The organism is Paraburkholderia gardini, assembly GCF_907164575.1.
Lineage (GTDB): Bacteria > Pseudomonadota > Gammaproteobacteria > Burkholderiales > Burkholderiaceae > Paraburkholderia > Paraburkholderia gardini.
In genome coordinates, this window is the sequence record NZ_CAJQYY010000002.1 from 229122 (window position 1) to 285319 (window position 56198).

At 64.2% G+C, this 56198-nt stretch carries 56 protein-coding genes and 2 tRNA genes (2 of these 58 cut by a window edge); 28 read left to right on the forward strand and 30 right to left on the reverse strand.

The genetic code is table 11. The features are described 5' to 3' along the window. On the forward strand, positions 1-516 hold the 3' portion of the coding sequence (locus LPA34_RS02530; protein WP_228974545.1) for a DUF2939 domain-containing protein. It extends 141 nt beyond the left edge of the window; only the last 516 of its 657 coding nucleotides appear in the window; the start codon falls outside the window, past its left edge; the stop codon is at positions 514-516. Between the two features lie 32 nt (positions 517-548). Here the strand turns inward: LPA34_RS02530 and LPA34_RS02535 are convergent, their stop codons facing one another. Further along, entirely contained in the window at positions 549-1013 is a 465-nt protein-coding gene (locus LPA34_RS02535) for a universal stress protein (protein WP_228974547.1), read from the reverse strand. Positions 1014-1197: 184 nt separating this feature from the next. Here LPA34_RS02535 and nodI point away from each other — a divergent pair, with 184 nt between their 5' ends. Then, on the forward strand, positions 1198-2184 hold the full coding sequence (gene nodI / locus LPA34_RS02540; protein ID WP_267478124.1) for a nodulation factor ABC transporter ATP-binding protein NodI: 987 nt from the start codon (positions 1198-1200) through the stop codon (positions 2182-2184). 87 nt (positions 2185-2271) lie between these two features. Next, positions 2272-3102 carry an ABC transporter permease gene (locus LPA34_RS02545; protein WP_228974551.1) on the forward strand — a complete coding sequence of 277 codons (831 nt, stop codon included), beginning with the start codon at positions 2272-2274 and terminating at the stop codon, positions 3100-3102. 50 nt (positions 3103-3152) lie between these two features. Here the strand turns inward: LPA34_RS02545 and LPA34_RS02550 are convergent, their stop codons facing one another. Both LPA34_RS02550 and LPA34_RS02555 read right to left on the reverse strand, forming a co-directional pair. Continuing rightward, a complete protein-coding gene (locus LPA34_RS02550; protein ID WP_228974552.1) occupies positions 3153-3575 on the reverse strand; it encodes a hypothetical protein in 423 nt (140 codons plus the stop codon). Between the two features lie 392 nt (positions 3576-3967). Continuing rightward, the gene (locus LPA34_RS02555; protein ID WP_228974554.1) at positions 3968-5020 is read right to left on the reverse strand and encodes an NADP(H)-dependent aldo-keto reductase; all 1053 of its coding nucleotides are present in this window, start codon (positions 5018-5020) and stop codon (positions 3968-3970) included. Between the two features lie 176 nt (positions 5021-5196). Between LPA34_RS02555 and LPA34_RS02560 the strand changes: the two genes are divergently transcribed. The 3 genes from LPA34_RS02560 to LPA34_RS02570 all read left to right on the forward strand — a co-directional run bounded on the left by LPA34_RS02560 (position 5197) and on the right by LPA34_RS02570 (position 7547). Further along, positions 5197-6627 (forward strand): MFS transporter, encoded by a 1431-nt coding sequence (locus tag LPA34_RS02560; RefSeq protein WP_228974556.1) that lies wholly within the window; start codon positions 5197-5199, stop codon positions 6625-6627. Positions 6628-6696: 69 nt separating this feature from the next. Next, entirely contained in the window at positions 6697-6960 is a 264-nt protein-coding gene (locus tag LPA34_RS02565) for a hypothetical protein (RefSeq protein WP_228974557.1), read from the forward strand. Positions 6961-7091: 131 nt separating this feature from the next. Next, positions 7092-7547, forward strand: coding sequence for a hypothetical protein (locus LPA34_RS02570; RefSeq protein WP_228974559.1), 456 nt, complete (start codon positions 7092-7094; stop codon positions 7545-7547). An 80-nt stretch (positions 7548-7627) separates the two neighbouring features. On the opposite strand, the gene LPA34_RS27040 is transcribed toward LPA34_RS02570, so the two are convergent. Beyond that, positions 7628-7957 (reverse strand): glycosyltransferase, encoded by a 330-nt coding sequence (locus LPA34_RS27040; RefSeq protein WP_407672487.1) that lies wholly within the window; start codon positions 7955-7957, stop codon positions 7628-7630. 201 nt (positions 7958-8158) lie between these two features. Beyond that, positions 8159-8428 carry a hypothetical protein gene (locus LPA34_RS02575; protein ID WP_090533340.1) on the reverse strand — a complete coding sequence of 90 codons (270 nt, stop codon included), beginning with the start codon at positions 8426-8428 and terminating at the stop codon, positions 8159-8161. Positions 8429-8736: 308 nt separating this feature from the next. Between LPA34_RS02575 and dusA the strand changes: the two genes are divergently transcribed. Continuing rightward, complete coding sequence (gene dusA, locus LPA34_RS02580; RefSeq protein ID WP_228974560.1) at positions 8737-9738, forward strand: tRNA dihydrouridine(20/20a) synthase DusA; 1002 nt, start codon at positions 8737-8739, stop codon at positions 9736-9738. 98 nt (positions 9739-9836) lie between these two features. Continuing rightward, positions 9837-9912: transfer RNA gene (locus LPA34_RS02585), tRNA-His, on the forward strand. A gap of 124 nt (positions 9913-10036) precedes the next feature. Here the strand turns inward: LPA34_RS02585 and LPA34_RS02590 are convergent. Next, a complete protein-coding gene (locus LPA34_RS02590) occupies positions 10037-10231 on the reverse strand; it encodes a hypothetical protein (RefSeq protein ID WP_228974561.1) in 195 nt (64 codons plus the stop codon). 248 nt (positions 10232-10479) lie between these two features. Between LPA34_RS02590 and LPA34_RS02595 the strand changes: the two genes are divergently transcribed. Then, positions 10480-10740 carry a hypothetical protein gene (locus LPA34_RS02595; protein ID WP_228974562.1) on the forward strand — a complete coding sequence of 87 codons (261 nt, stop codon included), beginning with the start codon at positions 10480-10482 and terminating at the stop codon, positions 10738-10740. Between the two features lie 122 nt (positions 10741-10862). Here the strand turns inward: LPA34_RS02595 and LPA34_RS02600 are convergent, their stop codons facing one another. The 4 genes from LPA34_RS02600 to ssuD all read right to left on the reverse strand — a co-directional run bounded on the left by LPA34_RS02600 (position 10863) and on the right by ssuD (position 14159). Continuing rightward, positions 10863-11078 carry a TOBE domain-containing protein gene (locus tag LPA34_RS02600; protein ID WP_228974564.1) on the reverse strand — a complete coding sequence of 72 codons (216 nt, stop codon included), beginning with the start codon at positions 11076-11078 and terminating at the stop codon, positions 10863-10865. Positions 11079-11127: 49 nt separating this feature from the next. Further along, positions 11128-12126, reverse strand: a complete 999-nt coding sequence (locus LPA34_RS02605; protein ID WP_228974565.1) for an ATP-binding cassette domain-containing protein — start codon at positions 12124-12126, stop codon at positions 11128-11130. Further along, positions 12123-12929, reverse strand: coding sequence for an aliphatic sulfonate ABC transporter permease SsuC (gene ssuC / locus LPA34_RS02610; protein ID WP_228974567.1), 807 nt, complete (start codon positions 12927-12929; stop codon positions 12123-12125). Before ssuC ends, LPA34_RS02605 begins: the two co-directional genes overlap by 4 nt. Before the next feature lie 72 nt (positions 12930-13001). Further along, positions 13002-14159: an FMNH2-dependent alkanesulfonate monooxygenase gene (gene ssuD / locus LPA34_RS02615; RefSeq protein ID WP_228974569.1), complete on the reverse strand. Its 1158-nt coding sequence runs from the start codon at positions 14157-14159 to the stop codon at positions 13002-13004. Positions 14160-14535: 376 nt separating this feature from the next. On the opposite strand from ssuD, the gene LPA34_RS02620 reads away from it, so the two are divergent. Further along, positions 14536-14961 carry a hypothetical protein gene (locus tag LPA34_RS02620; RefSeq protein WP_228974570.1) on the forward strand — a complete coding sequence of 142 codons (426 nt, stop codon included), beginning with the start codon at positions 14536-14538 and terminating at the stop codon, positions 14959-14961. Positions 14962-15071: 110 nt separating this feature from the next. On the opposite strand, the gene LPA34_RS02625 is transcribed toward LPA34_RS02620, so the two are convergent. Both LPA34_RS02625 and LPA34_RS02630 read right to left on the reverse strand, forming a co-directional pair. Then, positions 15072-16202 (reverse strand): enoyl-CoA hydratase/isomerase family protein, encoded by a 1131-nt coding sequence (locus tag LPA34_RS02625; protein WP_228974572.1) that lies wholly within the window; start codon positions 16200-16202, stop codon positions 15072-15074. 39 nt (positions 16203-16241) lie between these two features. Continuing rightward, positions 16242-16985 carry a TetR/AcrR family transcriptional regulator gene (locus LPA34_RS02630; RefSeq protein WP_228974575.1) on the reverse strand — a complete coding sequence of 248 codons (744 nt, stop codon included), beginning with the start codon at positions 16983-16985 and terminating at the stop codon, positions 16242-16244. Positions 16986-17125: 140 nt separating this feature from the next. Here LPA34_RS02630 and LPA34_RS02635 point away from each other — a divergent pair, with 140 nt between their 5' ends. Next, entirely contained in the window at positions 17126-18094 is a 969-nt protein-coding gene (locus LPA34_RS02635) for an NAD-dependent epimerase/dehydratase family protein (protein ID WP_228974576.1), read from the forward strand. Positions 18095-18124: 30 nt separating this feature from the next. On the opposite strand, the gene LPA34_RS02640 is transcribed toward LPA34_RS02635, so the two are convergent. Beyond that, positions 18125-18412, reverse strand: coding sequence for a DUF1488 family protein (locus tag LPA34_RS02640; RefSeq protein WP_228974579.1), 288 nt, complete (start codon positions 18410-18412; stop codon positions 18125-18127). A gap of 246 nt (positions 18413-18658) precedes the next feature. On the opposite strand from LPA34_RS02640, the gene LPA34_RS02645 reads away from it, so the two are divergent. After that, positions 18659-18856: a hypothetical protein gene (locus LPA34_RS02645; protein WP_228974582.1), complete on the forward strand. Its 198-nt coding sequence runs from the start codon at positions 18659-18661 to the stop codon at positions 18854-18856. A 73-nt stretch (positions 18857-18929) separates the two neighbouring features. Further along, positions 18930-19283: a hypothetical protein gene (locus LPA34_RS02650; RefSeq protein ID WP_228974584.1), complete on the forward strand. Its 354-nt coding sequence runs from the start codon at positions 18930-18932 to the stop codon at positions 19281-19283. 41 nt (positions 19284-19324) lie between these two features. On the opposite strand, the gene LPA34_RS02655 is transcribed toward LPA34_RS02650, so the two are convergent. Continuing rightward, positions 19325-19657 carry a DMT family transporter gene (locus LPA34_RS02655; RefSeq protein ID WP_407672489.1) on the reverse strand — a complete coding sequence of 111 codons (333 nt, stop codon included), beginning with the start codon at positions 19655-19657 and terminating at the stop codon, positions 19325-19327. A 10-nt stretch (positions 19658-19667) separates the two neighbouring features. Beyond that, on the reverse strand, positions 19668-20165 hold the full coding sequence (locus tag LPA34_RS02660; protein WP_228974588.1) for a heme-degrading domain-containing protein: 498 nt from the start codon (positions 20163-20165) through the stop codon (positions 19668-19670). A 218-nt stretch (positions 20166-20383) separates the two neighbouring features. Here LPA34_RS02660 and LPA34_RS02665 point away from each other — a divergent pair. The 5 genes from LPA34_RS02665 to LPA34_RS02685 all read left to right on the forward strand — a co-directional run bounded on the left by LPA34_RS02665 (position 20384) and on the right by LPA34_RS02685 (position 24020). Beyond that, a tRNA-Met gene (locus tag LPA34_RS02665) sits at positions 20384-20460 on the forward strand. Between the two features lie 187 nt (positions 20461-20647). After that, positions 20648-21193 carry an NUDIX hydrolase gene (locus tag LPA34_RS02670; RefSeq protein WP_228974593.1) on the forward strand — a complete coding sequence of 182 codons (546 nt, stop codon included), beginning with the start codon at positions 20648-20650 and terminating at the stop codon, positions 21191-21193. A 13-nt stretch (positions 21194-21206) separates the two neighbouring features. Next, complete coding sequence (aat, locus tag LPA34_RS02675) at positions 21207-21944, forward strand: leucyl/phenylalanyl-tRNA--protein transferase (protein ID WP_228974595.1); 738 nt, start codon at positions 21207-21209, stop codon at positions 21942-21944. Between the two features lie 117 nt (positions 21945-22061). Next, complete coding sequence (locus LPA34_RS02680; protein WP_228974597.1) at positions 22062-22934, forward strand: arginyltransferase; 873 nt, start codon at positions 22062-22064, stop codon at positions 22932-22934. Between the two features lie 39 nt (positions 22935-22973). Next, on the forward strand, positions 22974-24020 hold the full coding sequence (locus LPA34_RS02685) for a quinone-dependent dihydroorotate dehydrogenase (RefSeq protein WP_267478862.1): 1047 nt from the start codon (positions 22974-22976) through the stop codon (positions 24018-24020). A 24-nt stretch (positions 24021-24044) separates the two neighbouring features. On the opposite strand, the gene lepB is transcribed toward LPA34_RS02685, so the two are convergent. From lepB to LPA34_RS02720, 7 genes are all read right to left on the reverse strand, one after another. Beyond that, entirely contained in the window at positions 24045-24731 is a 687-nt protein-coding gene (lepB, locus tag LPA34_RS02690) for a signal peptidase I (protein WP_228974731.1), read from the reverse strand. A 91-nt stretch (positions 24732-24822) separates the two neighbouring features. Then, complete coding sequence (locus tag LPA34_RS02695) at positions 24823-25803, reverse strand: Gfo/Idh/MocA family protein (RefSeq protein ID WP_228974598.1); 981 nt, start codon at positions 25801-25803, stop codon at positions 24823-24825. Positions 25804-25920: 117 nt separating this feature from the next. Beyond that, entirely contained in the window at positions 25921-26640 is a 720-nt protein-coding gene (locus LPA34_RS02700; protein WP_228974600.1) for a FadR/GntR family transcriptional regulator, read from the reverse strand. A gap of 360 nt (positions 26641-27000) precedes the next feature. Next, positions 27001-27588 (reverse strand): flavin reductase family protein, encoded by a 588-nt coding sequence (locus LPA34_RS02705; RefSeq protein ID WP_228974603.1) that lies wholly within the window; start codon positions 27586-27588, stop codon positions 27001-27003. Next, the gene (locus LPA34_RS02710; RefSeq protein WP_228974605.1) at positions 27560-29215 is read right to left on the reverse strand and encodes a mannose-1-phosphate guanylyltransferase/mannose-6-phosphate isomerase; all 1656 of its coding nucleotides are present in this window, start codon (positions 29213-29215) and stop codon (positions 27560-27562) included. The genes LPA34_RS02705 and LPA34_RS02710 overlap by 29 nt, the downstream gene beginning before the upstream one ends. Positions 29216-29274: 59 nt before the next feature. Beyond that, the gene (locus LPA34_RS02715; protein WP_228974607.1) at positions 29275-30099 is read right to left on the reverse strand and encodes a class I SAM-dependent methyltransferase; all 825 of its coding nucleotides are present in this window, start codon (positions 30097-30099) and stop codon (positions 29275-29277) included. Further along, the gene (locus tag LPA34_RS02720) at positions 30096-31964 is read right to left on the reverse strand and encodes an alpha/beta hydrolase family protein (RefSeq protein WP_228974609.1); all 1869 of its coding nucleotides are present in this window, start codon (positions 31962-31964) and stop codon (positions 30096-30098) included. The genes LPA34_RS02715 and LPA34_RS02720 overlap by 4 nt, the downstream gene beginning before the upstream one ends. Positions 31965-32321: 357 nt before the next feature. On the opposite strand from LPA34_RS02720, the gene LPA34_RS02725 reads away from it, so the two are divergent. From LPA34_RS02725 to LPA34_RS02745, 5 genes are all read left to right on the forward strand, one after another. Further along, a complete protein-coding gene (locus LPA34_RS02725; RefSeq protein WP_228974611.1) occupies positions 32322-34043 on the forward strand; it encodes an ArnT family glycosyltransferase in 1722 nt (573 codons plus the stop codon). Between the two features lie 129 nt (positions 34044-34172). Then, positions 34173-35723, forward strand: a complete 1551-nt coding sequence (locus tag LPA34_RS02730; protein WP_228974613.1) for an MBOAT family O-acyltransferase — start codon at positions 34173-34175, stop codon at positions 35721-35723. A 3-nt stretch (positions 35724-35726) separates the two neighbouring features. After that, on the forward strand, positions 35727-36656 hold the full coding sequence (locus LPA34_RS02735) for a hypothetical protein (protein WP_228974615.1): 930 nt from the start codon (positions 35727-35729) through the stop codon (positions 36654-36656). A gap of 203 nt (positions 36657-36859) precedes the next feature. Then, positions 36860-38353 carry a flippase gene (locus tag LPA34_RS02740; protein WP_228974618.1) on the forward strand — a complete coding sequence of 498 codons (1494 nt, stop codon included), beginning with the start codon at positions 36860-36862 and terminating at the stop codon, positions 38351-38353. A 26-nt stretch (positions 38354-38379) separates the two neighbouring features. Next, complete coding sequence (locus tag LPA34_RS02745; protein WP_228974620.1) at positions 38380-39435, forward strand: glycosyltransferase; 1056 nt, start codon at positions 38380-38382, stop codon at positions 39433-39435. 172 nt (positions 39436-39607) lie between these two features. Here the strand turns inward: LPA34_RS02745 and LPA34_RS02750 are convergent, their stop codons facing one another. The 8 genes from LPA34_RS02750 to LPA34_RS02785 form a co-directional block, all read right to left on the reverse strand. Next, on the reverse strand, positions 39608-40759 hold the full coding sequence (locus LPA34_RS02750) for a glycosyltransferase family 4 protein (RefSeq protein WP_228974622.1): 1152 nt from the start codon (positions 40757-40759) through the stop codon (positions 39608-39610). Between the two features lie 23 nt (positions 40760-40782). Further along, the gene (locus LPA34_RS02755) at positions 40783-41730 is read right to left on the reverse strand and encodes a glycosyltransferase family 2 protein (protein WP_228974624.1); all 948 of its coding nucleotides are present in this window, start codon (positions 41728-41730) and stop codon (positions 40783-40785) included. Next, positions 41727-42851, reverse strand: a complete 1125-nt coding sequence (locus tag LPA34_RS02760) for a glycosyltransferase (protein WP_228974626.1) — start codon at positions 42849-42851, stop codon at positions 41727-41729. The genes LPA34_RS02755 and LPA34_RS02760 overlap by 4 nt, the downstream gene beginning before the upstream one ends. 15 nt (positions 42852-42866) lie before the next feature. Next, positions 42867-45296, reverse strand: coding sequence for an NHL repeat-containing protein (locus LPA34_RS02765; protein ID WP_228974628.1), 2430 nt, complete (start codon positions 45294-45296; stop codon positions 42867-42869). 14 nt (positions 45297-45310) lie between these two features. Continuing rightward, positions 45311-46465 (reverse strand): glycosyltransferase family 4 protein, encoded by a 1155-nt coding sequence (locus LPA34_RS02770; protein ID WP_228974630.1) that lies wholly within the window; start codon positions 46463-46465, stop codon positions 45311-45313. Beyond that, positions 46462-47640: a glycosyltransferase family 4 protein gene (locus tag LPA34_RS02775; RefSeq protein ID WP_407672490.1), complete on the reverse strand. Its 1179-nt coding sequence runs from the start codon at positions 47638-47640 to the stop codon at positions 46462-46464. The genes LPA34_RS02770 and LPA34_RS02775 overlap by 4 nt, the downstream gene beginning before the upstream one ends. Before the next feature lie 11 nt (positions 47641-47651). After that, positions 47652-49175, reverse strand: a complete 1524-nt coding sequence (locus LPA34_RS02780; RefSeq protein ID WP_228974634.1) for a hypothetical protein — start codon at positions 49173-49175, stop codon at positions 47652-47654. A gap of 78 nt (positions 49176-49253) precedes the next feature. Continuing rightward, the gene (locus LPA34_RS02785; protein ID WP_228974637.1) at positions 49254-49787 is read right to left on the reverse strand and encodes a GNAT family N-acetyltransferase; all 534 of its coding nucleotides are present in this window, start codon (positions 49785-49787) and stop codon (positions 49254-49256) included. A gap of 264 nt (positions 49788-50051) precedes the next feature. Between LPA34_RS02785 and LPA34_RS02790 the strand changes: the two genes are divergently transcribed. The 5 genes in view from LPA34_RS02790 to LPA34_RS02810 are tightly spaced (at most 56 nt apart) and all read left to right on the forward strand, a layout consistent with a single transcriptional unit that may run on beyond the window. Continuing rightward, positions 50052-50303, forward strand: a complete 252-nt coding sequence (locus LPA34_RS02790; protein ID WP_228974639.1) for an acyl carrier protein — start codon at positions 50052-50054, stop codon at positions 50301-50303. Beyond that, a complete protein-coding gene (locus LPA34_RS02795) occupies positions 50300-51559 on the forward strand; it encodes an acyl-CoA dehydrogenase family protein (RefSeq protein WP_228974641.1) in 1260 nt (419 codons plus the stop codon). Before LPA34_RS02790 ends, LPA34_RS02795 begins: the two co-directional genes overlap by 4 nt. A gap of 1 nt (position 51560) precedes the next feature. Then, positions 51561-52589, forward strand: coding sequence for an amino acid--[acyl-carrier-protein] ligase (locus tag LPA34_RS02800; protein ID WP_228974642.1), 1029 nt, complete (start codon positions 51561-51563; stop codon positions 52587-52589). Positions 52590-52645: 56 nt separating this feature from the next. After that, positions 52646-53653 (forward strand): DUF1839 family protein, encoded by a 1008-nt coding sequence (locus LPA34_RS02805; RefSeq protein ID WP_228974733.1) that lies wholly within the window; start codon positions 52646-52648, stop codon positions 53651-53653. Between the two features lie 45 nt (positions 53654-53698). Then, positions 53699-56198 carry the 5' portion of a glycosyl hydrolase 2 galactose-binding domain-containing protein gene (locus LPA34_RS02810; RefSeq protein WP_411178766.1) on the forward strand. Its footprint extends 8 nt past the window's final position, so the window shows 2500 of its 2508 coding nt (coding positions 1-2500); its start codon is at positions 53699-53701; its stop codon lies beyond the right edge, outside the window.

Genomic DNA, 56198 nt, shown 5'->3' on the forward strand with positions numbered 1-56198 from the left:
GACGCCCGCGATGCCGAAACGGTCAATGAATACGTCGACTTTCCGGCGCTGCGCGACAGCCTGAAGCAGCAGGTCACCGGCCTGCTCGCACGGCGGCTCGATGCGCAACACAACGGCAATCCGCTTGCCGCGATCGGCGCAATGATCGGCGTTGCATTGATTGGTCCGCTGGTGGACGCGTACGCGACACCAGATGGCGTCGCCGCATTGCTGAATGGCATGCCGCCGCGCGGCGAACCCGGCGAACGGCCGCCCGAGCCGGCTGGCCCGGTGGCGAATGGCGCAACGGGTGGTCAGACGGACGCACCGTCGGCTGGAACGGCAACGGCGCCCGCATCTTCAACCGTGGTCCAGCAGACGCCGCCCCAGCCGCCGCAAACTACCGCGGGCTATCGCGGAATCAACGAGTTCGTCGTCACGTATCAGCACGGCGTCGGCGATACGCGCTATTCCGCGATCCTGCGCCGCGATGGACTCTTTTCGTGGAAGCTGTCCGCCGTCGATCTCAACGGCTGAACAGCGTCTCTACCCCGAGATCGGGTGGAGCCTCAGGCAGCCGCCTGTTGCTGCTCCGCCACTGAAGAACACGCAACCAGGATGCTGCACGAGACACGATCCAGCAGCGGCGTGTTGCCCGCGCCCATCCACCATCGCGAAAGGCCGGTACGGCATCGATGGCCGACCACGACCAGGTCGACCTGCAACTGGTTCGCCAGACTGGCGATTTCATCGATCGGATTCCCGAACGCAAAATGCCCGTGCGCCTGAACGCCACGTTCGGTGAGCCAGTTCACGCCTTCCTCGAGAATGTCGCGGGCGGTGTCTTCGAAACGGCCACAGGCGACATCGGTGAGCAAACCCGCGCTCTGCGCGATGCTCGAGCGCATGTCGACGACCGACAGCAGGTGCGTTTCGGCCTTCAGGTCCAGTGCAAGGTCAGCGCCGCAACGCAGCGCCTTGCGGCCTTCGCGCGAGCCGTCGTAGCACAGCAGGATTTTTTGGTAGCTCGCCATGGTCATCTCCCATCCGCGTCGATCGCGGCTTCACTTCAATCATGGTGCGCCGCAATTCAGGTTGCAAGGGATGGAAAACGCCAGGTGCGTCGCCACCGCATTTGATGCCCTGCCGCAGTGCAAAAGATGCCCCGGCGCTGCGCCATGACGCCCAGCGCATCGCCAGCGATGCCCTTAGAATAGCCTGCCCCCGCCTCGCAGGCGTCGCGGGCGTTTTTCAACGCAGGCTCGAAACGAACGGAGCAGGTCTCGCCCCATGTCAGCCGCTGCAATCGAATTCGAAGACGTGAAGAAGCATTATGGAGATAAGACCGTCGTCGACGGCCTCTCGTTCCACGTGCGCGCCGGTGAGTGTTTCGGCCTGCTCGGCCCGAACGGCGCCGGCAAGACGACGACCCTGCGCATGCTGCTCGGCATCGCCGCACCCGATGCGGGCACGATCCGTCTTTGCGGTGAGCCGATCCCGTCGCGGGCGCGTTACGCGCGCATGCGCGTGGGCGTCGTACCGCAGTTCGACAATCTCGATCCCGATTTCACCGTCCGCGAGAATCTGCTGGTGTTCGGCCGCTACTTCGGCCTGAGCGCGGTAAAGACGCGCGATCTCGTGCCGTCGCTGCTCGAATTCGCGCGGCTCGAAAGCAAGGCCGACGCGCGCGTCGGCGAACTCTCGGGCGGCATGAAGCGACGTCTCACGCTGGCCCGCGCGCTCGTCAACGATCCCGACGTGCTGATCATGGACGAGCCCACCACTGGTCTCGACCCGCAGGCGCGACATCTAATCTGGGAGCGGCTGCGTTCGCTGCTCACGCGCGGCAAGACGATCCTGCTCACCACCCACTTCATGGAAGAGGCCGAGCGGCTGTGTCACCGCGTGTGCGTCATCGAGGAAGGCCGCAAGATCGCGGAAGGCGCGCCGCGCGAGCTGATCGCATCGGAGATCGGTTGCGATGTGATCGAGATTTACGGCCCGGACCCCGCGACGCTGCGCGACGAACTCACGCCGCTCGCCGTGCGCACGGAAATCAGCGGCGAGACGCTGTTCTGCTATGTCGACGATCCGCAGCCCGTGCATGCCAGGCTCAGACAGCGGACTGATCTGCGCTATCTGCATCGACCGGCCAATCTTGAAGACGTCTTTCTGCGGCTCACCGGCCGCGAGATGCAGGACTGACGCACATGAGCACAGCAGCCGCTTCGGCTTCACACGCAAACCGGCTAACCCACTGGTAGCACAGGCAAAGAGATTCACCCGACAGATATGGACGCACGCAGTTACGAATCATCCTCCGCGAAACCTTCCCGGCTGCACGAAGGCTTCGCCGCGCTGCCCGCGAACGCGGTGAACTGGATCGCCGTCTGGCGCCGCAATTATCTGGTGTGGCGCAAGCTCGCCGTGGCGTCGATGTTCGGCAACCTCGCCGATCCGATGATCTATCTGTTCGGCCTTGGCCTCGGACTCGGGCTGATGGTGGGACACGTCGACGGCGTGTCGTACATCGCGTTTCTCGCCGCGGGCACGGTCGCATCGAGCGTGATGATGTCGGCGAGTTTCGAGTCGATGTATTCGGGCTTTTCGCGCATGCATGTACAACGCACGTGGGAAGCGATCATGCATACGCCGCTGACGCTCGGCGATATCGTGCTGGGTGAAGTGATCTGGGCGGCCAGCAAATCCGTGCTGTCTGGCGCTGCGATCATGCTGGTGGCAGGCGTGCTCGGCTATGCGAGTTTTCCGTCGATGCTGATCGCGCTGCCCGTCATTGTGCTGACAGGCCTCGCGTTCGCGAGTCTCGCGATGATCGTGACGGCGATCGCGCCGTCGTACGATTTTTTCATGTTCTATCAGACGCTCGCGCTCACGCCGATGATGCTGCTCTCCGGCGTGTTCTTTCCGGTGGCACAGTTGCCGGCAATCGCGCGGCAGGTGACGCTGCTGTTGCCGCTTGCGCACGCGGTGGATCTGATCCGGCCGGTGATGCTCGGCCGGCCGCTGGAAGGCGTCGCGTTGCACGTCGGCGTGCTGGCGGCGTATGTGATCGTGCCGTTCATCCTGGCTTCCGTGCTGTTCCGGCGCCGCATGATGCGCTGAATCCGGACCCGATTACACCCAGGGCGCGATGAAGCGGATGGTGCCGGCGCTCAGTCTTCGTCGTCGGTCCACGGAATGTCGACGTCGGAAATAAACGCGACGGTGGCGAACGGGCCGCCGTCCTGGCGTCCGATCTTGCCGTCCGCACGCTGCCACTCGACGCGAAACACCGTGCCCGGATCGTCAGCCACGAGGCGGATCGTGCGCACTTCGTCCTGATCCGCTTCTTCAACCGGGCCGTCGAGCGAAATGAGCAGCGGTTGCGGCCACATGCCGTCGGCCGGATCGTAGATGCGATCGCCGTCGGGAATCAGCGTGAACGCTTCCACACCGATCGTCGCCGAGGCTTCGACGATCATCTTGCCGAGCGCGCGCAACAGCGCGGTCGCGCGCGCCGAGTTCGCCTGGCGGATCGCGAGGTCCCCACGCGTGAGCGCCTGTTCAAGTTTCGGATTCGTTTTCTGTTGCGCCATTCTGTTTCCTGGATTCAATCGTTCTTTTCGCACGGACAGCCGCGTCGCGGCAGCTGGCAGCGGGTGCATGCAATCGCGGGCTGAATCGTACCATCCCGACGCGCCAGCAGGCAGGTGCACCCGGCTTGCGTCATGCGTGCCGCGCCCGCGCCTTAACCGGTTATGTCGGTCCGCTGTCCCATCCGGATCCCTCAGCCCAGTTCCCCAGTTTAGGTCGCGTTTGCCGATTGAACACGGCAATTCGTCACCGATCGCGCGGCAACGCACCAATCGGGTCAGGCACCTTCAGACGCGACGCGGCGGCCGAAAGCAGAACAGCCCCGGCTGAAAAACCGGGGCTGTTCACTGTGCATTGCACGAAAAGCGCGGAAAACCGTCGAAAGCCGGTGAGATTACGGCGCCGGATTCGGTTGCCGCTCGTGAAGCGCCTCGATTTCGGCCAGCACTTCCGGCGACAGCGTCACTTCCACGCTCGCGATGTTTTCCTTCAACTGGTCAAGCGACGTCGCACCGACCAGATTGCTCGTGAGAAACGGACGGCTGTTCACGAACGCGAGCGCGAGCTGGGCCGGCGAAAGCCCATGACGCTTCGCGAGTTCGACATAGCGCGTCGTCGCCTCGACCGATTGCGGCTTGCTGTAGCGCTGGAAACGCTCGAACAGCGTGATGCGCGCACCAGCCGGACGCGCCCCGCCTTCGTACTTGCCCGACAGCCAGCCGAAAGCGAGCGGCGAATAGGCGAGCAGACCCACGTTCTCGCGATGGCTGAACTCCGACAGGCCGAGTTCGAACGTACGGTTCAGCAAGCTGTACGGATTCTGGATGCTGACGATGCGCGGCAGGCCGAGCTTTTCCGACGCGCGCAGAAACTGCGCGACGCCCCACGGCGTCTCGTTCGACACGCCGATGTGGCGCACCTTGCCTTCCTTCACGAATTCCGCGAGCACCGACAGCGTTTCCTCGATCGGCACCGTGTAGGCGTCGTCGATCCATGGGTACGCCGTGCGGCCGAACGTCATCGTGCTGCGGTCGGGCCAGTGCAGTTGATACAGGTCGACGTAATCCGTCTGCAGGCGCTTGAGGCTGTCGTTCAGCGCTTCGGTCAGGTTCTTGCGGTCGAACTGGTTGCCTTCGCCGCGAATGTGCCGCGGGTTGTGCGGCTGGCGGGCCGGGCCGGCGATCTTGGTGGCGAGCACGATCTTCTCGCGCGCGCTCTGGTGCTGCGCGATCCACGTGCCGATATGGCGTTCGGTCGACCCTTGCGTCTCGGGGCGCGGCGGCACCGGATACATTTCCGCCGCATCGATCAGATTGACGCCGTGGTCGAGCGCGTAGTCGATCTGCGCATGCGCTTCGCTTTCGGTGTTCTGCTCGCCCCACGTCATCGTGCCGAGGCCGATGACGCTGACCTTTACGTCCGTTGCGCCGAGTCTGCGGTATTCCATCGAACTGTTCCTTGTGCTGTATGTGAACGGAGAAACGTCGAAGTTACCACGCCGGCGCGCCACGCGCTGGGCCGCTAGAATGACGCTCTCGCGCAGCGCACGCGGATGCGCCACCGACACAGTTCGCGCTGCAATTCGTCAAGGTTTCGCCTGCTTCGCTCCGGAGTGTCATGCAGATGTCAGGTTCATCGCCCGCCGCACCGCGTTCCGGTGATTCGTCGCTGATCGTCACGCTCGTGGCCGCCGCGTTCTTCATGGAGAACCTCGATGGCACGATCATCGCCACCGCGCTGCCGCAGATGGCGCGCTCGTTCGACGTGCATCCGGTCGATCTCAGCATCGGCATCACGTCGTATCTGCTGACGCTCGCCGTGTTCATCCCGATCAGCGGCTGGGCCGCCGACCGCTTCGGCGTGCGCAATGTATTCACCGGCGCGCTCGCGGTGTTCACCGCGTCCTCGGTGCTGTGCGGCATGACGAACGGTCTCGTCGAATTCACCGCTGCGCGCGTGCTTCAGGGCATCGGCGGCGCGATGATGGTGCCGGTCGGCCGGCTCGCCGTCCTGCGCGCGACGCCCAAGGACAGCCTGATGCGTGCGATCTCGATCATCACGTGGCCGGGGCTCGTCGCACCCGTTATCGGGCCGCCGCTGGGCGGACTGATCACCACGTATTCATCGTGGCGCTGGATTTTCTATCTGAATCTGCCGCTCGGCCTGATCGGGCTCGTGCTCGCGTGGCGCTTCATCGGCAATGAACGCGACGTGCAAAAACGTCCATTCGACGCCATGGGGTTCGTGCTGTCGGGGCTCGCCTGCACGGCGCTGATGTACGCGATGGAACTGACCGGACGCGCCGACGCGCCCTGGAAGCAGACGTTCGTGTGTCTCGGCATGAGCGTCATGGCCGGCACGGCTGCGCTGTTTCATCTGCGACGGACGGCGCATCCCGTCGTCGATCTGTCCGCACTCAGGATCAAGACGTTTGCGGTCGCGCTGGGCGGCGGGTCGCTCTTTCGCATCTCGATCAGCGCGGTTCCTTTCCTGTTGCCGCTGATGTTCCAGATCGGCTTCGGCATGAACGCGTTTCAGTCCGGGCTGCTGACGCTCGCGGTATTCGCCGGCAATCTCGCGATGAAACTTGTGACGACGCCCGTCATGCGGCGTTACGGCTTCCGCTCGGTGCTGCTCGTGAACGGCGTGTTCGCGGCGCTGACGCTCGCGGCGATGAGTCTGCTGACGCCTGCGACTCCCGCATTCTGGATCGTCACGGTTCTGTTCATCAGCGGACTCGCGCGTTCACTGCAGTTCACCGCGATCAACACGCTCATGTTCGCGGACGTCCCCAAGCCGCAAATGAGCGGCGCGTCCACGCTTTCGAGCACGTTGGGGCAGATGACAGTGGGCATGGGCGTCGCATTCGGCGCGATCGCGTTGCGGATGGCGGCCTGGTTTCACGGCCACGGCGGCCAGACCGTCACAACCGCCGATTTCAACCTCGCGTTCCTGATTGTGGCCACCCTCGGATGCGCGGCCATCGCGGACGTAGTCGGCCTCGACCGGCGCGCGGGTGCGCACGTGAGCGGACACGGGCGCAGCGGCGCGTGATGGAGCATGACGACCCGTGTCGACCGGCAAGGGTGGGGAAAACGGTCAGGCACACCGATTGCTGGTTAATTGCTGGTTAAAGTCGCCACCGTCCAGCGCAAGGCCATCGCCATGAACCCAGATCCCGCACCCGCTTCCGACGAACCCGGAGACGCCGCCGTCACGGCCGATCCTGTCGACGCCGCGGAGCGCAAAAAAGGCACGCGCCTGTCGACGTCGCTCACATTGGGATTCGCACGGCTCTTTGGTCTTGAGCCATTCCTGACCGATATCGTCACGCCCAATCCGGCAGACTCGCCTGATCAAACCATCCGCTTCGATCTGGAAAGGTAGTCCGCGCGGAATGGCGATCTGCACGCCGGGCAACCCCGATGCTCACCGGGAGACCTTGCAACGGGATTGAAAAAACCTCGCGACGCTCTCCAGTTCGCATTGTCGCGGCATTATGCAGAGGACATTTTTCGATGAACAAGATCAGGCAGAAAAAGCGAGCTCCTGCGTTACTGGCAGTCACCGCGTTGTCCGTATGGACGCTATCGACTGGCGTAGCCCTAGCCGATGACACGCCTAGCCCATGCGCCGCGCTAAAACGAATCGTGGCGGCAGCGCCGGACGGATTCACCTCGCTCAAGGCGAGCGACGGCAAAAGCGTGGCCCAGGTCTACGGTGACGATGCACGATGCAACACCGAAGGCGCGAGTTATCAATGCATCTGGACACCACACAGCGCAGTTGGCCCCACCGCGGATGCGCTGCAGGCTCTCGCAGCGGATATTGCTTCGTGTCTCCCGGAAGCGACGCACGATCAAAACTCCCCCGCTCGCCAGCATTTCTATTTGGGTGAGCGCGCCAACCGCACGCAAATCACCGCAACCACCGCTGGCACCGGCAAGCTTAAGCTCGTGGTATCGGCAAAGTGACAGCCATATGCGGGAAAGCCACTGTCCCCACGGAACGTAACGATCACTGACTCATCGTCACGCCCGGCATCGGTTGATGCTCATGTGCACGAGTGCGGCAACGGCTCGGCAATGCGCTCCGTCGGCCTGTTGATCAATGACCGCGTAAGCATCACGTGCTGATTCGCGAATGCGCGCGCAGTCACATCCTTCTGCGCGCGACGTATCTGTTCTGTCGTGACTCCCGGTTCGCGTGCCAGAAACGCTAACTGTTCGCGCATCGCACTGGGGTCATGCGCCGGCACGTACCAGATGCTGCCTGCGCCAGAATATTCCTCGAGACCGCCTGTTGCCGTAGCAACGACAGGCTCGCCCGCCGCGACGGCTTCAAGGATGACGGTTACGCCCGAGACATGATGGTTGGGATGCAACGCAAACTCGAGGACGACGCATTGTCACTACGATCGACGCAAGGTCAAGGCCGCCAATGCGATGGAGTAGATTGCGAAACTGGATTGAACAAGACAGAAAAGCGGACGAAAAACGGCAGCGGGGGCAAAGCGAAGGAGTAACGCGAACAGCCGGACATGCAAAAGCGGGACGCCCTTGTGGGGCGGCCCGCCTGCGATCAATCAATGACCGAAGAAAACCGAGCGGGGGCCGGTTTGTTCCGCGCGGTTGCCGGATTGCGACGACGACGCGTTGACACCGCCGTAGGCGCTGTTCGAAGCCTGAGCGGCCTGCTCGGCAGCGACGGTTTGCGAATTCTGGCCTTGCTGCGAAGCCGGTGCGCCGATGGTCGGGTTGTAATGCGGTGCCGGGCCGTAGCCGCTTGCGAAGGCGGGAGCGGCGATCGAGGCAGAAGCGGCGATCAGGACGGCGGCGATAAGCTTGCTCTTCATGATGACTCTCCAATAAACGTTGATTTTCGGTACGAGGCCGTTGCGGAAGGGTTTTTGTTTTCGCCTGTCGCAACGTCGATGGAGACAGTGTATACCCCTACTATCGAAAATTTATGTCGATAATTCGAATTTACTATTCTGCAAAAAGGAACAATGGGTCGCAGCCTTGAAGGACAAGGGCTTCGGACATTTCGACCCCGGTTCCGGGCGGTTTCGGCGTGTTTAAACCCGTGCCGGCGGCAGGGAGAAGCCGCGTCGCCGGCTTGCGGTAAAATCCCGGTTTGATTCCCCGCCGTATGGCCGCTCCCATGTCTTTGTCCCAATCCCCGAGTCCCCGTCGCGTATCGGTTGCGCCGATGATGGACTGGACCGATCGTCATTGCCGCTCGTTTCATCGCATCCTGTCGCGCCATACGTGGCTCTATACGGAGATGGTGACGACAGGCGCGCTGATTCATGGCGACGTCGCGCGTCACCTCGCGTTCACTTCCGACGAAGCGCCCGTTGCGTTGCAGCTGGGCGGCAGCGAGCCGGCCGATCTCGCGCGTGCGGCGAAGCTCGGCGAGCAGTGGGGCTATGACGAGATCAATCTGAATTGCGGTTGCCCGTCGGAGCGCGTGCAGCGTGGCGCGTTCGGCGCGTGTCTGATGAACGAGCCGCAACTGGTCGCCGACGGCGTGAAGGCCATGCGCGATGTGGTTTCGGTGCCGGTGACGGTGAAGCATCGCATCGGCGTCGATGCGATGGAGGAATATGGATTCGTGCGCGACTTCGTCGGCACGATTGCCGACGCCGGTTGCGATGTGTTCATCGTGCATGCGCGCAACGCGATCCTCAAGGGCTTGAGCCCGAAAGAGAATCGCGAGATCCCGCCGCTCAAATACGACTACGCGTATCAGTTGAAGCGCGATTTTCCGCAGCTCGAAATCATCATCAATGGCGGCGTGAAAACACTGGATGAGGTCGAAACCCATCTGCAACACGTCGATGGGGTGATGCTCGGACGCGAGGCTTATCACAACCCGTATGTGCTCGCCGATGTCGACGCGCGTTTCTACGGTTCGTCAGAACCCGCATTGAGCCGCGAAGCCGCCGAAGCGAAACTCATCGAGTATTGCGCGGCCGAACTTGCGCGCGGCACGTTCCTCGGCGGTATTACGCGTCATGCGCTTGGACTGTATCGCGGTGTCGCGGGTGCGCGAGGATGGCGCCGCGTGTTGTCGGATAACAGGAAGCTGGCGTCCGGCGATCTCGCGATCTTTGATGAAGCACGCACGCATCTGCGTGAGCCTGCCGAAATGTTTGAATAAAGGACTAGGCAAACCGCATTCGTGTTTGTATAATCTCGCTTCTTGATCGGCAAGCCAGTTCATGGTGAGCCAGAAAGCAGTTCAAAACTGTTTCAGTGGTGGCTGTAGCTCAGTTGGTAGAGTCCAGGATTGTGATTCCTGTTGTCGTGGGTTCGAGCCCCATCAGCCACCCCAAAAGATTCAGGCACTTAGCCCAGTTCATTGAACTGGGCTTTTTGTTTTCCAAAGCTCGTGTTTGCGCGAAGCGCATGCGCCGCGTCGATGGCCTCGCGGCTTGCCCACGCACCCAGGTCCAACGTCAGTCGCAATCGCCGGATAGATACTTTCTGCCGTCGCAGGTGATTTCGACGTGGTCCGCGTTGCGTGTCGCAACGCCGGCACTCAGCAGTTCCGCCGCGACACTGGACGGCAACTGCGGCGCGGGCTGCCCGCTACCCACCTCGTTCAGTTGCCGCAATGCGTCGATCGCTTCGGTACTCAGGGCTTTTGACATGGCTGTCTCCTTCGGCATCAACCTGCTCAATTCATGCTAGCACTTCCACGAAATTGCGCCGACGCGATTCAGGGACAGACGCAGCTCCACTTCGGGCGCGTTGTTTGCTGCTTCTGGATTGCAAGGCGGATGCGCCGGTACGCGCGTTTTTGCGGCTCTGGGCGAATTCGCCGGGAGAGGACGCGCACTTCGAGTGCGTTTGATGCGCGCCTGCGAGGAAGAGTCTGGAAAAACGCTGGGAGAGTCGAATGAAACGCATCGAATGTGTGCCGGCTGTGCGTGTTGCCGCCGCGTTGTTTCTTGCCGTCGCGAGCGGGCTTGCGATGCCGCAACAGCCTGCGAAGAAAGACAGCGCGGCGTCGATGGTCGTTCCGCCTTCGGCAGCATCGGGCAACGCGCGCGCCGACAACGCGAATAATCCCGACAACATGCCGGTAAAACACCCCGACAAACCGACCAGAGACAAGATCACACGCGAACCGCCGGCCAGCGCGGCAAACGCGAAGTAGCTGCGCAACGCAAGCACGTTTGCGGTTCGTCACGCGAAGCCGCGCGCCACGGGCGACCAGACGCAGCAAACCGCGCCCTGCATGTCACTTGCGTCGTCGGGAAGCGCGATCCGCGGCGCGCCTCATAGACGCGCGATCGACACCTCCGTCGATTTCACCAGCGCGACCACTTCCGCGCCGACCTTCAGTTCCAGTTCATCGACAGAGCGCGTCGTGATCACCGACGTCACGATGCCAAACGGCGTATCGACGTCGATCTCGGACACAACCGGCCCGCGGATGATTTCCCTGACCTTTCCTTTGAACTGATTGCGTACGTTGATTGCGGCAATGCTCATATCGATTGACTCCAGTAGAACGACAAAAAACCGTCATAGCCGTGCGACGTCAGATGGCCCAGCGGACGTCCGCCGGCCGTGCGGAACGGGTCGACGGAGCGGATATTCCAGCGGAACGTGCATCGTGAAACGGATCAAACGGCGGCGCGTTGTCGTCCGGCGTGCTCTTCAGTACACGATGCAGCACGTGTTCCTCAAGCGCGGCAAACGCCGACGACGCACGCGCACGCGGACGGGCGAGCGGCACCGGCTGGTCGAGCGCAATGCGTCCTTCCTCGATCAGCAGGATGCGGTCGCCAAGCGCCACGGCTTCGTGTACGTCGTGGGTGACGAGCAGCGCGGTGAAGCGGTGCTCGCGCCACAGCCGTTCGATCAGCGCGTGCATCTCGATGCGCGTGAGCGCGTCGAGCGCGCCAAGCGGCTCGTCGAGCAGCAGCAGTTGCGGACGGTGCACCAGCGCGCGCGCCAGCGCGACGCGCTGACGCTGACCGCCGGAAAGCTGTGCGGGCCAGTCGTTCGCACGACCGGCTAGCCCGACTTCGGCGAGCACCGCGCGTGCATCGTCGCGTGCGCCGCGGCTCAAGCCCAGCATCACGTTCTGCAGCACGGTCTTCCACGGCAACAGACGCGCGTCCTGAAACATGATCCGCGTATCGAGCGGCGCGCCCCCGGCGTCATGCTTTTTCAGCACGCCCGTGCTGGGTGTTTCGAGTTCAGCGACAAGGCGCAGCAGCGTCGATTTTCCGCAACCGCTACGACCCACGATCGCAACGAAACTGCCGCGCTCGATCGACAGACTGAAATCCGACAACACCGTCCGCTCGCCGTAGCGTTTGCCGACACCATGCAGCTCGACAGCGTAATCCGCCGAGCGCGGCGTTTCGCGCGGAAGCGCAGGCGTTGTTCCCGCGATGCGCGCTTCGTCGCGAACGCGGGCAACATCGGACTCGATCGCATCATGACCGGACGTGCGTGTCTGCTTGAGTTCGGTTTCGAGATCGAGGCCTGAGACACCCGCATACGATGCGGAAAAAAGCGTTGCGCTCATGCTTTCGCTCCTCGTTGATATGCAGGGTGCCAGCGCAGCGCGACGCGTTCGATGTACTTCGCGAACATGTCGGCAAGCTTGCCGAGCGCGGCATACAGCAGGATGCCGACCACCACGACATCGGTCTGCAGGAACTCACGTGCATTCATCGTCATGTAGCCGATACCCGACTGCGTGGAAATCGTTTCCGCGACGATCAGCGTGACCCACATCAACCCGAACGCGAACCGCACGCCAACGAGAATCGACGGCAACGCACCCGGCAGGATCACATGCCGATACAGTGGGAAACCCTTCACGCCATAACTGCGCGCCATCTCGATCAGGTTTGCGTCGACTGAGCGGATGCCGTGATACGTGTTCACGTAAATCGGAAAGAACACGCCGAGCGCGACCAGAAAAACCTTGGCTTCTTCCTCGATGCCGAACCACAGGATCACGAGCGGAATCATCGCAAGCGCGGGGATGTTGCGGATCATCTGCACGGTCGAATCGAGCACGACCTCGGCAGACCGGAAAAGACCCGTCGCGAGACCGAGCACAAGGCCGATGCCTCCACCGATGACGAGACCCGACACCGCACGCCACGCGCTCACTTTCACATCGGTCCACATTTCACCCGAGCGGATCAGCGACCACGCGGCTTTCACGACCGCAAGCGGCTCGGGCAACACGCGCGCGGACAGCACACCGCTTCGCGTGGCCACTTCCCACGCGAGCAGGATGAGCAGCGGCGCGATCCACGGCGCGACCTGCGCGCCGAGCCGCCGCAGGTACCCCGTTTCGATCAGCGATTCAGCCATGATGGCGTTCTCCCTCTTTGTCGAGCGTCGCGCGGTGATACTTTCAAGGCATCACGCATGCGCACATTCCGGTCAGCTTTGCGCGGCTTTCGGCAGATAGTTGTTGCCGACGATCTCGCCGAATGGTCCCGACAGCGGTCCGCTCGTGCGCTCTTTCAGACGGCCTGGCAGCAGCGGGAACACGAGTTCGGCGAAGCGATACGATTCTTCGAGGTGCGGATAGCCGGACAGGATGAACGTCTCGATGCCGAGGTCCGCGTATTCCTTCATGCGCGCGGCAACCTGCTGCGGATTGCCGACGAGCGCGGTACCCGCGCCGCCACGCACGAGACCGACGCCGGCCCACAGGTTCGGATACACCTCGAGCGCCTGACGGTTGCCGAGCTTGCCGCCGTGCAGTGCGGCCATGCGGCGCTGGCCTTCGGAATCCATCTTCGAAAACGACGCCTGCGCGCGCGCAACCGTTTCGTCATCGAGCTTGCTGATGAGCGTGTCGGCGGCGGCCCACGCTTCTTCTTCGGTTTCGCGCACGATCACGTGCAGGCGGATGCCGAACCTGATCTCGCGGCCATGCGCCGCGGCGCGCGCGCGGATGTCGGCGATCTTCCGCGCGACGGCGTCGGGCGGCTCGCCCCACGTCAGATACGTGTCGATGTGCTCGCCCGCGAGCGCGTGCGCAGCCAGCGACGAACCCCCGAACCACAATGGCGGATGCGGATCCTGCACCGGCGGATACAGCGCCTTGCCACCCTTCGACGTCAGATGCCGGCCGATGAAATCGATCGAATCGTTCGTGTGCGACGCGCGCAACTGCGCGCGCCAGATGCGCAGGAATTCGTCGGTGATTTCATAGCGCGTATCGTGATCGACGAAGAGACCATCGCCTTCGAGCTCCGCCGCATCGCCACCCGTCACGACGTTGATGAGCAGACGCCCGTTCGAAAGGCGGTCGAACGTCGCCGCCATACGCGCCGACAAACCCGGCGACACGATCCCCGGACGGATCGCGACGAGAAACTTGAGACGCTTCGTGACCGGAATCAGACTCGAAGCGACCACCCAGGCGTCTTCGCACGAACGGCCGGTGGGCAGCAGCACGCCCTCGTAGCCGAGCGTATCGGCTGCGACGGCGATCTGCTGAAAGTAGTCGTAACTGGCCGCGCGCGCGCCTTCGGACGTACCGAGGTAACGGCTGTCGCCGTGCGTCGGGATGAACCAGAACACATTCATGGGCTGCTCCTGCCTTTATTCGAAACGGAATCCCGCCGGGCACATACATGCGATGCACGCGACACCACGCATCGCCGTTCATGACACACGGCGATGCAACGGCATCATCGGGGAACGCGCGACGCAAACCTGCGTGCGCCAGAGGGGTGACGGCTATCGCGTCTGCATGGAGAAACAGTCTATGGACGGCCCTGAAGCTTTTGAACGATTTATTTGAGCTTAGGTTTTCCACTTTCGTGATTAGCCAGGCGCTTTAACATACGGGCGCACTGAAGGCGAAGGCGTGCCCGGCCGCGCTCTATATAATGACGCACGTTTTCCGATAACCCGGCACGGCGCCATGAAGCGCGTCGACGTGCCCCTGGCGGTGCACCGCATGCAAAAGATCATCCTGCCGTTCGTGTCCGGCTTTCTGGCTTCCCTGTTCTTTCACGAATCGACGCTCGCGTTGCTGCACGCTGCCGGGCTGATCGACCCGAGCGGGTTCTCGACCGACCCGTTCCTGCCAGCCGGTTTGCCCACGTTCATCGCGAATGCAATCTGGAGTGCGTGCTGGGCGGTGCTGATGGCCTGGTTGCTGCGCGTCTCGCCTGAGCGAATCGCGCCGTGGGTTCAGGCGTTCGTGTTCGGCGGCGTCGTGCTGACGGCGGCAGACGTTTTCGTCGTCGATCCGCTGCGCGGTATCTGGCCGAGCGGCAACATGCTGCCGCGACTTGCGGTCGGCTTTGCAGCCAACGCGATGTGGGGTTGGGGCGCGCTGGTCTTCATGCGGGCCTTCATGGCCTCGAACGAAGAGGAATAGACGTTTGTGGAACGGCACGCGCAGCGATCGTTCAGATCGTCGCTGCGGGCGCCGTTGAAACTGCTGATTCCGGGCCGTCGCGGCCCGGTTGCCACCGATGCCAACGCCGGCTAGCCCTGAAGCTCACGCAGCGGATGCGCGTCCGCCGGCCACGGGCTCTCGAACATCTTCTCGACCGCTTCGGCCGGCACGTCTTCAATCTGCGCGAAGCGCCATGCCGGACGGTTGTCCTTGTCGATGATGCGTGCGCGGATGCCTTCGATCACATCGCCTTGAGTAAAGCACGAGCGCGTCAGATCGAGATCGCGACGCAGACACTCCGCCATCGATCCCTCCGCGCGTGTCACTACTTCGAGTGAAATTGCCATCGATAGCGGCGAACGTTCGCGCAGCACGGCCGTGGTCTGCTCGGCCCATTCAGCTGCCTCGCACTCCGCTTCCGTTTCCAGCGACTTCAGGATCTGGCCGATGTCGGGCTTCGAAAAATGCCGGTCGATCAGCGTGCGTACCTGCGCGAGGGGCGATGCGTCCGGCCGCGGCACGACCTCGCAGCGCGCCGCCTCACGCGTGACGCACGCCGCCACGTCGGCGCCGGATTCGAACGATTCGCGCTTCAGCGTATCGATCAGCGCGGGCAGCGCGGCGTCTTCGATATAGATATCGGCGAGACCGGCGTAGAGCGCGTCGGCGGCGCCGATCGTCTCGCCCGTGACCGCCAGATAGCGTCCGAGCGCACCCGGCGTACGCGCGAGAAACCAGCTCACGCCGACATCCGGAAAGAGTCCGATGCGCGTTTCCGGCATCGCCATGCGTGTCGAACCGGTCACGACCCGCAGGCCGTGCGTGCGATGGGCGCCCTGCGAAATGCCCATGCCGCCGCCCATCACGACGCCGTTCATCAGCGCGATATACGGCTTCGGATACGTGAAGATCGCGTGGTTGAGCGCGTATTCCTCGATGAAAAACGTGTCCAGCGCGTCGCGTTCGCCGCGTTGCACGGACTCGTACAGAAAGCGGATATCGCCGCCCGCGCAGAACGCCCGCGCATGCTGGCTATGGATGACGACCGCGAGCACGTCGGGATTTTCACGCCAGCCGTCGAGCGCGGCGTGCATCGCGCGGATCATGCCGGTGGAAAGCGCATTCAGCGCTTTCGGGCGTTCGAGTTCAATGAAACCAATATAATTCGCGACATAGGTGACGATCTCGTCGCTCGTCGCGGGTGTTGCGGTGATGGACATGGGCTGCGAAGGGTCGAATGAATCGGGAACTGAACGGTATCACGCGACAGGCGATTCCGGTTTCGCCGTTGCGCGGCGTGTGCGTCTGGCGCGTGGCTTCGGTCCGGTTTGCGTTTGTGATGGCGGCTGCGGATCCGCCGCTGTCTGCGTCACATCCGCGCCCGTGTCCTGCCGGGCGGAACCGAACCACGCGTCGAACGCGACGTCGATCAGTGTGCCGACCGGCGTGCGCGGAAAAACCGGACACGTCAGCTTCAACGCGACGACACCGTGCATCGTTGCCCACAACGCCTCGGCCCACACCTCGCCCTGCGTGGATGCAGGCAGCCGCCCCGCCGCCCTGAGTTCATCGATCGAATCGACCATCAGACGAAACGATGCGTCGCCCGTTTCGTCCGATGCCCCGGCGGCTTCGGTCAGCGCTGCGTCGGTATAGCTGGGATCTTCCATGAAGATCAGCCGGTATGTCTGCGGATGCGCAATGCCGAACGCGACATACGCGTGTCCGAGTGCCCGCAGCCGTTGCGCCGGGTCGGCGATCCGCGCGAGCGGCTCGAAGCTTGCCTGCAACTGCGCATAGCCCTCCGCGCATAAGGCCCGCGCGATCTCGTCGCGGCTCGCGAAATGCAGATACAGCGTGGCGGGTGAATATTCGATGGCGTCGGCGATCTTGCGCATCGACAGCGCAGCAAAGCCCTCACGCATCACGATGCGCCGCGACGCATCGAGGATGCGTTCGCGCAGCGCTACTTTCTGACGGTTCTTTCGTTCGGCGATTCCCATGCTGTGCATTTTGGGGTTGACAAACTGAAAAGTCAAATTAAACTGAACACTGTTCATTGAACATCGTTCAGTTTATTTCAAACGTTAATTTGCATGGCGTACGGGCTCTTCCCGATGCCGCGCTGGAACCAGGGGTCGATATGGAAACTGCAGGGAAAGTGGGTCTGATCGGTGCCGCTGGCGCGGCCGGGCAAAGCATCGCGGCGGCATTGAGCACGGCGGGCCGCCCGTACCGCGCGATCGGCCGCGGGCAAAGCGCCTTGCAGCGTGCATTCGGCAACGATCCGAACGCGGAAATCGTCACGTGGGATCCCACGAATCCGGCATCGGTCAAATCGGCTTTAGCGGGTCTGGACACCGCTGTGTATCTGGTCGGCGTGCCCTACCACCAGTTCGCGACGCACCCGCCGTTGATGCAGAAAACGCTCGACGGGCTGGTTGCAGCCGGCGTGCGGCGGCTGATCCTGATCGGCACCGTTTATCCGTATGGGCGCGCGCAGACGACGCCGGTAACGGAAGCACATCCGCGCAACCCGCATACGTTCAAGGGCAAGATGCGTCTCGCGCAGGAAAATCTCGTGCTCGACGCGCACGGGCACCACGGGCTTGAAACGCTTGTTTTGCGTCTGCCAGACTTCTATGGTCCGGGCATCGAGCGCAGTTTCCTGCATGGCGTATTCGAGGGCGCCGCGCGCGGCGCGCGTGCGCAGATGATCGGCCCGATCGACGTGCCGCACGAGTTTGTTTTCATGCCGGACGTCGGCCCTGTTGTCGAAACCCTGACGCGCACACCGCAAGCATACGGCCGCGTGCTGCATCTGGCCGGCACGGGCACGATCACGCAGCGCGAAATCGCGGAAAAGGCGTACGCGCTCGCGGGCCGCGCGCCAAGGTTGATCGTGGCGGGCAAGCCCACACTGCGCGTGATGGGACTGTTCAACCCGATAATGCGGGAACTGGTGGAAATGCATTACCTCGTAACCGATCCAGTCGTGCTCGACGACACGGCATTGCGCACGCTCATCGGACCGGTCAGCAAAACATCATACGAAGAAGGCATCGCACGATCAGTCGAAGCCGCGCGTCGCGCGGCCATTCGCGCGGCCTGAAATGCGCGGACAGCGCGGTTGACTGAATCCTTACACGTCGGCAACGTTGCCCGGCGGAAAGTGGCCGCTTTTCAGCAGAACCGGCATGCCGTTGCTGATACGCAGATGTTCGCGCGCCACGGCTTCGATGCGCGCGCGGCCAGCGTCGAACGCGCGGCGCCACCCTTCACTGTCGTGGGATTGCGCGCCGAAATGATCTTCGAGCGCTTCGACCGAAATCGCGCACGGCACCGGCTCGCCGTTCACGAGCGCAGGAAACACGAGGGTCAGGTTGAAGTCGCGATAAGCGGGCGCTTCCGCGAGAAAACGAATTTCCATGGTCACCTCATCAGGAAAATCCGGCATGGATCGCATCGCAATCCGGCTGCTTCAAAGCCAGGCGTGCGCAGCACATTATGCTACTCGCTGGCACACATGACCGGCGGCCTTCCGCGCCCTGCCCTTCGTTGACCTGCACTGCCATGCCGGCGGCGACGATTGCCATGCACTTGTCGCCGCCAGCATGGTCGAACCAGTGTAAGCAAGCCACCCAATCTGCCCGGATCCGGAGAAAGCAACGTCGATATGGGAAAATATTTCATGCAGGACACGGAAGTCCCGGAGCCCGATGCCGCCAGCAAGTGGTTTACGTATGCCGGGCGTCACGGCATCGACATGCCGAAAGCCATCAGCATCTGGGAAGACGCGGCAACCGAAAGCGGTGCTGAAAGTCGTCGTATCGTCGGCGGTGCGGGTATCCGCATCGATCCAGAGATCAGTTGACGCACGTCGCCCGGGCGGCCGGCACGCAACCCGCGTCCATCGCTGCACACACTTTCAGTCACAAGGACACACGATGAAGCTATCCGAGCGGCGCTTGCGCCAGTCTGCCCTCTTTGCCGCGGCACGCGTCGCCGCGTTGCCCTGCGCTGCCCTGCTGATCGCGGGCCTCGCCGCGTGTGCGTCGTCGAACACCACGTCGCTGATCAACCTGCCGAACGGCCAGACCGGTTTCGCCGTGAACTGCAGCGGCGCCGATGCCGGGTCGAGCTGGGCGTCGTGCTACGTGCAGGCCGGCCAGGCGTGTGGCGCAACCGGCTACGACATCGTCTCGAAGGACAACGACGAGGGCGGCACCGCGGGCGGCGGCGTCACGAACGTCGTTTCGGCGAACGTGAAGAACCGCTCGATGGTGATTCGCTGCAAGTAGCATTGCGGCTACGCTGACGCACGTACGCGGCGGGCGTACGGTCAATGCGCCTGCATCTTCGAAAACAGGTTGAGCACGACGACGCCCGCGACGATCAGTCCGAGCCCGCAGATCGCGGCAAGGTCCGGCACCTGGCGATAGAGGATCATCGCCACCAGCGTGATCAGCACGATGCCGACGCCCGACCAGATCGCGTAGACGATGCCCACGGGCATCGTCCGGAGCGTCATCGAAAGACAGTAGAACGCGACGAAGTAACCCGCGACGACAATGATTGAAGGCACGAGCCGCGAGAAGCCATCGGCGGCACGCAGCGCGGAAGTCGCGATCACTTCCGCGACGATTGCGATGGCGAGCCACAGGTAGGGAGGCAGACGCATCGGGTCAGGCCTTCGCGAGGGCGAGCTTGCTGTAATCGAATTCGAGCTCTGCGCACAGCGCTTCGACCACGAGCTCATGATCGGCGCGCTGCGGCAGACCCGACACGGTCACCGACCCGATAACACCCGCGCCCGCGACAGTCAGCGGAAACGCGCCGCCATGCGACGCATATTCGCTCGCGGGCAGACCGTGTTTCTCAACGAGCGTCGCGCCGGCCTGCTGCATACGCAGGCCGATTGCGTACGAACTGCGCCGGAAATGCGCGACCACATTGCTCTTCCGGCGCGCCCAGTCGACGTTGTCGGGCGTGGCGCCCTCGAGCGCGCTGAAAAAGAGCGGCTGGCCGAACGTACGCACATCGATCGCAAGCGCGAGGCCGCGCGCTTGCGCGACTTCACGCAGCCACACACCGAGCTGCCACGCACGACCGGTATCGAAGCGGGGAAACACCAGTGCTTTTTCCTGGGCGAGAATCGACTGCAGATCGTGAGCGATGTCCATGGGAGCAGGGAAACGGGAGATGAGAGAGCGAGCCACGCCACGGCGGCTCAGGAAGGGCTCAATTCTAGCGCAGCGCGTTGCCCGAACTTCCCCGTGACCTTCCCCGCGACAGCCACGAGGCGCATGTGCGAAACGCCCGTCACGCAGGCATTGAAGCCGGTTCATAAATAGCTGTTGCGCCAGCTTTCGATCTGTCCTATAATCTTTTCTTCGACGGACGCGGGGTGGAGCAGTCTGGCAGCTCGTCGGGCTCATAACCCGAAGGTCACAGGTTCAAATCCTGTCCCCGCAACCAGCTAGTTTTCGTCGAAACACCAAGGGCTTGCCGATACGGCAGGCCTTTTTTGTTTGCGCATTGCCAATGCGTTCCCATGCATGAGGGAGCCACCTCTTGTGATCGGCGCTTCCAGCTGGAAGTAGCATCGAACGTGAACGGCCGCCCCGGTGATAAACTCCCACCACCGTTCCTCCTCCCCTCGTCCATGAAATTCTGTTCCGTCTGCGGCCACGCAGTCAGCCTCGGCATTCCACCCGGCGACAACCGCGAGCGCTTCATCTGCGCCGATTGCGGCACCGTGCACTATCAGAATCCGCGCAACGTGGTCGGCACCGTTCCGGTATGGGGCGACAAGGTGCTGCTGTGCCGTCGCGCGATCGAACCGCGTTACGGCTACTGGACGCTCCCCGCGGGCTTCATGGAAATGGGCGAAACCACGGCCGAGGCCGCGTCGCGCGAAACGCTGGAAGAAGCCGGTGCCCGCGTCGAGGTGCAGAACCTGTTCTCGCTGCTGAACGTGCCCCACGTGCATCAGGTCCACCTGTTCTACATGGCGCGGCTGCTCGATCCTGACGTCGCCGCGGGCGAGGAAAGCCTCGAAGTGCGTCTCTTCGAAGAGCACGAAATTCCGTGGGACGACATCGCGTTCCCGACCGTCGGCCAGACACTCCGGTTCTTCTTTGCCGATCGCGCGTCGGGCAATTACGGCCTGCACACCGGCGATATCTTCCGCTCGCTGCGCGACGGCTGAGCGGGCCGCGAGCATGGTGCCCTGGCTCGGACCCGACGATCCGTTTCCGCCCGTCGAGCGCGCGCTCGGAGCGGCGAGCGGCGCGCCCGGTCTCCTTGCCGCGAGCGCCGATCTGCTGCCCTCACGGCTCATCGACGCCTACCGGCGCGGCATCTTTCCATGGTATTCGGACGGCCAGCCGGTGCTCTGGTGGAGCCCCGACCCGCGCATGATCCTGCGAACAGGCGAATTCAAGGTCTCGCCTTCGCTCAAGAAGACCCTCAAACGCGTGCTGCGCGACGACGCATGGGAAATCCGCGTCGATCACGATTTCGCGAGCGTGATGCGCGCGTGCGCGCTCGCGCCCCGCCACGGCCAGCGCGGCACATGGATCACCGCGGATGTCGTCGAAGCCTATACGTCGCTGCATCGCACGGGCGACGCGCACAGCATCGAAACCTGGCACGAAGGCCGGCGCGTCGGCGGGTTGTACGGCGTGTCGTTCGGGCAGATGTTCTTCGGCGAATCGATGTTCGCCGACGTCACGGATGCGTCGAAAATCGCGCTCTCCGCGCTTGTCGCGCACCTGCGACGTCACGAAATAGAAATGATAGACTGCCAGCAGAACACGTCGCATCTGGCGTCGCTGGGCGGTCGCGAGATAGCGCGCAAGGCGTTCGTCGCGCATGTCCGCGCGTCTGTCGATGCTCCTTCCATACCCTGGCGCTTCGACAAGACCGTACTGACCGACATCGTCACGCGCGCGGCGTGATGGACAAACTGAAGGGCAAACGGTGGAGCACGGCCGGCGCGAAGGCGATCACGCAGATCGTGCCGCTCATGAACCGCCGGGTTTGCGGGACCCGAAAACGCTTCGAGAGCTGCCAACGTGACTCACCCGAATGAGCTGCCGCTGTCACCGCTTTCGGCGCTGCAATTTTACGCAACGGCGCCTTACCCTTGCAGCTACCTGGAAGGGCGTATCGCACGCTCGCAGGTCGCCACGCCCAGTCATCTGATCAACTCCGACGTCTACACCGAACTCGTCAAGGCAGGCTTCCGGCGTTCGGGCGTCTTCACGTATCGCCCCTACTGCGACGGCTGCCATGCCTGCGTACCCGTGCGCGTGCCGGTCGAGCGCTTCCAGCCGAACCGCACGCAACGCCGCGTATGGAAAAAGCATGGCGAACTGATCGCGTCCGTCGCGCCGCTGCACTACGACGAGGAGCATTACGCGCTCTACATGCGTTACCAGTCGGCGCGGCACGCGGGCGGCGGCATGGATCGCGACAGCCGCGACCAGTATGAACAGTTCCTGCTGCAAAGCCGGATCAATTCGCGGCTCGTCGAGTTCCGCGAGGCGCCGCATGGCGGCCACCCCGATCTGCCTGGCATCCTGCGCATGATCAGCATGATCGACATTCTCGGCGACGGCCTGTCGTCGGTGTACACGTTCTTCGATCCGGACCAGCAGCACGCGAGCTTCGGTACGTACAACATCCTCTGGCAGATCGAGCAGGCGCGCAGCCTGAATCTGCCCTACGTGTACCTCGGCTACTGGATTCGCGAGAGCCAGAAGATGGCGTACAAGGCGAATTTCCGGCCGCTTGAAGGGCTGCACGACGGCCTGTGGAAAGTGTTCGACACCGCGAACATCGATGTTTCTCCGGTCAGCGCGGCCTTATCTGCCAAACCCGCTGCCAATCCCGATGACAAAGCCGATATGAAGCCCGACGGCAAGCGCGGCGATCGCATCGGCTAAAATAGCGGGTTCTCATTTCCGGCCGCCCGGCTTCGTCCTGTGTTCAGCTCACCCTTCTTCAGCTCCCTGTACCCGCTCGCGCGCGCCCAGCTCTTTCGCATGGACGCGGAAGACGCTCACCATCTGACGCTGCGCATGCTGGGCGCTGCCGGCCGCAGCGGCCTTGCCGGCGCACTCGCGCCGCGCGTGCCCGACTCGCCGCGCACCGTCATGGGTCTGACGTTCCGCAATCCGGTCGGCCTCGCCGCCGGGCTCGACAAGGACGGCGCATGCATCGACGGTCTCGCCGCGCTCGGCTTCGGCTCGATCGAAGTGGGTACGGTCACGCCGCGCGCGCAGCCGGGCAATCCGCGCCCGCGCATGTTCCGGCTGCCGGAAGCGGACGCGGTCATCAACCGCATGGGCTTTAACAACGCCGGCGTCGACCAGTTCGTGAAGAACGTGCAGGCCGCGCGCTATCGCGGCATTCTGGGCCTGAACATCGGCAAGAACGCCGACACGCCGATCGAACGCGCCGCCGAAGACTACCTGTACTGTCTCGAACGCGTGTATCCGTTCGCGAGCTACGTGACGGTCAACATCTCGTCGCCGAATACGAAGAACCTGCGCCAGCTGCAGGGCGCGGACGAACTCGATGCGCTGCTCGCCGCGCTGAAGGACAAGCAGCAGCGTCTCGCCGACCTGCACGGCAAGCTGGTACCGCTCGCGCTGAAAATCGCACCGGATCTCGACGACGAGCAGATCAAGTCGATCGCCGGTACGCTGCTGCGGCATCGCTTCGAAGGTGTGATCGCCACCAACACGACGCTCTCGCGCGAAGCCGTCAAGGGTCTGCCGCATGCGGACGAAGCCGGCGGGCTGTCGGGTCGTCCGGTGTTCGATGCGTCGAACGAAGTGATCCGCAAGCTGCGCGCGGAAGTCGGCGACACGGTGCCGATCATCGGCGTCGGTGGGATTTTTTCGGGCGCCGATGCCCGTGCCAAACTCGCCGCCGGTGCTTCGCTGGTGCAGCTTTATACGGGGTTCATCTATCGCGGCCCGGCGCTCGTCGCTGAATGCGCGCAGGCGCTGGCGAACAACGCATAAGCCCGCAAGCCGGCGCGCGGTGTGCTAACCACCGCGCGCCGGCGCGTCGAGCGCCGCGCCGAAACGGTCGAAGCGCGGCTCGTAGAAGTGATCCGGGTCGAGCGAGTACACAACCCGCCGCGTGCGGCCCATCAGCTCATTGCGCGGGAAAAAGCCGAAGTAGCGCGAGTCGGCGCTGTCGTCGCGATTGTCGCCGAGCATCAGGTAGGCGTTCGCGGGCACCGTCACCGGACCGAACGAGCGGCGCGGGCTCGGCGCGATCTCCGAGAGCCGCACCGCGTGCGACACGCCGCCAAAACGCTCGCGCAGATAATCCCCCGGCGACAGTGCATCGCCCGGCAGCGGCAGCTGCTGCATCGGTTGATAATCCGCGCGCACGCCGTTCACGTACAGCACGTTGTCGCGCATCGCGATACGGTCGCCCGGCAGGCCGATCAGCCGCTTCACAATCAGTTCATGCGCCGCCGACGAATCGATCGTCACGATATCGCCGCGCAGCGGATCGTGCAGGTGCGCAATCGCAATATGCGTGAATGGAATGCGCAGGTCGTACGCCATCTTGTCGACGAGAATGCGATCGCCTTCGCGGATCGTCGGCAGCATCGAGCCGCTCGGCACGACGTTCCAGTCGGCCACGGCGCTGCGAAACAGCACCATCAGCGCAAGAAAGGCGATCAGGCTCTTATTGCTGCGCCAGAATTTCATCAACATACGTGTCACGACCTGCTCCTGCGGCAAGGAATCCGAAAGCTCGATCGAAGCGCGGCAGGCTCGCTGCCACGCATCGACCGGGCAGATCGTATCACTCGTCGGCGGCGAAGCGCAGACCGAGCGTCGCGCGCGCGGCGTCGGCCATCGCGATCATCTGCCGCGATTTCGCGTGCGTCATGACCGGACTTTCCATTTGCGCCGCGCGGATCAGCTCGCAGAAGTGCGCGGTCTCGTAGTTGAGGCCGCCGCCTTCGAACGGCGCATCGAGTTCGACGACACGGCCATCCGCGTAACGGATCGTCGCGCGTGCAGGGTTCCACCAGTTTTCGTGGATCGTGACGTGGCCGCCCGTCGCGGCGAGCAGCGCGTCGCCCTTGCCGGCGAGGTCCATGCCGCAGAAGAGCTGTGCGATGCCGTGCTCGTGACGGCTGTTGAGGCTCGCGAACATATCGACACCTGTCGCACCGAGCCGGCCGATGGTCTGCACGTCGAGCGGCGCACCGAGCCAGTCGACGGCGAGAAACATCTCGTAGATGCCGATGTCGAGCAGCGCGCCGCCCGCGTGATCGAACGACAGCGAAGGATGATCCGGCGGCACGCCCGGCACCGAACAGCCCGCGCGCACGAGCCCGATCGCACCGACCGGATCGGCTTCGAGATGCGCGCGCAACTGGCGATAGAGCGGATAGAACGGCGGCTTCATCGCTTCCATGAAGAGCCGTTGCGCGGCGTGCGCCGCCGCGACCACGCGATCGAGTTGCGCCGCGTTGACGGTGGCGGGCTTTTCGCACAGCACGTGAGCCCCGGCCGCGAGCGCGGCGAGCGCGTAATCCGCGTGGCTGTCCTGATGGGTGGCGATATAGACGGCGTCGATGCCGCTCGCGAGCAGCGCGTCGAGGCTGTCGTACACGGCGCCGCCGAATTCCGCGGCGAACGCCGTTGCGGGTTCAGCGCGGCGCGACCACACGGCGGCGATCCGCGTGGCGGGCACGTGCGCGAGACCTTGTGCAAAGCGACGCGCAATGCGCCCTGTTCCGACGATGCCCCAGCGGATCACGGTATCTTCTTTCATCGATGGCTTGTTCCAGTGCGGTTGCTGACAGGCGACATTGTCGCGCATGTGAGCACCGGGCCAACGATATCGCGCTCGCCCCCCTCTGTCCTTCACTGGAACCGCATCGATACCGCTTTAGCCCGACATCGGCCGTTCTGCCTCGAACATGCGACAGATCTCGTCGGCCGTGAAGTCGATCAGCGCACGTGACGCGGCTTCGGCATCCTTCGGGTTGTGACGCTCGATGGCGTCCACCACGCGGGCATGCGTATCGACCGTGGCCTGCCAGACGCCATCCTTCTGGTCGACCACCTCGCGCGCCGCTGAAAGCGCGCCGCGAATGATCGCCGCCATCTGCTGGAAGAACTGGTTGCCGCTCGCGACCAGAATGCGTGTGTGCAGCAGTTCGTCCGCTTCCACGTAACCGGCGTCGCCCGGGTGCAGCGCGCGGAACGCGGTGTACGCATCGCGGATGCTGGCGATCTCGGCGGGCGTCGCGCGTGCGGCCGCCTGCGCCGAGGCGCGTGGTTCGATCAGCATGCGAAACTCGATCACGTCGCGCAGGAAAGCGGGATCCGGCTTCGCCCGAAAGCGCCAGTTCACGACTTCCTCATCGATCATGCGCCAGTCGCGCATGGGCCGGATGCGTGTGCCGATCTTCGGCCGCACGTCGAGCATGTGGCGCGCGAGCAGCATTGAAAGCGCCTCGCGCATCACCGTCCGGCTCACGTCGAAATCCTTCGACAGCACATCCTGCGGCGGCAGCACCGCCCCATACTTTTCCTCGACGATGCCCGTGACGAGCCCATCCATGACCTTGCTCACCAGCGAGCGGTCCTTGTTCGGCTGTTCCATGACACTCTCCCCGATACGGCGTCTGTCGCCTGTGTTGCCCCTTGACCCTGCGCCCTCGTATCTTTGCTGATTGCTTTTCTGTACGTTGCTTCGTTCATACGAGATGCGCCAGTTGGGATACGTCCTGACAGGGTTATCCCTCTGACAAATTGTTTCGTCTGCGTAACGCTCATCCACGAAAGGCTCGCGTTGCATGGCCCACAGGCGGGTATCCCATGAAAAAATTGCACTGCCTTGCATGCGATGCGAGAACGCCACCGGCGCACGCGCACGGTCATACGCGCCACACCGGAATCCCACGCATGAAAGCGCCCGCGCGGTGCGGCCGTGCCGAAAGCGCCAGGCGGCCCACGACGCCGCTCAATGATCGCGTGCGACCGAAGCGTAGCGGCCGCCGAAGAAGACGAGCGGCGCATGCTCGTCGAGCGAGAACGCGAGTACCTCGCCGACAAACAGCGTGTGATCGCCGCATGGATGCCGGTCGACGACGCGCGCGCCGAACCGCGCCACCGCGCGATCGAGCAGCACGACGCCATCGAGTCCGTCGACCTCCGTGAAGCGCGGTGCAAGCCACGTCTGCGGCTCGCCGGCGAAGTGGCGGCTGTGTGGTTCCTGTTCGTCGGACAGCACGCTGACACCGAACAGGTCGCTCTGCATCAGACGCTCGTGCATGCGCGCACGGTGCCCAACCGATACGACGATGAGCGGCGGCTTCAGCGAACCCGACATGAATGCGTTGGCGGTCATCGCGTGCAGCTGGTCGCCGTGGCCCGTCGAGATGACGACGACACCGGTCGCGAAACGGCCCAGCGCGCGACGGAAGTGATGCTCGTCGAAAACCGGCGCACACGGGCTTTCGATCGCAACCGCGGCGCGGACTTCGTTGCAACCGGCCTGACCGGTGCACCCTTCGGCCTCGCTAACGGGAAACGTCCGTGCGTTCATCATCGGTCCCCTTCGCGAGTGTATCGGGTGTGACTTTGCCCGGGGGCACATCCAGCGGTGTGCTGACACGTCCGTATTGATCGTCGAAGCGCACGATGTCGTCTTCGCCGAGATAGCTGCCCGATTGAACCTCGATGATTTCAAGCGGCGTCTTGCCCGGGTTTTCGAGCCGGTGCGTGACGCCGAGCGGAATGTAGGTCGACTCGTTTTCCGACAGCAGAAAACTCTCGCTGCCCCGCGTCACGCGTGCCGTGCCGCACACCACAACCCAGTGTTCCGCACGATGGTGATGCATCTGCAGCGACAGCCGCCCGCCGGGTTTCACCACGATACGTTTCACCTGAAACCGTTCGCCGTGATCGATCGAATCATAGTGACCCCACGGTCGCTGCACCTTGCGATGTTCCTTCGCTTCGGTGCCGCGCCCGGCCTTCAGGCGCCCGACGATCGCCTTCACGTCCTGCACATGGTCCTTCGACGCAACCAGCACCGCGTCGGCCGTTTCGACCACCACGACACCTGACAAGCCGACGCACGCAACGAGTCGTCCATCGGAATGCGCGAAGGTATCGGTCGATCCCTCGAACAGCACGCGACCGCGTCCGACGTTGCCGTCCGCGTCCTTGTCCGATACGTTCCAGACGGCGTCCCACGCACCGACATCCGACCACCCCGCGACGAGCGGCACGACGACGCCGGCAAGCCGCGCATCGGACGTGATCTGTTCCATCACCGCGTAGTCGATCGAATCGGAGGGACACGCCGCGAACGACGCGCGATCGAGCCGCACCGCGCCGTCGTGCCCGATCGACGCAAGCTCGAACGAAGCCGCGCACGCCGACGCAATCGCCGGACCGCACAGCGCGATGGCCGCGAGCCAGACCGATGCGCGCACAACGAAAATGCCGCTGTTCCACCAGTATTCGCCCGACGCCACGTAATGCGCGGCCAGTTCGGGATCCGGCTTTTCGACGAAGCGCGAGATCGCGCGCGCGCCGGCTGCGTCGGACATCGCACCGGTACGGATGTAGCCGTAGCCCGTTTCGGCCCGTTCAGGAGGCACGCCGAGCGCCACGATCGCACCGCTCACCGCATGTGCGACCGCCTGTTCGAGCGCACGGACAAACGCGGCACGGTCGGCGATCAGATGATCGGCGGGCATGACGACGAGCACCGGATCATCGCCCGGCGGTGCATCGGCCTGCGCGGCCAGCGCGGCGATGGTCAGCGCGGGCGCGGTATTGCGCGGCACGGGTTCGAGTACGATCCTCGCAGCCTTGCCGCAACGCTCCAGTCGATCCACCGTCAGTACCCGCAGGTCTTCACCGCACACCACGAGCGGTTGCGCCTTCGTGAAAAGCGGCACGCCGGGGGCCTCGCCAGCATGAACGGCATCCGGTACCGCCACTGGCATGAACGCGCTGTCGAGCCGGCGCACCGTCGCTTCGAGCAGCGACTCGTCCTCGATCAGCCCGATCAGCTGCTTCGGATACTGTTCGCGCGAAAGCGGCCACAGACGCGTACCCGAACCGCCCGCGAGAATCACAGGTTGCACCGTCACTTGCGATGCGACGTTTGTCGCCGGTGCATGGGATGGTTCGAAGACGCACGGTTCGGCAATACGGTTCATGACGGGAGCCCCTGCTGATCTGTTGTCTTTATGGTTTCTACTTGCCGTTTCGCGTGCTGCTACGAAACGGCATGCGGCTTGTGCGCGATGAAATGCAGCCACCACGCGTCGCTTTTCTCTGCGTCGTCCGGGATACGGTCTCCTTCGCAGCTGCCGAACACCACGTCGCTTTCGAAGCCGACCTCCGCGAGTTGCCGGCGCTGCTCCCGGAGCGTCGTGTACACGATGACAATGCCGAAGTTGTGTGCTGCCGCCGTCATGATCGAATAGCCTTCGAAATCGCGGTTCAGCTTCGCGTGACGGACATAGTTGAAACTCGCAACCGGTAGCCGTCTCAACGTGCGCAACGTCCGCCAGCCGAGTTTCACCGGATTGAGCGTGAGGCGCGGCAGCAGCTTCCAGACGTTCTCGCCATAGCCTGGGCCGTCGCGGTTGTGCGACGAGAACAGCACATAACCCCCTGGCCGCAGGACGCGGTACATCTCGTTCAGGATCCGCACGCGCCCTTCGTAGTCCACGGCATCGATACCGTTCCAGCTGAACGCGACCAGACCGAAATGACCGGATGGCAGTTCCGACATGTCGCGCGCATCCATATGCCGCAGATCGGTGCCGGGAAAGCGCTCGCGCGCCATGTCCAGCAGTTTTTCCGTATAGTCGATGCCGGTGTAGTCGCTCGACATCGACTTCATCAGTTCAATCGTGCGCCCCGCGCCGATGCCGATATCGAGCACCGGAACGCCTGAGCAGTGAGGTGCGATCCACTCGAACGCGGCCTGCTCGCCGGGGTCGGTCCAGGTCTTGTCCGTCGTGAATTCGCGAACCGCGTCGTGCGACATCCACGCAGTCCGGTTAATGCGGTCAAGTTCTGAATGGGTATTCACGGGCTTGCTCCATCGAGGCAACCTCGTTCCGGAGGTCGTGGCGGCGGGTCGTCAGCCGGCGCGCTGACGGGCGGAGAAGGAGCGACTCCAGTCATCGAAGCAGCGGCGGCCCGAGACACTCCTGAGCGGATCAGTTCAGCAAACAGCCAGCGTTCTGCATCGGCCATCGTCGCTTCCCGGGCGGGTCGGGTGAACAACGCATGATCGAGCTTCGGCAGTGTCGCGGCGCACACGCGGCGATAGCGGCGCAGCGCGGCAAGGCGTGCGCCGAACTGCACGCGGGCTTCATCGAGTCCAACGTCATACTCGCCATACACCAGACGCAGATTCACACCCTTCGCGTGAATGGTGCTCATCAGCGTACGTACTTCGCTGGCCGTCACGGGCCAACCGGTTTTCTGTTCGATCCAGCCGGTCGCACCGACCCAGCAGCGCCGCGCGATCCGCTCGCCGACAACGCGGGCTACGCGCACCGGATGGCTCTGTCCACGCAACGCCCGGATCCATTTGGACGGCGTCAGCGCCGCGCGCCAATAGACTCTCGACGAAGCGAAGCGTCGTGCACCCGGCGTGCGCTGCCCGCCGTCCCAAATGAACTTCTGCAGATTGACGCCAAATGCGCCGGCGATCGCCGGATGGCGTCCGCAGGCATGCAGACTGACGAAAGCACCGCCGCAGACGCCGAAGATCGCGACGCGCGGATGTCCGCGGGCGACGAGCCAGTCCACGCCGGCCATCGCGTCATGGCACGATGCGTCGGAGTAGATCGTGTCCAGCGTGACCTCGCTGGCGGCCGGTACCGCATCGCCCAGGCCGCCGAGATCCATTCGCAGCGAAGCAATGCCGAGCGCCGAGAGGCGTCGCGCGAACAGCACGAAAATGCGTCCGTCACCGATATGGTGAGTAGCGCCGGTGTTGACGAACAGGACAGCGGGCGCATCGGCGCGCAGTACGTCGGGTGCGCAGTAAATGCCGAAGTAACGCCCGAAGACGAACGGCCGCTCGACAGCGCAGCACGTCGGCAGCGGCAGCACGGGCTCCGGGGGCTGCGCGACGGATTTCAGGCCAGTTTGTCGCCCGCTGGCGCCTGCAGCGAGTTCGCCCGCCTTGAGCCATGTTGTCACCCGCGAAAACGCTTCGACCGGCTCTTCGCTGAGCAGCGCCTCGACCATCAGCCGGTCGCACTCGTCAAACGCACCACGCTCGACCTCGACGCCGTTATCCGAGTAGTGCCCCGCGAGTGCCTCCGCCCGGGTGCGATCGCTCGAATCGAGCAGCAACACACGGCGTGCCGGCGCCCCGGTGTCGCGCCGCAGGTCCAGTGCGCCGAGTTGCGCGATATCGTCGTTGTGAATCCCGAAGCCAAACGCTTCGACATACGCCTCGTGATCCGGTATCGGATCCGCGTTCATGCCTGCGGGCGTGCTAAGCCAGCTCTGCCGATGCGCGCGCAGTTCCCGCACATAGTTTCGCCCCGTGACCGCGGGCGACAGCAGCACCAGTCCGTCGATGTCCCCGAGGCGCTGCGCAGCCAGCGCCGCAAGGGTCGCGCCCAGCCGCAAACCGACGAGCGACACCTGCTCGACGCCGGTCCAGTCGCGCAACCGCTGGACAGCCGCCGCAATGCTGTCGAGCCATGCATCGAGCCGTCCCGGATCGTCCTCCGAGCCGGTCGAATCGCCCGCGCCGGGATAGTCGAACCGCAGCACAGGCATGCCTGCCGCCGTGATGCGGTCCGCCAGCTTGCGCCAGTTCCGGTGCGTGCACAGCGCGTCGTACCCGAAGGGATTGCACAAGACGACACCGGTGCGACCACTGGCTGGATGCAGCCAGCCGAAGCAGCCGTCGAAAACGACAGGTTTCATCGAAGGTCCTCATGCGATGGCCGAGCCGGAAAATGGCGTTCACAAACGCTTTTTGCGGCTTTTCGCTACGTATGCGACGCGCGGACGCCCGCGAACTTCCGCAGGTTCCAGGCATGAGGATCATTTAATCGATGTAGCGCAAATCCATCTGTTCGGACGCGCACACTACCCCTGTCGTGCCGCCAGATAAGCCTGCCGCGCGCGCGAGCCTCGAACTCATGGTTCCGGAAACCGTCGCATTCGCCTGCATTTCCCGCACGCGAGCGGCCGCCACGTGTTGGGAATCGAACAGAGCGAAGACGACGGCAGCGCCTAGCATGCAATGGCTTTCTCATTGCCTGCATACAAGGTGTCAATGTGCTGAACTCGCTGGCATTTATCCGGCCGCTCCGTTTCGCGGTCAGCGTGCGTTTCATTCCAGTCGCCATCTGGATAGTCTGCATTGCCGCGGTCGATCCGTTCGGCAACTTTCCGTTGAACGACGACTGGTCGTACGCGATCGCCGTGCAGCGCCTGCTCGAGACCGGTCAGTTCCATCCCACTGACTGGACCTCGACCACGCTGCTGACGCACGTATTGTGGGGCGCGCTGTTCAGCCTGCCGTTCGGCGCCTCGTTCGTCACGCTGCGCTTCGCGACGATCGTCGCGGGAGCGCTCGGGTTGTGGCTGTTCGGTGCATTGCTGCGCGCGCTCGGCTGCGACCGGCGAATCGCGCTGCTTGCATCGGTGACGCTGGCGTTCAATCCGATCTTCTTCGCGCTCTCGAACACCTTCATGACCGACGTGGGATTTGCGACGCTCACGATCGGGTCGGCGCTCCTTTTCGTGCGCTATCTGCACAGCCAGCGCATGGGCTATCTCATCGCGGCGCTCGTCGTCGCGCTGGCGGCCACATTGCTTCGCCAGCTGGCGCTCTTCCTGCCGATGGCGATGGTCGTGGCGCTGCTGCTCGAACGCCCGCGCGCCGCCCGTCCCCTGCGGCTTGCCGTCGCCGGTGTGGGCGCGTGCGCTGCCGCCATCGTGCTGCTTGAACTGTGGTTCCGCACGCACGGCATGCTGCCGTCCACGTTTCACACGCAATCGGAGCAACTGGTCGAAAACATCGAGGACTTCCCGCAACGGCTCGCGCTCATCCTGCGCCACACGCTCGTCGCGCTGCTCTATCTAGGCTGGTTTACCTTTCCCGTCCTGATCCTGCGCCTTCCTGGTTTCTACCGTTCGCTGCGTGCCCGCTGGACCGGTACCGCCACACTCGCCGGCATGGCCGTGTTGCTCGTATCGTGCCTCATCCTTCTGACGATGGCGGACCGTCTGCTGCCACTGAGCGAAAACGTCATCGTGGACAGCGGTATCGGACCGCTCACGCTGACGGATGCCTTCACGCTGGACGTTGCGGTTCCGTCGCTGCCGCAGTCGTTCTGGTTCATCGTGACCGCGATGGGACTGGCCGGCGGCGCGATGCTCGCACTCGAAGCCATGTTCACGGCGATCCGGCTCGTCGCGATGTTCCGTGCCCGCAAGCGAAATCCGGCTGGACTGGCCCGCGCGTTTCTCATCGCCGGAGTCGTCATATACATGGCGCCGCTCTTCGTGGCCGGTTATTTCGACCGCTATCTGCTCCCGCCAGCCGTGCTGCTGCTGGCGCTCGCGAGCATGCCCACGCCAGCAGGAACACCCGGTGCGGCCACCGCATTCCGTCCGTTCACACTGCAGCGGCCACGCGCGATGACGTCGCTCGTGTCGCTTGCGGCGTTCGTGCTGATGATGTGGTTCTCGGTGGGCGGCACGCACGATTACCTGAACTGGAATCGCGCGCGCTGGGAACTGGTCAATACCCTGACCGCCTCCGGCGTATCGCCTCGAATGGTGGATGGCGGCCTCGAGGTCAACGGCCTGTATCTGTACGACCCGCACTATCGCCGCGTCCCGGGCAAGAGCTGGTGGTGGGTCCAGAGCGACGAGTACATGATCACGTTCTCGCGTCTGCCCGGCTATCGCGTCGACAGCAGCATCGAGGTCAGCCGGTGGCTGCCGCCGTTCAGCTCGACCGTGTTCGCACTCAAGCGCGCGGAGCGTTGACCGCTGCAATCCGTTGCCATAGCCCATTGGTTCGGCGGGACACAGACTTCACAAGCGGAACGACGCACGATCGCTCATCGACAATCCGGCCGCAAGTGCGGCGATCCTGTCATCGGGAGCGAGTCGGGTATGCTTTTCAACAGCTATGAATTTCTGTTCGCCTTTCTGCCGGCGGTGCTGTGCGTCTTCTTCATCATCGGACGCCATAGCCCCCTCGCCGCCGCAGGATGGCTCGCGCTGGCCTCGCTCTTTTTCTACGGCTGGTGGAACCCTCACTTCGTTGCGCTGCTGATGCTGTCGGTGACCGGCAACTATGTCGCCGGGCGCCTGCTGTCGCGGCACCAGCGCACGCCGGCGGGCAAGCGTCTGCTGGCGCTCGCCATCGGGTGCAATCTCGCGCTTCTGGCGGTATTCAAGTACAGCAATTTTTTCATCGCCACGATCGATCACACCGTGGGCGCGCACCTTCCCCTGCTCGATATCGTCCTGCCGCTCGGCATCTCGTTCTTCACGTTCACGCAGATCGCCTTCCTCGTCGATGCGTGGCGCGGTATCGCGAACGAATTCAACTTCGTTCACTACACGCTGTTCGTCACGTATTTTCCGCATCTGATCGCGGGACCTGTGCTGCATCACAAGGAAATGATGCCGCAGTTCGCGGACCGCCGCTGTTACCGGCTCATTCCCGCCAACATCGCCACAGGCATGCTGTTCCTCACGATCGGACTCGCCAGGAAGGTCCTGCTCGCCGACAGTTTGAGCCAGTATGTATCGCCCGTTTTCAACGCGGCGAACGACGGCGTCGCGCTCAATATGCTCGCGGCCTGGACAGGCGCGCTCGCCTATACATTCCAGCTCTACTTCGATTTCTCCGGCTATACGGACATGGCGATCGGCATTTCGCGCATGTTCAACGTCGTGCTGCCGCTGAACTTCGATTCCCCGTACAAGGCGACCAACATTGTCGAGTTCTGGCGGCGCTGGCATATGACGCTTTCGCGATTCCTGCGCGATTACCTCTATGTGCCGCTCGGCGGTAACCGGAACGGCTCCGCGCGACGCTACCGGAATCTCATGATCACGATGCTGCTCGGCGGACTCTGGCACGGCGCGAACTGGACGTTCGTGATCTGGGGCGGCCTGCACGGCCTGTTTCTCTGCATCAATCACGCGTGGCGGTACGTCACGCGCGGCGCGCTGGTGCGCTGGGAAACGCGCCGAAGCTATCGCGCGACGAGCACCGCGCTCACGTTCCTCGCCGTGGTGGCGGCGTGGGTATTCTTTCGCGCGCCTTCATTTCACGGCGCGTTCAACCTGCTTGGCGGCATGGCCGGCACGCACGGTCTCGCATTGCCGAACGCACTTCAACCTGTCGTTACAAGGCTGACGGGACATCACGCGTCATTCGTGCAGTTCGTGGGCCCCTGGCAGGTGCTTTCGCCGTACGGCATCGCCGAAGCAAAAAAATACCTGGCCTTGATCGCCATAAGCGCCGCAGTCGTCTGGGGATGCCCGAACTCGCAGCAGGTCGTTGGCCGCCTGACCCAGCCCGCCAGTTCCATACGGCTGCGTCGGACCGACCCGGTCGCATTGCTGAGCGGACTCGGCTGTGGCGTCACGTTCATCTTCTGCCTGCTGTTTCTCGCGCGTAAAGCCGAGTTTCTCTACTTCCAGTTCTGAACCATGAAAGCACGCACTTTCTTTATCGGCTTTTGCCTGCCGCTCGTGCTGTTCATCGCGGCGATCTTTCTGTCGTTCGCGGCCGGCATCCGTATTCCCGGACCGCGCATTTCAGCGAGTGAAGCATTCAATGAAAAAGCTGCGTGGCTGCGCACACAGTTGGCGCCGTCGAAATGCGACGTTCTCGTGATCGGTTCCTCGGTTGCGCTGAATGACGTGGACAATCAGGAACTGGCGCAAAGCCTGCACACGTCGAACATCATCAACGCGGCGTCGTGGGGGCTCAACATCGAAGACCTGCCGGCCTTCTATTCGCACCTCTCGCAGCACTGCAAATTCCGGACTGTGATTCTCGCCACAACCTACATCGATTTCGAATCGCACTGGGACAAGGAAATTGACTGGCAGGCGTTCGAGCATTACCTGTCCGGCGCGCAACTGCAGCCCTACGTCCAGACGCCGGATCTTTACTACTACACACGACGTATCACGTCGGGATGGCGCGATCGGGACCATCCGGGCAACGTCGATTCGCTCGACTTCGATCACGGTGGCTCCGTGCTGCTCGCCTGCGGAAAACTGGATCTTCCCGATGAGCGGGTCTATGCCTGGCGCACACACGGCATTACTTCTCCGCGTCCCGGCACCTATGTCGCGCTCGCGAAACTCGCCGCACAGATCCGTTCAGACGGCGCACGTTTCATCATCGTGTCGACGCCGGTCGCGGCCGCGGCGCGTAACCATTTCGGCGCCGCGCTGCCGGGATTCTGGCAGCCGATCGAAGCGTTCGTGCACGCCCAGGGCGTCGAATTCATCTATGGACAGACGAAACTCACGCTGAACGACTCATCCTTCGCCGATTTCCTCCATCTCAACCGCTGCGGCGCCGGACAGTTCACGCGCTGGTTTGCCCGTTCGCTAAACGCGGTGTGAGCGTATGGTGACACGGCGATGAATCCGCCCGCTGACTGGCTGTCGCCGCGGCGGCCGGGCGCACTGCGCGGCGCCGCGCGCCAACCCGTGGTGCAGGGTGTGGCGGCACACAAACGGAACACCGCCCGGCGCGCAGAATGGACACGCCTTCCGTACGGCGCGATATCGCCGGGCGCCACTGAACCGTCTGCTTGCGACACGCCATGAACCCCAAGCCCAGCCTGAAACGCAACGCGCTCTTCAATTTCCTTGGAAGCGCACTGCCGATCATCGTTTCGCTGGTCACGGTGCCGCTCTATCTCCATCACATCGGCGCGGCGCGGTATGGCGTCCTCGCCATCGTATGGATGATGCAGGGCTACTTCGGCTATTTCGACCTCGGCCTTTCCGCGGCGACATCGAACCGGATCGCGCAACTGTCGGACGCATCGCCGGCGGAACGCGAATCGGTATTGTGGACCGCGCTGGTTCTGAACACAGGCTTCGGTTTAATCGGCGGTCTCGTTCTGTTCGCCGTCGCGCGCACCCTGCTTGCGCAGTTTCATATCGATGCGTCGATCAACGCCGAGGTGCTGGCGGCGTTGCCCTGGATGGCCTGCTCCGTTCCGCTCGCGACCATCACCGGCGTTTTTTCCGGTGCGCTAAGCGGCCGGGAACAGTTCGGCCCGCTCAACGCGGTCCAGTTCGTCGGCATGCTGCTGTTCCAGATCGTGCCGCTCGTCACCGCGATCGTCGTCGGGGCGAAACTGCAGTATCTGATTCCGGCGGCGATCCTCGGCAGCGCGGTATCGCTGCTGCTGATGATCGTCGTGGTGTGGCGGAAGTTTCCATTGCGATGCGCGGGGCGGCCGCGCAGGCGGCTCATCAAACCGCTTTTTTCCTACGGCGCCTGGATCACGGTCACCAATCTCGCCAGTCCGCTGCTGGAAACCGCCGACCGGCTCCTGATCGGCAGTGCGCTCGGGCCGCAGGCGGTGGCGTATTACCAGGTCCCATTCAACCTCGCGGTGCGGGTGCGAATCCTGCCCGGCGTCATTTCACGCACGCTCTTTCCACGGATGTCGGCACTCGCGACGCACAACGCCGCCGAACTGGCAACGAACGCCGTGCGCGGCCTCGCCGCGGCCATGACGCCGTTGATCGTTTTCGGCATTTTCCTGATGCAACCGTTTCTTACGCTGTGGACCGGCCACGATTTCGCGTCGAAAGCCACGTCGGTCGGTGAAACGATACTGGTCGGCGTCTGGATCAATTCGCTCGCCTTCATCCCGTACGGGCATCTGCAGGCGACGGGCAGGCCCGATGTTGTCGCGCGCTTTCACCTCTTCGAACTGGTTCCCTTTGTCGCGTTGCTCTGGTGGTCACTGCACGCTTTCGGCCTGATCGGCGCCGCGCTCGCATGGAGCGCGCGCTGCGCGGTCGACGGCTTCCTGCTTTTCCGGGCGGCGGGCCTTGGCAGACAGTTGACCCGTCATCTCCTGATGCCCGGCCTGCTCGTGCTCGTGGCATACGGCGCCACGCTACTGTTTCCATGGCCGTCGTGGCAGATCGTGACGGCGTGGATCGTCCTGACCGGCACGTCGCTCGTGTGGGTGTCGATCGCCGAGCCGCTGTTTCGCTCGATGGCGGCGCGCGCGCTATCCGCGGTGCTCGCGCGCAGAGGACAGCGAACCGGAGCACCGAGACCGGAGCACTGACTGCTTTTTTCATCGGACACATCGTCATGCGTATATCCGTTGCAATGGCCACCTACAATGGCTCAAGGTACATCCGGGAGCAGCTCGACAGTCTCGCCGGCCAGACGCTGCTGCCGTACGAACTCGTCGTCACCGACGACGGATCGACCGACGAAACGCTCGACATCGTCCAGGGGTTTGCTGAACATGCGCCGTTTCCTGTGCGGATCCACCGCAACCCCCGACGCCTGAACTTCGCCGACAACTTCCTTCGCGCCGCGTCGTTATGCCAGGGCGACTGGATCACGTTCTGCGATCAGGACGACGTCTGGCTCAAGGACAAGCTCGAACAGATCGTGCACGCGGCTTCACGCCCGGGCGTATCGATGGTCGCACATGGCGTGAAAACGGTAGATGCCGCGCTACGCCCGATCGCCGGCGTGGCCGCCCGTTGCCGTGTGCGTCGCGGCAACGGGCCGCAACGCCTTCCTCCGCTCGGGTTCTTCGCCGGACTGTGCATCGCATTCGACGCGGCGCTGCTGCCCCTGCTTGCCCATTCCCGCTTTCCCGACGCGCACAACAACCGTTTCGAGGCGGCTCACGACAAATGGGTCTCGACGATCGCCGACGCGGTGGGGACGGTCAGGTACATCCGCAAGTCGTTGACGCTGTACCGGCAGCACGAAGTGAACACCTGCGGAGCGGCGCCACGGACGCTGAAGAACAGATGGCACCTGGTCACGACCGCCGGTGCGTCGACCTATCATGACAACGCCGCGCTCGCGCAGCGCTACAGCGAGGTGTTCCATGAACTGGCCGCATCGTCACCCGATGCGCGCTGGCGAGAACGTCTGGAAAAAGCGGCCCGCCGGTATGAACGAACGCGCGATTTCCTGCTGGCGCGTGCGGCGCTGTATCGGGCAACCAGTCTGCCCGCGAGACTCTACCTGTTCGCCCGGCTGAGCGTGCTGGGACTGTATCGCTTCAATCCGGTGCGCCCGCCGCTCCAGGCCTTTGCCAAAGATCTCTGCGCAGTATGGAGACCGTTGCCCCGACGGGCGATGCCGGCGCAGGAAGCCACCAGTGTGGAAACGAAATCCTGAACGAAGCGGGCGGGCGATGAAAAGCGTGTCGCCCCAAAACGTTGTCAGTCGCGGTGCACGTGTCCGGGCACGGCCGCGCCTCGCGCGCGGCAACTGAAGCAGTACGCGCCCGTCGTTGCCATCCAGGCGACGACAGGCTCGTGCCGCAAGGCGCAAGGACCCGCCGTCAGCGTCAGGCGCGTACCGGCATCCGGCGTTGCCGGCGCTGACAATACAGCAGCTCGAAGCGGGCGGCGAGATCGGTCCACGAGTAGTTGACAGCCGTTGCCAGCGCGCCGCGGCGCAGCGCGAGCCATCGTTCGCGATCGTCGATCACGCCGGCAATCGCCATTTCCAGTGCGTTCGCGTCACGCGGCGGCACGACAATCCCGTTAACACCATCGCGCATGTATTCACGAGGCCCCGGGATGTCGGAGATGACCGGCACCAGTCCGCAGGCCATCGCCTCCAGCGGTGCCATGCCGAATCCTTCGGTCAGCGACGGGAAAGCGAAGACCTGATAGCCGCCAAGCAGCGCCGGCAGTTCCTTGTTGTCATAGCGCGGGACGACTGTGATCCGCGCGCGGACCGCCTCTGGAAATGCGGCCAGCACCTCGGCCTCGGTGCTGCCCGTACCAAACAGGCCGAGATTCACGTGCGGATAGCGCGTGAGGACGTTCGTCATGGCCTCGGTCAGATAGGTAAATCCCTTCCAGAAGACCGCACGGCCGGCGAACGCCACGTTGACCGGCCCTGCCGTTGCGGAGGTGCCGGCGATCAGGTGCCGCGCGACGCGCGCGAAGCACTCGTCGATGCCGTTGCCGATCTTCTCGATATGCGCGGCATCGACACCGAAGCGGGTCTCCGCATACTCGCGTTCGGCCTCATTGAGGACCAGCGACACATCCGCCAGCTTGAACGAGCGGCGGCACTCCCACAGCCGGTAGCCGCCGCCGTAGATCGGATATTTCCACGACATGGCGGTGTGACCATCCTTGCAGCTCTCGACGAACAGATCGTGGCCCATGTGTTCGAGACCATGGCTGCGCGTCAGGGTCAACTGATGTCGACGCCATCCTGTCAGGCGCCGTGCAAGATTGACGACCCAGCCGTCTCCCGATGACAGATCGAGTACATCGTATTCCGGATGCGCGAGCACATGCCCGAACAGAAACCAGGGAAAGAGAATGGCGCGCAGTTTTCCACGCGCCCAGCCGATGTTGTCGAACGATACGGTCGTGACGCGATGTCCCCGTTGCGCGAGTGCTTCGGCAAGCTTGACGGTCACGCCGGGCGCACCCGTGCTGCCGTCGAGTTCATGATGGATCGAGAGAAGAATGTTCATGGGATTTTTGCAGGGTGAGCGTCTCAGATCGCCTTGCGCGGGCCAACGACGCGCGCGACATTGGAACGGCGGATGATCGGCACCAGTGAGCCGATCGATTTTCTGCGCACCAGATACAGCAACAGGTGGATGAAATACCAGCTCGTGAATGCACACAGCTTCAGCACATCGGGTTCGATCCGTCCATAGCGCTTGATGCCGACGTAGAGTCGGGCCGCTTCGCAGTTCACCTGATAGCGCGTGAGTCCGCCGCGCGGATCGCGGTTGTGCAGGACTCCGCTACCCGGCAGCGTATCGCGCGCACGCAGCGCCGGCACGAGCTCGATCGAGTGGCCGGTCCGCAGCGCCCGTAGCAGCAGTTCCGCATCCTCGATGCCAAAGAAGATGTTTTCGTCCCACTCGTCATGACGGAACAGCGCCGCCGGAAATACGGCCGCGTGAATGTTCACGCATTGCGGCGCATCGCCTTCGGTGAAGTAGCCCATGAACGAAAGGCGCAGCGGCCGGCATTCATGGATGTGCGGTCCACTCGACGCGCCGCCCGTCAGAATCACGGCATGGCGCCTTGCTGGTGGTAGTTGCGCAAGGCGATCGCGCGCGACCGCAAAGAAATCCACCGCGAGCTGGATGTCGTCGTCGACGAACGACACATAGTCGCATTCGGGCCGATGAGCGAGGCAGTGGCGCATCGCATTGTTGCGGTTCGCGCACACACCGCGGCGTGGCCCTTCCAGATAGACCACACCCGGATGCCGCGCGACGACCGCTGCATTCGCCGCGCGTGTCGCGGCGTCCGGAGAGTCGTCGCTGACGACGACGCAGTCCGCGCGCGGCACGCAGCGCTCAAGATTGTCGAGACAGGCGGCCAGTGTGTCGACGCGGCTCATCGTCGTCACGCAGACGCCAAAAGCCGGCGCATGAGCGGGATCGACGTAGTCCGGAGAAACCGGATCCTTCGTGAAGGTGTTCATCGTACGACTCCGTCGGGAGAAGCGGGACGCCGTATCGGCACCGCCGCCGGGCGAGGACCGAGTGCATCGAGCGTGCGTTCGTACAGGGACAGATACGCTTCGCAGACGTGCGCCGCGCTGAATGACTCGATGTTGTGCCGCGCCCGTCTTGCGAGTGTCCTGCGCGCATCTTCATCCTTCATCAGCACCTCGAGCGCGGCCGCGAGCGCCTCCGGTGCCGCCGGCGGCACGAGCAGACCCGCCTCGCCGCCGTCCAGCATCTCCGGATTGCCGTCGACGCGCGTCGCGACGATCGCACACCCTGCTTCGCGCGCTTCGCTCAGCACGAGACCGCCTGGCTCCTTGTGCGAAGCAAGCACGAATACATCGGCCTCGGCCAGATACGCGCGCGGATTCGCGATGAAGCCGGTGAAATGCGTCTGCCCGGCCACGCCGAGCTGCTCCGCGAGCGCTTCCATTGCCTGACGATCGGGACCTTCGCCGACCAGGTAAAGCGACGCGCCTGGCATCCGCGTGATGAGTTGGGCAAACGCACGCAGCAGGTCCTGAATGCCCTTGCGCTGCGACATGCCCGCGACGGTCACGATATTCGGATGCGCGAGCGCCGGCGATGCCGGCATGGGCACACCCGCGAAGCGCGGTGTGCCGATCGTCCCGTTGCGAATCACATGAATGCGCTGCCGCGGCACGCCGCGCCGGCTCATCGACGCGCCGACCGCTTCGCTCACGGCCACGACACAATCACCAAAGCGCATCAGCCAGGCGCTTTTCTGGAACTCGTTATGCACGGTTGTCACGAGGATGTATTCGCGACGTACCGAGCCGAAGCGCGCGAGCAGCGCGCCCGTCATCATGTGTGCGTGAACGACGTCCGGCCCGATGCGCGCGAGCAGCCGGTTGAAGCCGGCGAGCATCGCGGGAATGCGCCACGGCTCGCGAGCCTGGCGCAGTACGATGTGCTGCACACCGTGACGGGCAAGCAATTCCTCGAAGCCGCCGCCCGACGATGCCACCGTGACCTCGTGACCGGCGTCGGCCTGCAGGCAGGCGAGATCGATCATCATGTTGACGATGCCATTTCCGGTGTTTCGCACGTGATTGGCGAGGTGAACGATTTTCATGAGTCGTCCGCGGGTTCAGTGAGCAGTGAGAGAGGACACGGCGACCGGATGCGGTGGCGGTGTGACGCGATACATCATGACCTTGCCGTGCGCGTCCTCCTCGACGAACACGAGGTATTCACCCGAGGCGAGACGATGCGCGGTAACCGGCATCGATACGTCGATCCAGCCGCTCGTCGCGCCGACTTCCGGACCGGGCACGAGACGGCCCGCGTCGCGGCCGGTTGCGCGCTCATAGACGCGCACGATGCCGGTCATCGTTTCGGCGGCGAAGATATAGTCGCCCTCGACAGCGAAACCATTGATTGCCTGAGTCTCCGGCGGCCCCTGGTCCGGCAGATCGATCATGTAACGCAATACCGGGTGTCCGCTCGTCCAGTGGTCGTAGCGTGCGAGCGTCGAGCCCGCGCTGTTCCAGTTGCTCGACACATACGGCCGTTCAGGCGTCGAGCCGGAAACGAACAGCGTGTCATCCGCCGCCACGTAGTTCAGACGATCGATGCGCGTGAATCCGGACGGCATCGGCCACAACTGCATCGATGCATAGTGATAGACAGGATTGCCGGTGCTGTCGAAACCCTCGAGCGGAAAGCGCCGGATGCCCGTCGATTCAGTCGCTTCCCAGACGGCGCCGCGTTCATCGACCCACCAGCCACCGAGCGTCGGCGCGTTTTTCGCGCCTGCGGTCTGCTCGAAATCGCGGACTGCGAAACGGCTCTTGCCCGCGGTGTCGCGCCAGATCCATTCGCCAGCCGGCGGCTGCTTCGGCGGCCACGCGCCGGCGATATGAGACCCGGAAAACATGCCCGACGGGATGGCGATTTCGCTATCGGACGTGAAGCGGTAGATACGCAAGCACTCGGACGTCATATCGATCGTGAACAACAGACGCCGCCCGTCGACATCGCGCACGAGCGGCATCCCGCGATTGCCCTGCCGCATATGAAAAAGCGGGTCCCACGGGTAATGGAAGCGGTCGGCGGTATAGCCCGCATACGACCACTCCTGCCCGGGCGGGCGCGACAGATCCAGCGTGAAGCGCTTGCTGCCGCTGTACACCGACGGCGGATCGCCACCGGCGAACTGTGCGCCATCGACGAACAGCAGACCCTGCAGACTGAAGCGCCGCTTGCCGTCCGGCGTATAGCTCTCGATCAGCGCACCATCGTTGTGGCCGGTGCCGCTGTCGAAACCACGCGGCCCCCAGTTGTTCATCGACACGTACACATTGCCGGCGCGATCCACGCCGACGCCCGTCAACCCGTTAAAGCGCAACGGCCCCACCGCGCCGGCCCGGCCGGCGTAGATCCCGCCTGTTTCGCCCAGCGTCGCCGACAGTCGCATGGAACTTCCCCCGTGAACGGATTGGTCCGGCAGCTTGTGGTCCGGCGCGAGCGCCGCATCCGCAGCCGTGAAGATCAGCACCTGCTGACGCGGGCCGTTGTCCGCGATGAACAGACGGCCACGCGCGTCGAGCGTCAGATCCACAGGCACCGTGTCCGGGGGCAACGTCAGCTCGCCGGTCGGAGTGCCATCGCGTTTATAGTGGACAACCCGGCGTGAGCCGTCTGTGCGGATGCCCTCAATAATCCACAGCGAACCGTCCGGCGCGAGCGCGAGACGACCTGGCTCGTGAACCGGAAAGCTGCCGGTGGGCTGCATCGAACGCGCGTCGAATATCTCGACGCGGTTCTCCGCGATGTTCGAGACGAAAAGCGTCGTCGCATCCGCGGCGAGCCCGTGGATCGACTGGTCTTCACTCGCCGGCGAGGTCGCGATGCGCAGGAACGTGTTCGGGCTGCCGGCCCAGTTCATCTGCCCTTCGAACGGCACGCCCTTGCGGATGTCGGAGCGCAGGCGGCGGGACACGCCGTACCATTCGACGCCCTCCGGCGGCAGGTTTTTCTCGATGGCTGCCTTTGCGCCCTGGCTCGATACGAGCTGCGCGACGAAAACGTAATCGTTGTTGACGGCGATGGCGTCACCGCCGGATTTGCCCCAGCTATGCGACTCACCGCCGTAGCCGAGCAGCTGGCCATCGCGATAGTGGCCGATCTCGCCGCCGCCTTCGTCCCAGGGGGCGTTCGTGAATACATCGCCCTCCGGCGTGACGGCGATCGCCGCGACGTCGATCTGGACCCAGCGCTGGTTTGCGTAACCCCAGGTATTGCCGATCCACGACGTGCGATACGACAGCCCTGGGCGCGCGACGACGCCCAGCGCCCGCGGAACCGTTGCGGCAGCCGCGGCCTCCATGTCGATCGCAGCCGGTGTGGAAGACATGGAAGCGGCAGTGGCGACAATGCGCGACGCGGCCCCGGGTGTTTCCGCCGGACTCGTCGCCGCGCCACCCTGCCCCGCGCCGGGAAACATCGCCAGCAACGGCAGCGACAGCGCACCCGTGAAGACAAGGTAATCGAAGGTACGTCGTCCGATGCGTGGCATGGCTGTCATTCCGCTCAGAAAGCGTCGATGGCTTCGCGATAGACCCTGGCGACCTGAGCTGCCACGACAGGATGGTCGAAGCGCGCGCGCGCGTAGGCACGACAGGCTTCGGCATCGGGCAATACGCGCCGGCCGAGCAGCGCATCGGACAGTCCGCTGCCGATCGCGTGAAAACCGCCCGACGGCAAGACCAGGTCGGGTGAAAGCGGCGTCACGGCTTCGGGCAGGCCGCCGACCGGCGTCACCAGCACCGGCGTACCCGCTGCGAGCGATTCGATGGTCGTGAGCCCGAAGCCTTCCAGCGCGACGGTCGGCACGACGGTGACATCCGCCGCGGTGAACCAGAGCGGCAATGCCTCATCGGATACGAAACCGGCGAGCCGCACCTGCTTCTCGAGACCGCGCATCTGGATACGCGCCTGCAACGCCGGCTCCAGTGGACCTTTGCCCGCGATGGTCAGCAACACATCGGGCACGGCCTGCTTGACCACGAACATCGCGTCGATCAGGTCCTCGAGCCCCATGCGCGACACGAGCCGCCGCACGCAAAAGAGCTGCGGCCGGTCGAGCGGCAGACCGAGCCGCTCGCGCGCGTCGCGTTTCGTGACGCCCGTATCGAAACGGTTCACGTCGACGCAGCCGGGCACCACGTGAATGCGGTCCTCGCGCACGCGGTAAGAGGTCCGCAAAAGATCCCCAAACGCGTTCGACAGCACAATGTGCCGGGTACCACCCTGATAGACGAACCGTTCGAGCGAATGCCGCACGGTGCGTGAAAGGCGGCCTCGCCCCTCCGAACCGGACTCGTCTGCCCAGGGGCCGTGGAAATGAACCACTTTCGGCACACTGCGGAAAATGCCCGTCGTGGGCATCGTGTAAAGCGCGAAGTGAGTCGCGACGACATCGGGCATGCGGATTTCCCGCAGCCGGCGGGAATGCACGCGAGCGGCCCACAGCCGCGTCCCGAGCCTCGACTGTGCCGCCGCGAACGCTTCCACCACACCGCCCGACGCTTCACGCACGGCAGGACTGCCCGCCACCAGCCCACGCACATTCACACCCTGCGCGGGCAACGACTTGACGAGCGCCATGAACATGCGGTCAAGGCCGCCAGGCCGCTCGCCGAACCAGTGCATGCCGAGTTGCAGGGAATCGATTGTCGGGCTCATGACCCGGCCGACACAGGGGGTGTCGAAGCCGGCAGACGTGCCGCTTCGCGTCGCGCGACGATCTGCTCGTAGAGCGTCAGATAACGGTCCGCCATCGTCTGCCAGCCCAGCCCTTTTGCGCACTCGCGCGCGGCGGCGCCCATCTGCTTCGCCCGCGCTTCATCGCCGCAAAGCTCGCCGATCGCGGCGGCAAGCGCGCTTGCGTCATCGGGAGAATCGAGCACGATGCCGCAGTGGGGGCCGATCACCTCTGCGCCGCCCGCCGTGCGCACGGTGACGACCGGTAGCGCGGCGGCAAGCGCTTCGAGCAGCACGAGCCCCATCGGCTCATATCGTGAAGGAAAGACGAAGGCATCGACCGAACGCATCAGCGCCGGCATGTCCTTGACGAGATCCGTGAAATGCACGCGTCCGGCGACGCCGAGCGAAGCCGCCAGCGCCGGATACGGGCTGTGGCGGAGAATCCCGGCGACGACCAGGTGGACATGCGGCGGCATGAGCACGAGCGCGCGCAACACGGTCTGGAGATTCTTGCGGGACACGCGCAGATCGCCCGCGAAAAGCAGCAGGAAGGGTTCGCCGGGGAGCCCGAAACGCGCGCGCTGCGACGTGCCGGGAGAAAATTCATCGACGTCCACGCCATTGTGAATGACGTGCAGGCGCGCCGGGTCGATGCCGAGCGCTCGCACTTCCGCGCCGACTTTCTCCGACACCGGCACCACGATTGACGCTTGCCGGAATGCCCATTTTTCGAGCCGTGCGTTGAGTCGCGTGTAGAAAACCTGATACGCGTGATACGCGCTGTGAAAGAAGCGATAAGGATAAAAGCCGCTGCGATACCATCCGTCGTGCACAAAATGCACGGCGTTGAGATCGGCGCCTGCCCATGTGATGAAGCCGTTCACATGAATCACGTCGAATTCGCGCCGGTGAGCACGGATCCACATGCCGCTGCGCCACGCAAAGACCTGATACTGGAGAAGACGCGTCGGCAGGCGGCTCTTTTCGACCGGCACGAAACGCACATCGGGATGAGCGTCGAGTTCGTCCGCGATGCGCGTTGCGAGCAGCGTCACTGCGTGGCCCGCCGCGAGCGCGGCTCGCACGACTTCGTAATTGACCCGCCCCTGGCCGTCGTTCTTCGCGACGACGTGCGTCACGATCAGGATTCGCATGCGCCGGCCGGTCATGACGGCTCCTTCGCGGGTGACGGTGCCGTGCCCCGCGACTCGCGCGCATAGCGCAAGCCGATCACCGGCATGATCACGCCAAGAAAGAAGAACATGCCGGGCATCGCGGTCAGCGTATTCACAAACACCATCATCGCGACGATGGCGAGCGCGACGCCGACACCAGAAATCCCGAAACGGTCCTTCGAGCAGACAAGGCTCGTGCGAAACGCGCGCCACATGAGAATCAGAATGCCGCTCACATACAGCAGCGTGCCGGGCCAGCCCATCACATAAGGCACTTCCATCAGGCCGCTGTCGAACGCGACATTGAGCTGGGTCGAATCGTCGGCGGACAGTTTCGTGCCAAGACCCGTCGTGCCGAGCCCTTGCCCGGCGATGTCCTCCAGCGCCGAGGACAGGAACTCCTTGTAGAACTGCGCCCGCACCTGGTAGCTGTTGTCGTTGCCGAGATCCTGGATCGTGTCGAAGCGCTTGATCAGCGGATCCGAGATCTGGTCGATCATCACAACCGGCGAGCACAGGATCGTAAAACCGAGTACGCCGCCGATGAGCCGCATCCGGCTTCTGCCGTCCAGCATCATCAACGGATAGATGAGGCCGATGATGAGACCGCCCCACGCGCTGCGCACGGCGGTGAACATCAATGCCGGCATTCCAACCGCGACCATCAGGACGCGCATCCTGCCGCGTGCCGCGAATGCCATCAGCAGCACGGCCATCATCACGACGGCAAACGGACCGGCCGAATTCATCGTGCTGCAGATGCGCATCCCGAACGGGACGGGCGCACCCTCCGACTCCATACCCGAGGCAATCAGCCAGAACGCGTCCCAGGGCGGCGGCGATACGTACTGGATCACGCCGTACAGCCCCATGACCGCGCCGCCAAAGACGAAGGTCTTCAACAGCACACGGTGATAGACCGGGTACTCGCGCCACGTCACGACGATCTGGAATGCGATGAGAACCGGAAACAGCCAGTTGACGAGCGTATAGGCTGCGCCCGTCGGTCCGACCTGAACCATCCCTACGATGAAAGAGTAGAAGAGCGCCAGCATGATCATCACGAGCGGCGCGGCGCGGCGCTGGCCGAGCGCGCGGAAATCCGTGACAAGCGTCAGCCCCGACAGGGCGACCGCGATGAGCGGCGCCACCATGACCGGGCTTTTCGGATTGAACGAGCCATTCATGAAGTCGGCAAGCCGGCGCACTTCGGGTGAAAGGAAGAAGAGCCAGCAGACGAACCCCAGGTAGTGCGCGGGCGAGCTGCGGTAGAACTTCAACGCGACGAGGAACGCGCCGAGCGGAAAGAAGATTTCCACGAGCCGCCCCTGGTGGGCAATCAGCAGCACCGCCGTCACGCCGAACAGCGCCAGCGGCAACCGTAGCGGGCGACGCAAGGCCGGCCGCGTCCCCGTCATCGTACGGACGGCTGGCGCGGCCTCTCCACTGCGCCCGTCCGGCAGCATCCGCGACGCGCGCGCGGGCGGCGGCAGCGTGGAAGGCGAACTCAACATGCACACTCCCCGGAATGGACGGCAATGCGACATTCCGCAACGCGGGACATCGCGGAACGACGCGTAGCCGCGTCGCCGTCAAAGTAGTTCAAATGTATTGACAACCACGAGCCCGGCGCGCTCACGGCGCAGGCCGTTGAACAGCGCCGGCCCGCCGCGTTGCTGACGCGTGAGTCCGATGAACGGCACACCGTGCTCGAGAAACGGTCCTTCCGTCTTGCGAAAGCCAAACTGCTCGTAAAAACTCTTCAGACGAACCGGCGCCGTCACACGCATGACGCGTCCGGGCCAGCGCTCCGAGATCGCGGCCAGCACCCGTTCGATCAGCATCTCCGCCGTGCCGTCGCCACGTCGCACCGGGCTCGTCAGTACCTTGTCGATCACCACTTCCGGGTCTTCGAGATCGCCGGGCTGGATACGCGCATAGGCCACCACCGGCATCGGCCGCGACATGTCCTCGACCGCGAAGACATGGAGCGCACGTTCATCGTGACCATCCGCGTCGAGATACACATGCGACTGTTCGACGACGAATACAGCGCTCCGCGCCCGGAGGATTAGATAGATCTCCCGCGCGGTGAGCTGCTCGAATTCCAGCGTTTTCCAGTTCATCTCTACTCCCAGACCGTTCGTAATACCGGATTTGTTCGTTGCGATGGCGACACGTTACGTCCGCGACCGGTCTGGTTCCGTGCGGAATCGCACTGACGCTGGTGCTTCGCAATCCGTTAAATACGGACAACCGGCTCGTGGCGTGCCATGCGCGGCCGGATCCGACTGGCGACGTCGGCGGCCGCAGGGCCACGGTGGCGCCGGGGCACGGTTAACCAACGACGCGATGGCATTTGTGACAGCTCAACGAGGGGGCCGCTTTCCATGAAAACCGCACTGCGACGCATTCTTTCTGAATCGACACGTCTCGACGTGCCGCCGGATACCCTGGCCGACGACGCCGATCTCTACGCGGCCGGCTTGTCGTCGCTCGCGACGGTGCATCTGATGCTGGCGGTCGAAGATGAATTCGACATCGAGATTCCGGACCGGATGCTGACCCGCCGGCTCTTTTCGAGCATCGATTCGCTGGCCGCCGCGATCACCGAACTGCAACAGGCGAAGGCGGCAGCATGAACGCCCCGCTCATGCAGACCGCCGCGCCCACGGCGGATGCGCCCGCGACACCGGCGCTCGCCGCCGTCGAACCGGAGCCCGGCTGGCGCGCGGCCGCGCAGCGTGCCGCGCAGATCGCCGCCCAGCACGCCGATTCGGTCGATCGCGAAGCGCGCTTTCCGGTTGAAGCGTTCGATGCGCTCAAGCGCGAACGCCTGCTGTCGGCGATGGTGCCGGCCCGCTTCGGCGGCGCCGGGCTGTCGCTCGCGGACGTCGCCGCGATCTGCGAAATTCTCGCGCAGGGCTGTGCGTCGACCGCGATGGTGTATGCGATGCACCAGATCCAGGTCGCGTGCATCGAGGAACACGGCAGCGAAACGCCATGGCAGCAGAACCTGCTCGCGCAGCTGGTCGAGCAGCAATGGCTGCTTGCGTCGGCTACGTCTGAAGAAACGATCGGCGGCAACATGCGCACCAGCGCCTGCGCGGTCGAACTCGACGGCGCGCGCTTTCGCATCGAAAAGCTCGCCCCGACGATCTCGTATGGCGCACACGCGGACGGCATTCTCGTCACCGCGCGCCGCACGGCCGAATCGGCCGCCGCCGACCAGGTGCTGATCGTCGCGCTGAAAGCCGGAACGCAGCTGGAAAAGCGTGGCGGCTGGGATTCGATGGGCATGCGCGGCACCTGCAGCGAGGGCTTTCGTCTCGTCGCCACCGGTCTTGCCGAACAGATCCTGCCGACACCGTTCGCCGATATCGCCGACCAGACCATGCTGCCCGTCTCGCACACGTTGTGGGCGTCGGTATGGACCGGCATCGCGACCGACGCCGTGAATCGCGCCAAGGCGTTTTTCCGCGCCCAGGCGCGTTCGAAGCCCGGTTCCGTGCCGCCGGCAGGGTTGCGCCTCGCCGAAGCCGTAGGCCTGCTGCAGATGATGCAGGCGCGCCTGTCGGTGGCGCTCGACGCCGCCCGCGCCGCGCATCAGGCGAAACACGGCGCCTGCCAGGCCGATGCGCCGCTGTCGGCGATGCTCGGCTTTGCCTCGGACATGAACACGTTGAAGACGAGCATTTCGTCGACCGCGCTGCTGGTCGTTCAGGAAGTGCTGATGATCTGCGGCATGGCCGGCTACAAGAACGGCACCGAATACAGCGTGGGACGCCATCTGCGCGACCTGCACTCGGCGCCGCTGATGATCAACAACGACCGTATTGCGCAAAACACGGCGAGCCTGCTGCTGGCGCAGCGTCCGGCCGCACCGGGGAGAGCCTGACATGAACACGATGACCGACGCCGCGGCGCTCGCCGCCGCACAGCCCGACGAAGCGGCCGCGCCGACCTTTCGCGACGAACTGCTCGCAAAGGGCATTCTGATCGACACGGGAGAAAACGGCCTGTATGGCCGCAGCCAGGTCTTCGAGGACGTGATCGACCGCCTCAACGTCGCGATCACGCATCTCGGCGCAGACCAGCAGCCTGAAGTGCTGCGTTTCCCGCCCGCGATGCGCCGCACGGACTTCGAGGACAGCGAGTACCTGAAGAGTTTTCCGGACCTCGCCGGCACGATCCACTCGTTCTGCGGGAACGACGCGGGTCAGCAACGCCTCTTGCGCTGCCTCGACGACGCGATGGCAAAAAGTGACGACGATCGCGACGACGAATGGATGTCGCAGCAGAAGCCGACGCGCGTGGTGCTGACGCCGGCTGCGTGCTACCCGATCTACCCGGTGATGGCGCGGCGCGGTCCGCTGCCCGCCGGCGGCCGCACGATCGACGTGCTGTCGTACTGCTTCCGGCATGAACCGTCGCTCGATCCGGCGCGCATGCAGATGTTCCGCCAGCGCGAATACGTGCGCCTCGGCAACGCGGAACAGGTGATGGCGTTCCGTCAGATGTGGATCGAACGCGGCTCGCTGCTCGTCACGCTGCTGAACCTGCCGGTCGACGTCGATCTCGCCAACGATCCGTTCTTTGGCCGCGGCGGCAAGATCATCGCCGACAGCCAGCGTGCGCAGGCGCTCAAGTTCGAACTGCTGATCCCGGTCGCGAACGCGCAAAGCAAGACGGCCTGCCTGTCGTTCAACTATCACATGGACCACTTCGGCGCGATCTGGAAGATCGGATGCGAGGACGGTTCCGTCGCGCACACAGGCTGCGTCGGCTTCGGCATGGAGCGGATCACGCTGGCGCTCTTCCGCCACCACGGCCTCGACGTCAACGCGTGGCCGGACGACGTGCGCGCGGTGCTGTGGGGCGACACGAAAGCCCGCGTCGCTCATGGCCTTGCCGGAGCGAACGCATGACGCCCCCGCTCACGACCGTCTGGAACGGCCCGGCAGCCGTCTCGCCGCCCGCCTCGATGCGGGTCGACACGCTGGCACCCGTTGCGCCCGTCATCGCGCCGGCCCGCCCCGCGCGCAGCCATGCATCGCATGCGCTGCATCAGGGCGACCGTGTCTGGCAGGAAACCAACTGCTATGTCGATCTGTGGATCGAACTGCTGCATGGTTTCGGCCTCGATCCGCGCGCGGCGTTCGCCTTCACGGTGACGCAGGACTTCGAGGGCGACCAGTTCACGTTCTTCAAGTTTCCGCTCGAAGACATCGAAAGGTTGTATGGCACGCAGGTGCAGGAACTGGCGGTCTACGACTCGCTCGAAGACCGCGTGTTCGCCCAGACGCAGCGCGGCCACACGGTGCTCGTCGAAGTCGACGGCTTCTATCTGCCGAACACGCGCGCCACGTCCTATCGTCGCGAACATCCGAAGACGACCATCGGTATCGACTTCATCGATCCTGCCAGCCGCCACCTCGGCTACTTCCATAACACCGGGTATCACTCACTCGGCGGCGAAGACTACGACGGCGTGTTTCGCAAGCTGCCGCAATTCTCGAACAGGCCCGATCTGCTCTTCCCGTACGTCGAATTCGCGAAGCAGGCACGGCCAGCACTGGAGGGTACGGCACTGGCCGAAGCCTCGGCGGAACTGCTGTGCGCGCATCTGGCGCGGCGGCCGTTGCGCAATCCGGTCTCGCAATGGCGTGCGGCGTTTCCTGCCCATCTCGAGACACTGCTCGAACGCGGTGAACCGTTCTTTCATCCGTATTCGTTCAACCTGATGCGGCAGCTCGGCGCGAACTTCGAGTTTCTGTCGAAGTATCTGCTATGGCTGACGGCGCAGGGTTTCGACGTGCCCGACGCGATTCCGGCGTCGGCGCAGACTATCGCGTCGGAAGCGATGGTGATGCAGTTCCGGCTCGTGCGCGCCATGGCGCGTGGCCGGCGCGATCCGTGCGACGACTGCTTCGATGTGCTCGAGGCCGCCTGGGAGAACACGCTGCCGCCGCTCGCCGCGCTCGCGCTGTGACGCGCTGCATTGCCGGGACATGCCGTGCGCGCCTCGCTGAACGATCTGTCTGAACGGGCGACGCACGGCGCGGCGCCCACCCTTGCGGTGGAAGTCAAACCTGCGGACAGCGTCTGGCCGCAGCCGCTCGAACACGGCTGGCAATGCGTGACGACGAAGGCCGGCGCATGCGCGTCGCCGTCCGGTCTGCCCGCTACCGGCTGGCTGCCCGCGCAGGTACCGGGCACGATCGCCTCGGCGTGGCGCGGCGCCGGCAGACTCGATGCGGAACGCCCGCCCGCCTTCGCTGCCGACGATCACTGGTATTGTCTGCCGCTTGCCGGAAACGGCCCGCAGCGTCTGCGTCTGCATGGCCTCGCGACCCTCGCCGAAGTGTGGCTCGACGACCGGAAGATCCTCACCTCCGATTCGATGTTCGTCGCTCACGACGTCGAATTTGAACTGAATGGCGCAGCCACCCTTTCGCTGTGTTTCCGCTCGCTGGCGCCGCTCCTCGCCGCGCGCCGCTCGCGCGCACGCTGGCGACCGCGGCTCGTCACACCGCCGACGCTGCGCAATGTTCGCACCACGCTGCTGGGCTATATGCCGGGTTGGTGTCCGCCGTTGCAGGCAGTCGGGCCGTGGCGCGCGATCGAAAAACTCGGCGACGCGCCCGCCGCGATCGATACGGTCGACCTGCGCACGCAGCTGGATGGCGACGACGGTATCGTTTCTGTCACGCTCGAATTCGTCCATCCGCAACCAGACACGACACTTGTGGTATTGAATTGCGGCACGGCCCGATCGTCTCTTCAATGGACCGGTGCGCACACGCTCAGCGGCAATCTGCGCGTGCCGCACGTCGAACGGTGGTGGCCGCATACGCATGGCACGCCCCGACTGCATGACATCGAACTGCAACTCGGTGACACGTCGATCGCGCTCGGCTGCGTGGGCTTCCGTACGATCGACGTCGCGCGCGGCGACGACGGCGAAGGCTTCGCGTTGCGCATCAACGGCACACCGGTGTTCTGCCGCGGCGCCTGCTGGACAAGCGCCGATCTCGTGACACTCGCCGGCACGCCGGAACAGCTCGCGCAAGCGTTTGCGCACGCGCGCGACGCCGGCATGAACATGCTGCGCGTCGGCGGCACGATGGTGTACGAATCCGACGCGTTCTACCGGCTCGCGGACGAGTACGGCATGCTCATCTGGCAGGACTTCGCATTCGCGAACTTCGATTACCCCACCGACAGCGATTTCACCGCGTCGATCACGCTTGAAGCCACGCAGTTTCTGGCCCGCACGCGGCGTTTCGCATCGCTTGCAGTGCTGTGCGGCGGCAGCGAGGTCGACCAGCAGGCCGCGATGTTCGGGCTGCCGCCTTCGATGCGCGTGCAACCACTTTTCACCGAACACCTCCCCGCGATCGTCGAACGCGAACGGCCCGATGTGCCGTACGTGACCAATTCGCCGTCGGGCGGCGTATGGCCGTTTTCGACCCGCACGGGGATCACGCATTACTACGGCGTGGGCGCCTATCAGCGTCCGCTCGACGACGTGCGCCGCTCGCAGGTTCGTTTCGCCGCCGAATGTCTCGCCTTCGCGAATGTCCCGGACGATGCCACGCTGCGGGACGCGGGCACGATGCACGCCCACGACCCGCGCTGGAAGGCCGCCGTGCCACGCGATCCGGGTGCCGGCTGGGATTTCGACGACGTCCGCGACCATTACCTGCGTACCCTCTATGGCATCGAGCCGGCCCGCTTGCGCTACGAGGACCCGCAGCGCTATCTGGACCTGTCGCGCGCGGTGGTGGCCGAACTGATGACCGATGTGTTCGCCGAATGGCGCCGCGCAGGCTCGCCGTGCGGCGGCGGCCTTGTCTGGCAATTGCAGGATCTGAAATCTGGCGCGGGCTGGGGCGTCGTGGATGCCCTGGGGCGGCCGAAAAGCGCGTGGCATGGGCTTTCGCAGGTCCTGCAGCCGGTTCAGGTCGTCATCACCGACGAAGGATTGAATGGCCTCGACCTGCATCTCATCAATGAGACAGCCGGAAAATTGACGCTGCAACTGGATCTCGTCTGCCTGCGCGACGGCGCCGTCGACGTCGCGTCCGCGACCCGCGCGGTCGTGCTCGCGCCGCGCAGTACCCAGCGTATCGGCGCGGCGGACTGCCTCGGCCAGTTCTTCGATTTCACCTGTGCGTACCGCTTCGGCCCGCGCGCACACGACGTGACGATCGTCACGCTGCGCGATCCGTCGAGCGGCAGGATCTGGTCGGAAGCCTGCCATCTGCCTGAACGCAGCGCGCTCGAACGGCACGATCTCGGCCTCACCGCCACACCCGAAGCCACCCCGGATGGCTGGGTGCTCGTGATCGAGTCGCGTCGTTTCGCCCGCTACGTCCATATCTCGGACGCTCACTACCGGGCGAGGCAGGACTGGTTTCACCTGCCGCCCAACCGTCCCGTGCGGGTTCCACTCACGCCGTTCAACGCAAACGATACAGGTGTGTCGCCCGACGGCGAGATCCGTGCGATCAATGCGCACGCCCCTGTCTTCT

Coding starts and splice junctions, on each gene's coding strand:
- LPA34_RS02570 (WP_228974559.1), top strand. CDS start 7,092: ATGAACAAGATCAGGCAGAAAAAGCGAGCTCCTGCGTTACTGGCAGTC.
- LPA34_RS02755 (WP_228974624.1), bottom strand. CDS start 41,730: ATGAACACCTTCACGAAGGATCCGGTTTCTCCGGACTACGTCGATCCC.
- LPA34_RS02795 (WP_228974641.1), top strand. CDS start 50,300: ATGAACGCCCCGCTCATGCAGACCGCCGCGCCCACGGCGGATGCGCCC.
- lepB (WP_228974731.1), bottom strand. CDS start 24,731: ATGTTGATGAAATTCTGGCGCAGCAATAAGAGCCTGATCGCCTTTCTT.
- LPA34_RS02630 (WP_228974575.1), bottom strand. CDS start 16,985: ATGGGAATCGCCGAACGAAAGAACCGTCAGAAAGTAGCGCTGCGCGAA.
- LPA34_RS02640 (WP_228974579.1), bottom strand. CDS start 18,412: ATGGAAATTCGTTTTCTCGCGGAAGCGCCCGCTTATCGCGACTTCAAC.
- LPA34_RS02545 (WP_228974551.1), top strand. CDS start 2,272: ATGGACGCACGCAGTTACGAATCATCCTCCGCGAAACCTTCCCGGCTG.
- LPA34_RS02750 (WP_228974622.1), bottom strand. CDS start 40,759: ATGAACATTCTTCTCTCGATCCATCATGAACTCGACGGCAGCACGGGT.
- LPA34_RS02670 (WP_228974593.1), top strand. CDS start 20,648: ATGAAATTCTGTTCCGTCTGCGGCCACGCAGTCAGCCTCGGCATTCCA.
- LPA34_RS02605 (WP_228974565.1), bottom strand. CDS start 12,126: ATGAGCGCAACGCTTTTTTCCGCATCGTATGCGGGTGTCTCAGGCCTC.
- dusA (WP_228974560.1), top strand. CDS start 8,737: ATGTCTTTGTCCCAATCCCCGAGTCCCCGTCGCGTATCGGTTGCGCCG.
- LPA34_RS02660 (WP_228974588.1), bottom strand. CDS start 20,165: ATGGACATCGCTCACGATCTGCAGTCGATTCTCGCCCAGGAAAAAGCA.
- LPA34_RS02560 (WP_228974556.1), top strand. CDS start 5,197: ATGTCAGGTTCATCGCCCGCCGCACCGCGTTCCGGTGATTCGTCGCTG.
- LPA34_RS02620 (WP_228974570.1), top strand. CDS start 14,536: ATGCAAAAGATCATCCTGCCGTTCGTGTCCGGCTTTCTGGCTTCCCTG.
- LPA34_RS02800 (WP_228974642.1), top strand. CDS start 51,561: ATGAACACGATGACCGACGCCGCGGCGCTCGCCGCCGCACAGCCCGAC.
- LPA34_RS02575 (WP_090533340.1), bottom strand. CDS start 8,428: ATGAAGAGCAAGCTTATCGCCGCCGTCCTGATCGCCGCTTCTGCCTCG.
- LPA34_RS02555 (WP_228974554.1), bottom strand. CDS start 5,020: ATGGAATACCGCAGACTCGGCGCAACGGACGTAAAGGTCAGCGTCATC.
- LPA34_RS02625 (WP_228974572.1), bottom strand. CDS start 16,202: ATGTCCATCACCGCAACACCCGCGACGAGCGACGAGATCGTCACCTAT.
- LPA34_RS02720 (WP_228974609.1), bottom strand. CDS start 31,964: ATGAAACCTGTCGTTTTCGACGGCTGCTTCGGCTGGCTGCATCCAGCC.
- LPA34_RS02590 (WP_228974561.1), bottom strand. CDS start 10,231: ATGTCAAAAGCCCTGAGTACCGAAGCGATCGACGCATTGCGGCAACTG.
- LPA34_RS02695 (WP_228974598.1), bottom strand. CDS start 25,803: ATGAAAGAAGATACCGTGATCCGCTGGGGCATCGTCGGAACAGGGCGC.
- LPA34_RS02645 (WP_228974582.1), top strand. CDS start 18,659: ATGGGAAAATATTTCATGCAGGACACGGAAGTCCCGGAGCCCGATGCC.
- LPA34_RS02770 (WP_228974630.1), bottom strand. CDS start 46,465: ATGAGCCCGACAATCGATTCCCTGCAACTCGGCATGCACTGGTTCGGC.
- LPA34_RS02740 (WP_228974618.1), top strand. CDS start 36,860: ATGAACCCCAAGCCCAGCCTGAAACGCAACGCGCTCTTCAATTTCCTT.
- LPA34_RS02745 (WP_228974620.1), top strand. CDS start 38,380: ATGCGTATATCCGTTGCAATGGCCACCTACAATGGCTCAAGGTACATC.
- LPA34_RS02805 (WP_228974733.1), top strand. CDS start 52,646: ATGCGGGTCGACACGCTGGCACCCGTTGCGCCCGTCATCGCGCCGGCC.
- LPA34_RS02775 (WP_407672490.1), bottom strand. CDS start 47,640: ATGCGAATCCTGATCGTGACGCACGTCGTCGCGAAGAACGACGGCCAG.
- LPA34_RS02790 (WP_228974639.1), top strand. CDS start 50,052: ATGAAAACCGCACTGCGACGCATTCTTTCTGAATCGACACGTCTCGAC.
- LPA34_RS02700 (WP_228974600.1), bottom strand. CDS start 26,640: ATGGAACAGCCGAACAAGGACCGCTCGCTGGTGAGCAAGGTCATGGAT.
- LPA34_RS02710 (WP_228974605.1), bottom strand. CDS start 29,215: ATGAACCGTATTGCCGAACCGTGCGTCTTCGAACCATCCCATGCACCG.
- LPA34_RS02730 (WP_228974613.1), top strand. CDS start 34,173: ATGCTTTTCAACAGCTATGAATTTCTGTTCGCCTTTCTGCCGGCGGTG.
- LPA34_RS02760 (WP_228974626.1), bottom strand. CDS start 42,851: ATGAAAATCGTTCACCTCGCCAATCACGTGCGAAACACCGGAAATGGC.
- LPA34_RS02535 (WP_228974547.1), bottom strand. CDS start 1,013: ATGGCGAGCTACCAAAAAATCCTGCTGTGCTACGACGGCTCGCGCGAA.
- LPA34_RS02550 (WP_228974552.1), bottom strand. CDS start 3,575: ATGGCGCAACAGAAAACGAATCCGAAACTTGAACAGGCGCTCACGCGT.
- LPA34_RS02705 (WP_228974603.1), bottom strand. CDS start 27,588: ATGATGAACGCACGGACGTTTCCCGTTAGCGAGGCCGAAGGGTGCACC.
- LPA34_RS02635 (WP_228974576.1), top strand. CDS start 17,126: ATGGAAACTGCAGGGAAAGTGGGTCTGATCGGTGCCGCTGGCGCGGCC.
- aat (WP_228974595.1), top strand. CDS start 21,207: ATGGTGCCCTGGCTCGGACCCGACGATCCGTTTCCGCCCGTCGAGCGC.
- LPA34_RS02780 (WP_228974634.1), bottom strand. CDS start 49,175: ATGTTGAGTTCGCCTTCCACGCTGCCGCCGCCCGCGCGCGCGTCGCGG.
- ssuD (WP_228974569.1), bottom strand. CDS start 14,159: ATGAATGTGTTCTGGTTCATCCCGACGCACGGCGACAGCCGTTACCTC.
- LPA34_RS02595 (WP_228974562.1), top strand. CDS start 10,480: ATGAAACGCATCGAATGTGTGCCGGCTGTGCGTGTTGCCGCCGCGTTG.
- LPA34_RS02785 (WP_228974637.1), bottom strand. CDS start 49,787: ATGAACTGGAAAACGCTGGAATTCGAGCAGCTCACCGCGCGGGAGATC.
- LPA34_RS02600 (WP_228974564.1), bottom strand. CDS start 11,078: ATGAGCATTGCCGCAATCAACGTACGCAATCAGTTCAAAGGAAAGGTC.
- LPA34_RS02735 (WP_228974615.1), top strand. CDS start 35,727: ATGAAAGCACGCACTTTCTTTATCGGCTTTTGCCTGCCGCTCGTGCTG.
- LPA34_RS02765 (WP_228974628.1), bottom strand. CDS start 45,296: ATGCCACGCATCGGACGACGTACCTTCGATTACCTTGTCTTCACGGGT.
- ssuC (WP_228974567.1), bottom strand. CDS start 12,929: ATGGCTGAATCGCTGATCGAAACGGGGTACCTGCGGCGGCTCGGCGCG.
- LPA34_RS02650 (WP_228974584.1), top strand. CDS start 18,930: ATGAAGCTATCCGAGCGGCGCTTGCGCCAGTCTGCCCTCTTTGCCGCG.